Source organism: Paenibacillus glycanilyticus (genome assembly GCF_030161375.1).
GTDB lineage: Bacteria > Bacillota > Bacilli > Paenibacillales > Paenibacillaceae > Pristimantibacillus > Pristimantibacillus glycanilyticus_B.
Map to the genome: position 1 here is coordinate 173,014 of NZ_BSSQ01000005.1, position 57,671 is coordinate 230,684.

The 57,671-nt window shown below is 48.7% G+C and carries 46 protein-coding genes, 1 tRNA gene, 1 pseudogene and 1 other annotated feature (2 of these 49 only partly in view); of the genes and pseudogenes, 8 read left to right on the forward strand and 40 right to left on the reverse strand.

Annotated features, from left to right (window positions below; all coding sequences use genetic code 11):
* From QQK89_RS06665 to QQK89_RS06755, 19 genes are all read right to left on the reverse strand, one after another.
* On the reverse strand, positions 1–1,181 hold the start of the coding sequence (locus QQK89_RS06665; protein ID WP_284237714.1) for a CBM96 family carbohydrate-binding protein. Its footprint begins 5,818 nt before the window's first position; 1,181 of the gene's 6,999 nt are visible here — the first part of the coding sequence; it begins with the start codon at positions 1,179–1,181; the stop codon falls past the left edge of the window.
* A 109-nt stretch (positions 1,182–1,290) separates the two neighbouring features.
* Positions 1,291–2,868, reverse strand: a complete 1,578-nt coding sequence (locus tag QQK89_RS06670; protein WP_284237715.1) for an extracellular solute-binding protein — start codon at positions 2,866–2,868, stop codon at positions 1,291–1,293.
* Positions 2,869–2,943: 75 nt separating this feature from the next.
* Positions 2,944–3,825 (reverse strand): carbohydrate ABC transporter permease, encoded by an 882-nt coding sequence (locus QQK89_RS06675; RefSeq protein WP_284237716.1) that lies wholly within the window; start codon positions 3,823–3,825, stop codon positions 2,944–2,946.
* Positions 3,826–3,835: 10 nt separating this feature from the next.
* Entirely contained in the window at positions 3,836–4,816 is a 981-nt protein-coding gene (locus QQK89_RS06680) for an ABC transporter permease (protein WP_284237717.1), read from the reverse strand.
* Positions 4,817–4,919: 103 nt separating this feature from the next.
* On the reverse strand, positions 4,920–7,109 hold the full coding sequence (locus QQK89_RS06685) for a glycoside hydrolase family 52 protein (protein ID WP_284237718.1): 2,190 nt from the start codon (positions 7,107–7,109) through the stop codon (positions 4,920–4,922).
* Positions 7,110–7,278: 169 nt separating this feature from the next.
* Positions 7,279–8,367, reverse strand: a complete 1,089-nt coding sequence (locus QQK89_RS06690) for a response regulator (RefSeq protein WP_284237719.1) — start codon at positions 8,365–8,367, stop codon at positions 7,279–7,281.
* Positions 8,364–10,175, reverse strand: coding sequence for a sensor histidine kinase (locus tag QQK89_RS06695; RefSeq protein WP_284237720.1), 1,812 nt, complete (start codon positions 10,173–10,175; stop codon positions 8,364–8,366). Before QQK89_RS06695 ends, QQK89_RS06690 begins: the two co-directional genes overlap by 4 nt.
* A 219-nt stretch (positions 10,176–10,394) precedes the next feature.
* Complete coding sequence (locus QQK89_RS06700) at positions 10,395–11,360, reverse strand: DUF5107 domain-containing protein (RefSeq protein WP_284237721.1); 966 nt, start codon at positions 11,358–11,360, stop codon at positions 10,395–10,397.
* Positions 11,357–12,265 carry a creatininase family protein gene (locus QQK89_RS06705; RefSeq protein WP_284237722.1) on the reverse strand — a complete coding sequence of 303 codons (909 nt, stop codon included), beginning with the start codon at positions 12,263–12,265 and terminating at the stop codon, positions 11,357–11,359. Before QQK89_RS06705 ends, QQK89_RS06700 begins: the two co-directional genes overlap by 4 nt.
* Before the next feature lie 6 nt (positions 12,266–12,271).
* Positions 12,272–13,252 (reverse strand): aldo/keto reductase, encoded by a 981-nt coding sequence (locus tag QQK89_RS06710; protein ID WP_284237723.1) that lies wholly within the window; start codon positions 13,250–13,252, stop codon positions 12,272–12,274.
* A 26-nt stretch (positions 13,253–13,278) separates the two neighbouring features.
* Positions 13,279–14,511, reverse strand: a complete 1,233-nt coding sequence (locus tag QQK89_RS06715; RefSeq protein ID WP_284237724.1) for an NAD(P)/FAD-dependent oxidoreductase — start codon at positions 14,509–14,511, stop codon at positions 13,279–13,281.
* Between the two features lie 13 nt (positions 14,512–14,524).
* Positions 14,525–14,842 carry a MocE family 2Fe-2S type ferredoxin gene (locus tag QQK89_RS06720; protein WP_284237726.1) on the reverse strand — a complete coding sequence of 106 codons (318 nt, stop codon included), beginning with the start codon at positions 14,840–14,842 and terminating at the stop codon, positions 14,525–14,527.
* Entirely contained in the window at positions 14,823–15,926 is a 1,104-nt protein-coding gene (locus QQK89_RS06725; RefSeq protein WP_284237728.1) for a fatty acid desaturase family protein, read from the reverse strand. The genes QQK89_RS06720 and QQK89_RS06725 overlap by 20 nt, the downstream gene beginning before the upstream one ends.
* A gap of 221 nt (positions 15,927–16,147) precedes the next feature.
* Positions 16,148–17,392: a Gfo/Idh/MocA family protein gene (locus QQK89_RS06730; RefSeq protein ID WP_284237729.1), complete on the reverse strand. Its 1,245-nt coding sequence runs from the start codon at positions 17,390–17,392 to the stop codon at positions 16,148–16,150.
* A 232-nt stretch (positions 17,393–17,624) separates the two neighbouring features.
* On the reverse strand, positions 17,625–19,721 hold the full coding sequence (locus tag QQK89_RS06735; RefSeq protein WP_284237730.1) for a WD40/YVTN/BNR-like repeat-containing protein: 2,097 nt from the start codon (positions 19,719–19,721) through the stop codon (positions 17,625–17,627).
* Between the two features lie 198 nt (positions 19,722–19,919).
* On the reverse strand, positions 19,920–21,161 hold the full coding sequence (locus tag QQK89_RS06740) for a Ger(x)C family spore germination protein (RefSeq protein ID WP_284237731.1): 1,242 nt from the start codon (positions 21,159–21,161) through the stop codon (positions 19,920–19,922).
* The gene (locus QQK89_RS06745; RefSeq protein ID WP_284237732.1) at positions 21,158–22,696 is read right to left on the reverse strand and encodes a spore germination protein; all 1,539 of its coding nucleotides are present in this window, start codon (positions 22,694–22,696) and stop codon (positions 21,158–21,160) included. Before QQK89_RS06745 ends, QQK89_RS06740 begins: the two co-directional genes overlap by 4 nt.
* Positions 22,693–23,817, reverse strand: a complete 1,125-nt coding sequence (locus tag QQK89_RS06750; protein ID WP_284237733.1) for a GerAB/ArcD/ProY family transporter — start codon at positions 23,815–23,817, stop codon at positions 22,693–22,695. Before QQK89_RS06750 ends, QQK89_RS06745 begins: the two co-directional genes overlap by 4 nt.
* Positions 23,814–24,050 carry a hypothetical protein gene (locus QQK89_RS06755; RefSeq protein ID WP_284237734.1) on the reverse strand — a complete coding sequence of 79 codons (237 nt, stop codon included), beginning with the start codon at positions 24,048–24,050 and terminating at the stop codon, positions 23,814–23,816. The genes QQK89_RS06750 and QQK89_RS06755 overlap by 4 nt, the downstream gene beginning before the upstream one ends.
* Positions 24,051–24,194: 144 nt before the next feature.
* Between QQK89_RS06755 and QQK89_RS06760 the strand changes: the two genes are divergently transcribed.
* Positions 24,195–25,070 carry an AraC family transcriptional regulator gene (locus QQK89_RS06760; protein ID WP_284237735.1) on the forward strand — a complete coding sequence of 292 codons (876 nt, stop codon included), beginning with the start codon at positions 24,195–24,197 and terminating at the stop codon, positions 25,068–25,070.
* Between the two features lie 125 nt (positions 25,071–25,195).
* On the opposite strand, the gene QQK89_RS06765 is transcribed toward QQK89_RS06760, so the two are convergent.
* Positions 25,196–25,336: a hypothetical protein gene (locus QQK89_RS06765; protein ID WP_284237736.1), complete on the reverse strand. Its 141-nt coding sequence runs from the start codon at positions 25,334–25,336 to the stop codon at positions 25,196–25,198.
* 195 nt (positions 25,337–25,531) lie between these two features.
* On the opposite strand from QQK89_RS06765, the gene QQK89_RS06770 reads away from it, so the two are divergent.
* Positions 25,532–28,207 (forward strand): AAA family ATPase, encoded by a 2,676-nt coding sequence (locus QQK89_RS06770; protein WP_284237738.1) that lies wholly within the window; start codon positions 25,532–25,534, stop codon positions 28,205–28,207.
* Between the two features lie 140 nt (positions 28,208–28,347).
* On the opposite strand, the gene QQK89_RS06775 is transcribed toward QQK89_RS06770, so the two are convergent.
* The 3 genes from QQK89_RS06775 to QQK89_RS06785 form a co-directional block, all read right to left on the reverse strand.
* Positions 28,348–29,598, reverse strand: coding sequence for a hypothetical protein (locus QQK89_RS06775; protein WP_284237739.1), 1,251 nt, complete (start codon positions 29,596–29,598; stop codon positions 28,348–28,350).
* Between the two features lie 376 nt (positions 29,599–29,974).
* Positions 29,975–30,050, reverse strand: a tRNA-Ala gene (locus QQK89_RS06780).
* Positions 30,051–30,113: 63 nt separating this feature from the next.
* Positions 30,114–30,686 (reverse strand): TetR/AcrR family transcriptional regulator, encoded by a 573-nt coding sequence (locus QQK89_RS06785; RefSeq protein ID WP_284237740.1) that lies wholly within the window; start codon positions 30,684–30,686, stop codon positions 30,114–30,116.
* Between the two features lie 134 nt (positions 30,687–30,820).
* On the opposite strand from QQK89_RS06785, the gene QQK89_RS06790 reads away from it, so the two are divergent.
* Positions 30,821–31,639, forward strand: coding sequence for an SDR family oxidoreductase (locus QQK89_RS06790; RefSeq protein ID WP_284237741.1), 819 nt, complete (start codon positions 30,821–30,823; stop codon positions 31,637–31,639).
* An 83-nt stretch (positions 31,640–31,722) separates the two neighbouring features.
* Here QQK89_RS06790 and QQK89_RS06795 read toward each other — a convergent pair whose 3' ends face one another.
* Positions 31,723–32,109: a VOC family protein gene (locus QQK89_RS06795; RefSeq protein WP_284237742.1), complete on the reverse strand. Its 387-nt coding sequence runs from the start codon at positions 32,107–32,109 to the stop codon at positions 31,723–31,725.
* Between the two features lie 69 nt (positions 32,110–32,178).
* Entirely contained in the window at positions 32,179–32,643 is a 465-nt protein-coding gene (gene nrdR / locus QQK89_RS06800) for a transcriptional regulator NrdR (protein WP_284237743.1), read from the reverse strand.
* 118 nt (positions 32,644–32,761) lie between these two features.
* On the opposite strand from nrdR, the gene QQK89_RS06805 reads away from it, so the two are divergent.
* Positions 32,762–32,971: an alpha/beta-type small acid-soluble spore protein gene (locus QQK89_RS06805; RefSeq protein WP_284237744.1), complete on the forward strand. Its 210-nt coding sequence runs from the start codon at positions 32,762–32,764 to the stop codon at positions 32,969–32,971.
* 83 nt (positions 32,972–33,054) lie between these two features.
* Here the strand turns inward: QQK89_RS06805 and QQK89_RS06810 are convergent, their stop codons facing one another.
* The 12 genes from QQK89_RS06810 to QQK89_RS06865 all read right to left on the reverse strand — a co-directional run bounded on the left by QQK89_RS06810 (position 33,055) and on the right by QQK89_RS06865 (position 48,903).
* A complete protein-coding gene (locus tag QQK89_RS06810; protein ID WP_284237745.1) occupies positions 33,055–33,621 on the reverse strand; it encodes a lytic transglycosylase domain-containing protein in 567 nt (188 codons plus the stop codon).
* A complete protein-coding gene (gene coaE / locus QQK89_RS06815) occupies positions 33,618–34,214 on the reverse strand; it encodes a dephospho-CoA kinase (RefSeq protein ID WP_284237746.1) in 597 nt (198 codons plus the stop codon). The genes QQK89_RS06810 and coaE overlap by 4 nt, the downstream gene beginning before the upstream one ends.
* Before the next feature lie 38 nt (positions 34,215–34,252).
* A complete protein-coding gene (ytaF, locus tag QQK89_RS06820) occupies positions 34,253–34,957 on the reverse strand; it encodes a sporulation membrane protein YtaF (RefSeq protein WP_284237747.1) in 705 nt (234 codons plus the stop codon).
* Positions 34,958–35,071: 114 nt separating this feature from the next.
* The gene (mutM, locus tag QQK89_RS06825; protein WP_284237748.1) at positions 35,072–35,935 is read right to left on the reverse strand and encodes a DNA-formamidopyrimidine glycosylase; all 864 of its coding nucleotides are present in this window, start codon (positions 35,933–35,935) and stop codon (positions 35,072–35,074) included.
* Between the two features lie 206 nt (positions 35,936–36,141).
* A complete protein-coding gene (polA, locus tag QQK89_RS06830; RefSeq protein ID WP_284237750.1) occupies positions 36,142–38,820 on the reverse strand; it encodes a DNA polymerase I in 2,679 nt (892 codons plus the stop codon).
* Positions 38,821–39,000: 180 nt separating this feature from the next.
* Positions 39,001–39,672: a phosphate signaling complex protein PhoU gene (phoU, locus tag QQK89_RS06835; protein WP_284237892.1), complete on the reverse strand. Its 672-nt coding sequence runs from the start codon at positions 39,670–39,672 to the stop codon at positions 39,001–39,003.
* Positions 39,673–39,696: 24 nt separating this feature from the next.
* A complete protein-coding gene (gene pstB, locus QQK89_RS06840; RefSeq protein WP_284237751.1) occupies positions 39,697–40,470 on the reverse strand; it encodes a phosphate ABC transporter ATP-binding protein PstB in 774 nt (257 codons plus the stop codon).
* A gap of 222 nt (positions 40,471–40,692) precedes the next feature.
* Positions 40,693–41,829: a methyl-accepting chemotaxis protein gene (locus QQK89_RS06845; protein WP_284237752.1), complete on the reverse strand. Its 1,137-nt coding sequence runs from the start codon at positions 41,827–41,829 to the stop codon at positions 40,693–40,695.
* Positions 41,830–41,991: 162 nt separating this feature from the next.
* Positions 41,992–44,172 (reverse strand): hypothetical protein, encoded by a 2,181-nt coding sequence (locus QQK89_RS06850; RefSeq protein ID WP_284237753.1) that lies wholly within the window; start codon positions 44,170–44,172, stop codon positions 41,992–41,994.
* 318 nt (positions 44,173–44,490) lie between these two features.
* Positions 44,491–45,036 carry a Gmad2 immunoglobulin-like domain-containing protein gene (locus QQK89_RS06855; protein ID WP_284237754.1) on the reverse strand — a complete coding sequence of 182 codons (546 nt, stop codon included), beginning with the start codon at positions 45,034–45,036 and terminating at the stop codon, positions 44,491–44,493.
* A 186-nt stretch (positions 45,037–45,222) separates the two neighbouring features.
* Entirely contained in the window at positions 45,223–46,482 is a 1,260-nt protein-coding gene (gene tyrS, locus QQK89_RS06860; RefSeq protein WP_284237755.1) for a tyrosine--tRNA ligase, read from the reverse strand.
* Between the two features lie 60 nt (positions 46,483–46,542).
* Positions 46,543–46,766: a binding site (T-box leader), on the reverse strand.
* Positions 46,767–46,827: 61 nt separating this feature from the next.
* Entirely contained in the window at positions 46,828–48,903 is a 2,076-nt protein-coding gene (locus tag QQK89_RS06865; RefSeq protein WP_284237756.1) for a beta-galactosidase, read from the reverse strand.
* A gap of 126 nt (positions 48,904–49,029) precedes the next feature.
* On the opposite strand from QQK89_RS06865, the gene QQK89_RS06870 reads away from it, so the two are divergent.
* The 4 genes from QQK89_RS06870 (at position 49,030) to QQK89_RS06885 (ending at position 53,854) form a co-directional block, all read left to right on the forward strand.
* Complete coding sequence (locus QQK89_RS06870) at positions 49,030–49,857, forward strand: AraC family transcriptional regulator (protein ID WP_284237757.1); 828 nt, start codon at positions 49,030–49,032, stop codon at positions 49,855–49,857.
* 46 nt (positions 49,858–49,903) lie between these two features.
* Complete coding sequence (locus tag QQK89_RS06875; RefSeq protein WP_284237759.1) at positions 49,904–51,085, forward strand: M20 family metallopeptidase; 1,182 nt, start codon at positions 49,904–49,906, stop codon at positions 51,083–51,085.
* Between the two features lie 186 nt (positions 51,086–51,271).
* Positions 51,272–52,966, forward strand: a complete 1,695-nt coding sequence (locus QQK89_RS06880; protein ID WP_284237760.1) for a M3 family oligoendopeptidase — start codon at positions 51,272–51,274, stop codon at positions 52,964–52,966.
* A 12-nt stretch (positions 52,967–52,978) separates the two neighbouring features.
* Positions 52,979–53,854, forward strand: a complete 876-nt coding sequence (locus tag QQK89_RS06885; protein WP_284237761.1) for a GNAT family N-acetyltransferase — start codon at positions 52,979–52,981, stop codon at positions 53,852–53,854.
* Between the two features lie 91 nt (positions 53,855–53,945).
* On the opposite strand, the pseudogene QQK89_RS06890 reads toward QQK89_RS06885, so the two are convergent.
* The 3 genes and pseudogenes from QQK89_RS06890 to QQK89_RS06900 form a co-directional block, all read right to left on the reverse strand.
* Positions 53,946–54,125, reverse strand: a pseudogene (locus QQK89_RS06890) (transposase); the annotation flags it as partial.
* A gap of 294 nt (positions 54,126–54,419) precedes the next feature.
* Complete coding sequence (locus QQK89_RS06895) at positions 54,420–56,525, reverse strand: hypothetical protein (RefSeq protein WP_284237762.1); 2,106 nt, start codon at positions 56,523–56,525, stop codon at positions 54,420–54,422.
* Positions 56,526–56,693: 168 nt separating this feature from the next.
* Positions 56,694–57,671 carry the 3' portion of an extracellular solute-binding protein gene (locus QQK89_RS06900; RefSeq protein ID WP_284237763.1) on the reverse strand. Its footprint extends 663 nt past the window's final position, so only the last 978 of its 1,641 coding nucleotides appear in the window; the start codon falls outside the window, past its right edge; it ends in the stop codon at positions 56,694–56,696.

Consider the following 57,671-nt stretch of genomic DNA (forward strand, 5'->3'; position numbering starts at 1 on the left):
CCCGAAGCAACCTTCAGTTTATTCCGAATGCCCATAAGCGCTTCATTAAAGGTAACCGTTAGAACATTGCCGGTAATGGCTACCTGATCCTCGGATTGCAACGCCGCGTAAGTTGCCCCTTCGTCTTGCGACAACGATACGCTTGCTTTCAGCTGATCCGCCGTACCCATCACACTGATGGGCTTGTCATAAACAAGCGCCACGCTTTTGCCGTTATTACCGACCGTTGCCGACAGAAATGCCGGCGCGCTGGCATCCTGCATGCCGATAAGCGCCTCCGTCGTGACGGGCGAGAGCAGAATGTTGCCTGCGGCATCCTTTACCGATGAACCAGCCACACGGATTTTGTTTAATGATCCGCTTAATGCTTGCTGTAGCCCTACTTGAATGTTGTTTCCGCTGATTTCAACTGTGTCGTCCGCGCCAAGCGGATTAAAGTTCACGCCGTCCGTCGCCAGCGAGATCTGATCTTTCAGAACAACTCCCGCATTCTCTGCAAGAGCTTCGTTGTATGTTAATTGAATGCCTTTGAAGTCTACTCCAACCGCGCTAGATTGGTAGACCGGCGGCGTATCGTCCGATGTATATTCCAGCTTCGGTCTTTGCGTATCGTACGGTCTTTCGGTATCGTAAATTTGAACTTGGGTGTTTGTCGAATTGGCAATCATAATGGAAGCTTTGCCAACCGCTTTTTGCGCCTTGATGTAGTCAGTCAGGTCAATCGAATAATAGCCGTCCGTTGTCCCTATGTTGATCGAACCTATTTTATCTCCGTAATAAGGCTTATTATTCCAGTTAATCGTTGTTTGATCCCACGCCTGATCATCAACCGCGTACACGTTTAAAGAAACGGCAGCCGCCGGGGCTTTGGCGTACACTTTCACTTCCGCTTTCGTTATCGCGTCCGCAGACGGGAGCATGCTAACGTTGAATCTCATAAACACTCTTCTCGTTACGGAGAGATTGGAGTCTTCCTTGATGCTCAATAAATTGGCATTTGGATCATTGTAATTGGTGGAAGGATTTCCCCCGTCCACATAAGCGTCCGCTTCGGCGAATATGGCATTAGTCGCCGCATGTACGGATTGCGGCTGAATTAAGATCGAACCGTTCAGCGCGGTAAACGCCAGGCTGGCGATCAACATTTGACTGACAAACCTTTTTATTCGTAAGGATTTCATAAATTCATCCCTTCAATATGTAGTTGTCCACCATCATTGATTACGCTTACATTTTGCAATAAACGAAAAGTGAAGACGATTCGTCTCCACTTTTCAGCTGCTTGCTTCCTTACTTCTTGCCGTTCGCGTTATACCATTCCGTTGCTTGCTTGATTAGATCGTCGCCGCCGCGCGATCTCCAATTTTTCACGTACTCGTCGAAATAATCTACAGGCTGGTCGCCCATTACGATTTTTGCCGCCGTTTCAATAAACATGGTGCCGGGAACCGCGAACTCGCCGATCTCAGGCAGCGAAGATTTGAACGTCGGAGCGCCTAACAGAATGTTCGGTTGGCCTTCTTGCTTGCCTACGGTGAAGAACTCTTCCAATTTAGCTACGGCTTCGTCTCCGACTTGAACCTTTTTCAGATCAGGATTCCAACCGGCTAGATTAAACGTAATGGTTCTCCAGAGGGCCGTTTTGTCGTCGGTATCTTTTTGCTGGTTATAAGTAATTTTGCCTGCGCTGTCTTTGGTGTACGTGACGTCCGGAATACCGAAGGTAACAAATTCCTGTCCTTCTTCCGTAACGAGCCAATCGAAGAACTTGACGATCGCTTCCGGATCTTTCGCTTTCTTGGTAACGGAGAACGTTTTGTTGTAAGCGGAAATGCCAAAGCCCGCATATTGCACGCCAGGTGCTTTAGGAGATATCATAGGCTCCACGATTGCGCCTTTGCCGGGCAGCGCTTTATTTAATTTATCTTGCCAGTCCCAGCCGAGATTTGGATCGTGAACCCACAAGCCGACTTGGTCGTTTTGAATTTTTTGTTCCCATGTATTGCGTTTGTTCGACATGAATTCGCTGTCGAGCAATTTCTCGTCGTACAGCTGCTTGAGGAACGTAAGAGCCTGTTTCATTTGAGGACTCGTGTTCGAAGGCACAACCTCTCCGTTAATAACCGTCGCTCCATACTCGTTCGCTCCGAACATGCCGAGAATCGTGTCCAGCCACGTAAAGTTCTCTCGGCCGGACAATGGAATCTCGTCCTTCTTGCCGTTGCCGTTTGGATCTTTGTCGCGGAATGCGCGCAGCATGGTCAACAATTCATCCGGTGTTTTAGGCGTCTCCGTAATGCCTACTTTGTCCATCCAATCCTTGCGCACGAAGAACATGCGGTTGACCTTAGAATCTCCGGCTGCTGATTCAGGAATGGCATAAATTTTTCCGTCACGGGTTACGCCGTCCCAAGCCGCTTGCGGAATAACCTTTTTCAGGTTAGGGCCATATTTATCAATATAGTCATTCAAGGGAATCAATTGGTTGTTCGCATACAAGTCACCGTTCACGCCATAATCGGAGATCACGTCCGGCAGCTCGCCGCTGGCGAATTTAACCTTTTTCAGGTTATCCGCCTGTGCTGCGGGCAAAAACGTAATATCCAGAATCGTGTTCGTTTTCTCTGCCAGGTATTTAATCGTAGGATCATCCATCGCATTGCCGCCTGGGACAGGTTGGCTATTATCCGTCGTTAACAGGCTAATCTTAACCGGCGCTTTTGGCGCTTCTGTTGCATCTGCATTTGCTGCGGGGCTTGCCGAGGATTCCGTCTTCGCGTTATTCGTATTATTGTTGCCGCATGCTGCGAGAGCGCCAGCCATTGTTACCGCTAGAGCTACGCTGACCCATTTTTTCGAAGCGTTCATTTGAAAATTCCTCCCTTTTTAATATGTGACCCTGTATGTTTCTATATATGAAGACATAATGTCGACATAACGGCGTTATTCTTTCACGGAGCCAAGCGTAGCTCCTTTTACGAAATGTTTCTGCAGAAACGGATAGATCACCACGATCGGCGCGGTAGCAAGCACAATCGTTGCCATCTCAAGTGCCTTCGGCAAAAGCTTGCCCCCGGTATCTCCCGCTACCGCTGCCGCTATGTCGTTCGAGCTGCCTGCCGCAATCAGGAAATAAATATACATTTGGAGCGTTTGGAGATGCCGATCGTTAATGTACAGAAGCGGCGCGAAATAGCTGTTCCAGTGACCAACCGCGTAGAACAGCAGCAGCGTCACCATGATGGGTTTGGATAACGGAACAACAATCTGCCACACGATGCGGTAGTCGCTCATTCCGTCCACCTTCGCCGCATCAAAAAGCTCCTCGGGCAAACTGCGGAAAAACGTAATGCACAATATCATGTTAAACGCGCTGATTGCCCCCGGTACAATCAAAGCCCATATGGTATTAATCATGTGCAATTCCTTCACGACGAGATAGGTCGGAATTAAGGGCGCCTGAAATACCAGCGTGAAAATAATGAAGAGCATGATGGCTCTGCGGCCTCTCAGATACAACTTGGATAACGGGTATGAACCAACCACGGTCAATAGCATATTGAGCGCAGTCGCGATGACGACGACCTTCACCGTCATCCAGCCGGCCTTCCAGAACGCATCATTAGCCGCTACAAATTTGAATTGCTGCAAGGTTGGTTCTACCGGCCAGAAGGAAACTCTGGACTGGATGATGGCATTGTTGGAAGAGAATGCGCCTGCTACGACATGAAGGAGCGGAAGAACGGCAACCAGACTCATGACGACCAGCAGCAGGATGTTGAAAACGTCGAATGATTTCTCGCCCAAGGATTGTTTGATTTTCATTTGCTGCCTCCTAGTACAAGCTCTCGCCCGTTGTTGATTTGCTGATTTTATTCGCTCCCACGAGAAGGACAAAACCAATGACCGATTTGAACAATCCAATAGCCGTTGTCATGGAAAATTGACCGTTCATAATGCCTAAACGATAAGCATAGGTATCCAAAATTTCCCCAACCTCATACGTAATCGGGCTTAAGAAGATATACACCTGTTCAAATCCTACGTCCATGACGTTGCCGATTTTGAGGAGCAGGAGAATCGTAATCGCTGGCAGGATGCCTGGGAACGTGACATTCTGGAACTGCTTCCAGCGCCCTGCCCCATCTATCTTGGCCGCTTCGTACAGCGAAGGATTTATGCCGGATAAAGCAGCCAGGAAGATGATCGTGCTCCAGCCCATCTCCTTCCATATGCCGGCAGATACAACGACGGACCGGAACGCTGAAGGCGATTGCAAGAAATCGAATGCATGTCCCCCTAATCCTTCAATCATGCCGTTGACGAGGCCGCTTTGCACCGAAAGCATCATGTAAGCCAAGCCGTAGACGAGCGTCCAAGACAGAAAATGCGGTAAGTACAAAACCGTTTGCACCCAGCGCTTGAAGCCCATATTGCGAACCTCATTCAGCAGGCATGCTAGAATAATCGGCGCCGGGAAAGAGAACACGATTTGGTACAAACTGATCAGCAGCGTATTTTTAATTAATCGGGCATACTCCGGATTCGTATACATGAGTTTAAACCATTGAAATCCGACCCATTTGCTTTTGAGAAAACCTTCAAAGATGTTGTAATCCTTGAAGGCAATAACGCTGCCAAGCAGAGGAATGTACTTGAAGGTTATAAAATAAATGAAGACGGGAATCAACATGATATAGAGGGCATTGTTTTTCTTCACGAATTGAAAGAAACTCAGCTCTCCGGTTTTCCGTTTCCTGTTAGACAACGGCTTCTTTACCTGGACCGAAGCTGCTTCTAGGATCTCGTTATTCATAGGTCCCACCTCTTCTCTGTTTATATTTCTATTATATAAACGGCTGTTTCACGGTCCTAGTGGGGAATCTTTCGAAGTTCATGGCAATCTTCTGTTCTTTGCGTTATTCGACGCGATAAGTCAAACGGCCGCCTTCAAAGCTAGATTTAACGAGGGGAACCGTCCCCCTCTCCCAATCGGCGAACAAAAGAATAGGCACTTGCAGCGACCCTCGAACCGGGGCAAAAGATTGCTTCCCAGCAACCGCATCGTACACGAAGCCCGCTGCCGCATCCAAATAACCGAACACGGCTACGCCTCTTGGATAGAAGCTCAGGTTATTGCCGTAGAACGTTTCGAAGAACAAGGCCACCTGCTGCGTATTGGTCGTGGTTTGCCAGCTCCAGTAATTCTCTATGAGATGGAAGAGATCCAGCCCCCGGTAGGCCGCGGCGATGTCTCTAAGCATATTCATGGATATCCAGCCTACTTTGCCCGAGTGACTGGCGAGTCCCGGAATAAATTGACCTTCGTTCTCCGTGTCTTCATAGCTCGTATGGCGGCAGCCGTATCGGCCCAATGTTTTGTCCGTTGCCGTTTCCATGTCCAGGCGCAGTCTTTCATCTAGCAAGCCGGTACGATGGCCGACCATATCGAGCAAGGAAAGGCCATTCACCGTATAAATATGATAAGCATCCCAGCCTAGCAGCTCGCCCGTCTTTGGCTCGCCCGTCCACGGATCCACGGTTCCGTCCATCGTTCTCGACAGCGTGACGGCATAATGATCCTTCAGCCACCCCTTCTCCTCGATGGTCGCAAGAGCCGTCTGAGCATACTGCTCATAGACTTCCAATTCCTTAGCGTCCGCATCGCCCGCATGACGTAGGATTTGAATGCCTGCCTGAATTGCGGCCAATGACTTCACGCCCAAATAAACTTGTTCCGAGCCGTATTGAATGGCAGGAGAAGCATCGTCGACGGTATTGGCGCAGCCTTTATCCGGGATGCCGTTTCCGGTCGTATCGCAACAAGCGATAAAAGCCATTAATTTACGGATAAACCCGCTATGCCGAACAATCGTAGCATCCTTGCCGGATCTCCGCCAATGCGCGAAAGCCAGAAGAATGTAATTCGTACTTTCTTCGACTTCCATCTCGTGAGGGTAATACTGCTTCGTGCTATCGCCGAATACCCCCATATCATGGGATAAATAGAGCGTACCCTCGCCCCGTTCTCCGAGCAGAAGCTTCCCGTCTTTGCCAAAGAATGGCCATTCATTAAGCTCAAGCTCCAGCAACTCCGGCCAGAACGCAAGATAGAACGGCCCTTGCGTATACTCCACGTCGACGGTGGAATGGAAGTAACAATTGCCCTCCCACACGGTAAACCAGTCTTGCCCGTTGTCCCTTACCACCCACCATGTATTCAGCAGCCAGGCGTGCAAGGTTTGAGCCAGCAATTTAGAAGTAGATTCTCCAAGCGTATGATTGGACAGAATACGATCGACCTTCTCCGAATTATCCGCTACTTCATCGGCATGACGAATGGACCATTCAACAACCTGATCAAGTCCGGCAAAGCTTTGCGTATATTTGAATGGACTGCGATGGCCCAATACATTCAATACGGGCTGATCCCAAGCGCACCATGCAAGGGATAGGGAGTCGCCTTTCATTCCTTTGCCCAGCGAGAAGGATGCCGTCACGCAGTCGTCTTCCCACACGCCCGAAAGAATTGAGATGTGATCCCGGCATGATATGGTTTCCTCTTCCGTGCGAATTCCGCTCTGATGATCCCCTTCGTCTTGCGGCCGCAAAACAACGGATTCATATACAGCTTCAATTCCCGCCGCATTCGATTCTAGAGCGGAGCTAAAGGCAAATCCTTCTCCCGAGAAGCCCAAGAACAGCTTGCCTTCCACCGTTTCGTCGTACTGCGCAATCCAGCGGTACGAGGAAGGCAAGCGATCCACTTCGAGACTCAGATAAATGACTGGCACCGTACTGAAAAAGTTATCTCTCGGACGAAACGGAATGCGGGCCGTTAACTTCACGTGAATACCCGTCTCCGGATCGATGCCGCTTAACGTCATCGTTGTCGCCGTCATCTCCTGATCAACGAACTCGAAGGATTGTCCCTCCTGCGCCAGCGGAAGCGTCAGCACCCGCTCTCCGAGCGTCACTCCCGCTCTAATCTGAATCGGCAAGCCGGGATGGTTGCCATGCCGGACGAGGTACGATTGCCGGTTAACCGGATCCCAGGCAAATCCCAGCCTTGATCCCAATACTGTCAGTGCGTCTCCCATTAATTGCATCGTTCATTCCTCCTGTATGTCTGTTCTCGCTTCGGTTTGCTTATCATTATAGGTCCGCTGTCTTCCGCCAAACAGTAGAGGAGGTTTCGTTTTACTACGACAATCTTCGGGAAATAGCAAAAAAAGACTGTACCGCGCGTCGCACGGTACAGTCTTTTGTGACGAAAAATCAGGATTTCATCCGTTTCTTGTAATCGAGCGGGCTTAACCCATAATGCTTCTTAAACAATTGAGAGAAATACGTCACGTCCTCATAACCAACCTGATTGGCAATCGCGTAGATTTTTTCCGTGGTTGCCATTAAGATGTTGCGAGCTTCGCGCATTCGCACCGTTACCGTGTATGTGCCGATCGTCATTCCGGTTTCCTGCTTGAATAAGGTGCACATATACGTTTTATTCATGGCTGCGTGATCCGCAAGCTCCTGAAGATTAATCTGCTCTCCGTAGTGCCGGTCGATATACATTTTTATTTTATCGATAACCTTTACGGATTGCTGATCGCGGATGCCCCTCATCGCATCCACAAGCTGATAAGCGCCTTCTTCCAGCCTTCGAACCGCACATAACCGGAAGTAGCTTCGAACCTCTTGCAGCGACAGGGCGGCTTCGCCAAGCCCAATATCGTTGCCCTCCTCCAGCGCTAGCTTTATGCGGTCGGAAGTCAATTCCTCGATGATCGTGCTTAGCCACAGATTGCTTAACGGATTCAGCAAGTTAAAGTTGCCTGCTACCCAGCTTTCCAGCAATTCCAGCGTTTCTACAATTAGAAGAGGCAGCGTCTCTACATGCAAAGTTCGAATATGCTCCAGCCATTTATCCACCCATTGTTTATGATGAGGCAGCTTTTTGAGCATTAACTGGGCTGCAACTCGATGACGATCCGCGTCCAACTTTTCACTAGCCTTGTCCAAGGCACGGAAGAGCAGCTCCTCATCCACCGGCTTCAGAATGTAATCCAGAGCATGTAATTGAATACTCTGCTTAGCGTATTGAAAATCATCGTAACTGGAAACAACCATACAGCGCATCCAGGGATACCGCTCGTTGATTGCGCCGATGAGCGCCAGCCCGTCCATGACCGGCATGCGGATGTCCGTTATGCATAAATCCGCATAGTGATTATCTAGCCAATCCAGCGCTTTCACGCCATTGGCAGCCGTCCCGGCAACTACGGTCGTCGGATGGTAAGCTTCTATTGATAAAGATAAACTGTCACGAATCAGAGAGGAGTCATCTACAAGAAGTACGCGTATCATCCGCCAGTTCTCTCCTTTGGTTTATTCGGGAAAATAACGCTAACGCGAGTCCCGCCTTCATCCGCCATTCTTTCTATTGTGATACCCGCAAGACTATGATGCGGATAAAATGTTTTAATACGATAATGAACATTCAGAATGCCGATTCTCGAAAGCTGCAGGAAATCCTGTTCGGTTTGCACTTGTCCCAGCGCTTCCTGGATCTCACTCAGCTTCTCGCCGGATATGCCCGCTCCGTCATCTTCGATATCCACGCGGACGTAATCGTTCTCCCATCGGTAAGCCGAGATAACAATCCTTAATCGCTCACCGGTCATTTCGTAACCATGCTTGATGCAGTTTTCCACAAAGGGCTGCAAGCAAGCCTTCAGGCACGCTGATTGCTCAATCCCGGCCTGAATCTCAAATCGGAACTCCAGCTCGCTGGGATATAAATGATCCATAATTAGCATGTAATCCCGAATATGCTTCACTTCGTCTTCAAGGGTAACTACAGATTCTTTATAATTGGACGTATACCTCAGCATATTCGAAAGCGCGATGGTCGATTTGCGAATGGGCTGATGTCCGGCCAGATTCGCCATGGCATTAATAGACTCTAAAGCATTATACAGAAAATGGGAATTGATTTGAGACTGAAGGGCAGACAATACGGCCCGTTGCTGAACCATCTTGGATTCGGCCAATTGATGGATGGAAGAATCGATGCGGTCAAGCAGCAAGTTATACGTCTCCGCCAGATCGGCAACTTCGTCCGTACCTTTCACATCGGTGCGAATATCAAAGCGTCCCAGCTTCGTTGTTGTCATCGTCCTGCGAAGTACCTTAATGCGCCTCGTAACCGAACGCGCCACTAGATAGACGAGAACAATGGCAATGACTAGACTAAGCATGGCAATGGCAGCGGTCCAATTCCGAATTTCAATAATGCGCTGTGCCAAATCTTTATAAGGTACAAACACCACTACCCGCCAATTTACTTTCGGAATGGATTGATAGACGACCATCTGCATCTTGCTTTTATCATACAGATAGGCAGAAGCCTCGCTCTTCATCCGGGCTACCAGCGAATCTTCCAGATTAGCATTAATCATGGAGAGATCCGGCGCGGAAATAATCTTGCCGTCTTCATTGGCAATAATCGCTTGGCCATTCTTCCCCAGTTCAATCTGATCTAGAATTTGCTGAGTTGGCAGCAAGGAAATATCCACGGCCAAATACACGGGTTGATCGGTGTAATACAGCTTTTGCACATAGGTCAGAATCGGAATTCGGATAAATTGTCCGTTGCTGTTTTTGTAATCGTTGCGAAGCTGCACAAACGACTGAATCCGGCCCGTGTCCGCTATCTTTTCTTTCAGTCCCGAGTCGGAGAAAGAGTATTCCGTATTTAATACGGCATCCCTAATGGGATTGCGATATACCATTTGATTGCCGTTCTCGTTATACAAAATAATGGAAAGCGTTTCCTGATGAAAATTGATATAAGGGCCAATCACCCGATTTTCCATGTCCTTGAGCTTCGTGTAGTTCTGATAGGTATCCCCTGGTTTAAGTAGCGTCCAAGCCTGGAAATCCTGACTGACCGCAAGCGTTTGGAAAAACTGTTCGTTATCGTTTATATACCGGGTCAAATTCAATGTGGCCTGCTTCAAAATCTGATTGCTGAAGCGCTGGGCATCGGATTCAATCGCCCTGGCGCTCTTGTAATAGCTAAATCCCCCGATCGTAATAACGACAAGGATGACAATGCAGGAGATCATGAGAATAAGCTTCCATTGCAAGGAACTTTTAATGAAACGGAACAACCGAACTCTCCTCCTAGCTTCTTAGACTGTCTTAAACGCTTTTCGGACTGCCCGTTAACCAAAAAAAATAAGATGTTCCTTTCAATTCTAGCAGAAAACCGCTAGGACTAGAATGAACACCTTTTAACCTTCAATTATGAAATGCATGATTAAGTATAAGCTGAATTCAGCTCTCGTTCCATGGGGTAATCTTCTGCTTTTGTATGACAATCTTCGTTTCTATCCATCAAGCCTTACGTCTAATTGCCAAGATATAACCTCTCCCGATTTAATCCTCATCAACTTATCGTTCCTGTAGGCAAGCGTGAGATCATCATAAAAACCATTGCAAGGTTCAATCGCACAGACAGAGTTCTTGAGATAGTTCCCTTCGTCGATCCATATGCCGAGGTACGGAATTTCTTCGGCAGACCAGCGCAGTGCGATAGACTCTCCTGTATTTCGTTCTACCAATCCCGCATGTCCTTCTCTAATCTCGCCGTTTACGTAGAACTTGCGGGAATCCCGGTTCGAAGCAGGACCAATACGGTTTATCGGATAAGGGAGAACCTCGTCGCCTTTCGGCCAGCTGTACAAGCTTCCTTCCTGTAAGAGATTGCCACCGTCGACGCAAAGGATTTGGGCCACGTCATCCGGGAGGATCACTTCAGAATGCGCGGTGGTTGCAAAGAGCGGATGTGCGCACCAAAAGGCTAACAGCGTATCCGAACCACGATTCGTGCAGGAGTAATTGAAGCGTAATGTCTGGTCCTCAACAAAGCTAATCTCTCTGGTGAAGGTGTACGGCAGCGAGCGCCCATCAACCGAGCAAGCGATTAAGCCATCCCCAATAACAGAATTCCACGGAATGGACCAGAGTTCGCCATGGTCTGGAATCGGACTTCCGAGGTAAGGACCTTCACAGGGATAGTCACAGGCCAGAATGGACGGAAAGCATTCGTCCCAACCACTGATGCCGGATTCGCCGAAGTCAGAACCGTACGCAACCGGATACAGTTCGCGAGCATCGGAACCAATAAGCCATTCCTTGCCTGTCGTCTTGTAAAGCAAGGACACGATCTTTGCTCCGAGTTCCGGAATGACGATAAGCTTGACCTTATCGGATTCCAACTCAATCGCTTGTAATCCTTGATACGCGGTTTTACTGGCAATCCCGCCTTGGTACGCCCCCAACCCGTTCTTCATGTCTCACGGCTCCATTCTTTTCCTATTGCTGACGGACTTTCGTACGGCTTCCATTGCGACTCAGCAGAGACGGCAGGCTGCCCTGGATGGGGGGACACACTCACCCAGTCATTGAACTGCTTCCGAAGTTCCGTCCAGATTCGTTCTACGTCGTCATAGGTTAACCTTCTTGGAGCCAACCGTCCCGAATGGCGTATTTCAACCAGATCAGTTGACATAGCGGTGGCTCCGGTAACTAAGCTATGCAAGCAGGTTTGCATGATCGCTTGCCCTAGTTTTTCGCTGGCCTCCGGCGCATCTTCTCCAATAGCCAAAGGTCCACCGGAACCAGGCTCATTGTGCAAATTCAACTTAGAGAAGTTAACAAGATCCTGTCGAATGTACATCAACTGCGAAATTTCATATTTGCCCGCATGATCGCCTTCGAAGCTTCCCGCCGCCAATTCCGGATCGCTGGCCACCCATACCCGAACCCCGCAATAACTTTCGAATAAAGATGCAGCTCGGCGCAAGTCCAGCTGATTCCCTCCGCTATGTCCGGAGATAACAATAATCCCTAAGAATCCGGCATTGGCAAAGGCCCGAAGCTGATAGAGAAAGAAAGGGAGCAGAACATGCGGCGGCATGCTTGTCATGCATGCGTTATTCTCGCCTACCGTATCTTCAAGCCATCTGGCGTGATAGCCGGATTCGTGGATATGATAGCCAAGGGAAGGAGCGACAATTCCCCCGACTTGCGCGGCAGCCTGTTCACAGAGCCATTCGGCCTTAATCGTGTCGAGTCCAAATGCGGCAATTTGACCATGGGGCTCGCAAAGCCCCATAGGCAGATAGACGACAGGACACTCGGTTTGGCGCTGCTGGAACTCTGAGGGCAACAATTCGGACCAACGTACTTTATTCATCACGCATCACCAGAACTTGGTGTCATAGAAATTTCTAATCCACCTATGATAGCGGAAAATTTCCTCAAACACCTCGTCCGGAAGCGGATCCTTCGCCAGTACCGCAATATTCTGGTCCGCATATTCAGGCACATGCATGGACACAAGCGCAGTCGTCACGCCCGGATGCTTCAACACGAATTTGATTGCAAGCTCCGCCAGGCTGTCCGCATATTGCGGAACGAATTGACGCAAGCGGTCTATGCGTTCCATATACATGCTCCTAGGCACATAATCGAAAAACGATTTGCGATAATCACTGTCTTCGAATTTAGTATCCTCGGTCAGGAATCCGCTCAACCCTCCCTCATCCATGATGCAGCGGGCAATAAAGGCTACGTTGTTCTCCTGGCAGAACGGGATTAGGCAATCGAGCGCAAGCGGATCGAATATATTAAAAACCGTTTGAACGGCATCCACCATACCGCTTTGCACGAGCGGAAGAGCGATATCATGCCGTTGATCCGGCAAAGAAACGCCGATATAGCGAATCTTCCCTTCTTGCTTAAGCTGCAGCAACTCTTCCAGCCAATATTCATGTTTGTTCCATTGAGGCCAGTATTGGTGAAGCTGCATGAGGTCGATGCAGTCGACGTCGAGCTCCCGAAGGGAGATCTCCGTACTTTCCCGAAGCCAACCTTTCGGAAAGGCTTCCTCCACCGGTATGACCGTACCCCAGCCCACTCCGCCAGGATAACGAGACTGAATTTTACTTGCCAGGAACGGTTTTTTGCCTGTCCATTCCTTCAATGCCTTGCCGACCAGCCTCTCGGAATCACCGTAAGCCCGTGCCGTGTCTATTAAATTAACGCCTTTTTCGAGACTATGCAGAACAGAACGGATCAACTCTTCCTCCTGATAGGATCCAAGCGTCCCTCCTAATCCCATAGCTCCGAAGCCGAGACGCGTGATGCTTTCGTCTGAACCGGCAAACTTCGAAAATTGCATACCAGAACTCCTCTCACGTTTATGCTTTAAAGCAAAGATTTTAATCGGATCGCGGGATCGGACAATTGTTCCGAAGACGGCTTCGCCCGTCTCTCGATAAGCTTCTCCAGAATGCGAATCTCTTTCCCGAGGCTTCCGTCTCCTATGCCGCTGGCGGCAACAATCGTCCCCTCTTCGTCAAGATGGACATACAATTGGTTCCCGTTCAATCCCGACCGTTCTACGGTTACGCATCCGAGATCCGGAAGTCCAACAACCTGGAGCGTCTTATCGTATTGATCGGACCAGAACCAAGGTACGGCCGCGTAGGATTCCGTGCCGCCCACAAGATTCCTAGCGGCAACAATCGCTTGATCAACCGCATTGCGCCATGCTTCAAGCCGCATTCGCTGACCGCCGAACAAATGATGAGGGAACGAGCAGCAATCTCCCGCCGCATATATATGAGGATCGCTCGTACGGAGCTGATCATCCACGACAATGCCGTTATCGACGACCAGTCCGCTCGCGGAAGCCAGCGTTGTCTCCGGAATGGCGCCGATACCCGCTACTATGACATCGCACTTCAGAATGGTACCGTCAGACAAGGTGACAGCATGCTCGCGCCCTGCGGGTGCATGAATCTGCTCGATACCCGTCCCGAGCTTGAATTGAACGCCAGCCTCGCGGTGCCGGCTTTCCATTTGGCCGGCAATTTGAGCCGGTACCCCGCGCATTAGAATGCGCGGCGCAAGATCAAGCAAAGTGACCTCGCATCCCGTCTCCCTGGCGCTTGCCGCGACCTCAAGCCCAATGAAGCCTCCGCCAATCACTACAACCCTCTTCCCGGCTGACAATCTGGAGCGGAGAACAAGAGCATCGGCATACGTGCGAAGATACATCACACCGGAGGTGTCGGATCCTTCCAGCATCAGTCTGCGCGGATTGGCTCCCGTTGCAAGCAGCAACCTGTCATATCCCTTCGAGCTCCCGTCCTCGAAAACAACCCGCTTTTGCCCACGCTCAATCTTGATCGCTTCTTTGCCCGTGATTAGATTAATCTGGTATGCGCCGCATTTCTGCTCGTCAAGGATCGTTGCGGGCGCGGGCGTCTGGGGCATAAGAAGAACCGTCTTTGACAGCGGGGGCCGTTCGTAAGGATGCATGTTCTCTCTGCCGACAATGGTAATCTCCCCATTAAATCCACCTTCCCGCAGTTCTATCGCTGCCCTTGCTCCAGCTTCGCCGGCACCTACAATAACAATCGACTCTATCGTCATCACGTTCATCTCCTTACTCAATCCTCACATACACTTTGCCGCCTGTCACCTTCACGGGATACGTTTGAAGCGCGTCACAAGCCGGCGTCTTCTTCGCTTGGCCGGTTGTATAGTCAAATCTTCCATTATGCTTCGGACACTCGATTATGTTTCCCATGACTAATCCATCGGACAAATGAACGCGTTCATGGGTGCAGTAGCCGTTTGTAGCATAAAACGCATTTTTATCGGACCGGTACACAGCCAGCGTAACGGAGCCGTAATCGAACCGAATGACATCCTCCTCCTCAATGTCATTCGAATCGCATACTTCAATCCATGGCTCTTGCATAATGATTTCCTCCTTCAACGGGAATTGGTTTATAGCGGTAAGGCTGTGCGCTCACCGGCAACTCTCGCACAATCGTGTAGGCAGGGTCTTTTCCCTGCTTCCGCAATGCGCTTACAACTTCCCTTATAGCCGCCCACGTACTCCGGCACGGCTTGGGGCAGTCCCCTTTCATCTCGGCGTGCAACTGCGGCAACGCATGATAAGGGACCATCGGAAACATATGATGCTCAATGTGGTAATTCATGTTCCAATAGATGAAACGGAAAAACGGATTCATATAGATCGTTCTCGAGTTCAGGCGATGATCTACCACGTCTTCATGCAAACCGAGATGCTGGCAGAGACCAAACGTCAGCACCAGGATCGATCCATAGAAGGAGGGCAGCACAACGAACATGGCGGGCAGTATACTTTGCGTATATAGGCATGCCGCGACAACCGCCGCAAATATGAGCAAATATACGCGTGATTCCCAAAATGTCTTGCGATATTCGGATTTCGGGATGTATTCCTTTTCTTCTTTATCAATCATGCCGAATGCGTGAAGACACATCCGTTTGATATCTTTGGGGCCTGCGTACAAATGCATGATCTCCATCAGGATGATCCTCCACACGGGCGGGCGAGGCTGCGCGATCTCCGGGTCCCGCCCAACGATGTACGTATCCGTATGGTGACGGGCATGACTCCAGCGCCAAGGCGTAGCCGGTCTAAGCACAAGAAAAGAAGCGAACTGGTAGATGACTTCATTCATCCACGGTGTTTTGAAAGCCGTCCCATGTCCGCATTCATGCCATCTGGAATCGCCAGGAGAAGCGTATAGGATGCCGTAGATCAAAAAGGCAGGTATGGCAAGCCAAGTCCCCCATGCCTGAAAGGCTAGTAAACCCGAGCCAACTAACAAGGCTAACCAGATGACGGTGTCCCTGATAGCGGGGCCGTTCTTGCGTTTCATTAACTCTTTCATACGCTTGCGGGGTATCGGGCTGGCATACCATTCCGCCGAAGCCAATCCGCTTTCCAGAGCCCGTTTATTCTCAGGACCCGATAGGCTATAATCCCTCTTGGCCTGTACAACGCCCATTCCTAATTCCTCCTCCATTCGACTGCTATCCATGTTTAATCCAAGTATAAGTCGTTCTCCATACCCTGTATTTAGCTTAAGTTTATAAAGTTGTGTCCAATAGCACACAAGAGATATTGTCATTCAACAAGAGATAAAGCGGTCGTTGCCAAAAAAAAAGAAGCAGTTCTTTGTCTGCTTCCTCGTACATTAGGGGCCGGCCACTCCTTATGTAATTCTATTTAGAAACGATAGGCTACAAAGCTATCCGGGTCCAATAGTTCCCAGTTCTCCGGCGGCTTGCCGAAATCCGTAACTTCCATCATCTCTCCATTATTCAAAGACGATTCGTGGGCGATTAGTCCCGGCATGATATAATCCGCTGCTCTCCAAGCATGGTTAGGAGGCAATTTCTTGGTCCAGACGGCCTTCAGAAAATCATCTACAAGAAATTGATGGGAACCAAAGTGGCCGTTCGGAAGACCGTCAAAGCTCTCCGGTAGCCGGTAGCTGTGATGAACTTTCGCCAGCGAAGCGTGGAAATCGTGATGGAGAACTTTATGCGTGCCTTCCCCGTCTTCCGCAACTTCTACATATTCGTCCGTACAATCCAGATCCGAAGTCAGATCTTCGACCTGTCCCCACTTTAAGTTCGACCAAACCGAGCCGCCCGCATGTTCTTCAAAGCTGCCGCTAGTGCCAAACATACTCATGTACACACTGTTCTTCCCGCCCCATCCGACACGGCGGAATTCGTTCACGCGCATCATTCCGCCATCGGATGTACGAACTAGAGCACTCTGATTGCTGAACGGATTATTCCACAGGTTGCCGTCTTTGCGGAAAATACCGTCTTCGTGCTCGTCGACGTATCCGAGACAAGATACATGTGTCGCTCTTGCTCCCGTTACGGACAGAATCATGCTAACGGAGTGGGTCGGATAATACATAGGCGGTATTCCCGCCACCTTCTTCCAGTCCTCTCCGCCGGAATGTTTGAAGGCATCGTAGAAACCATGAAGCATGTCATGCAAATATTGAGCTTCCCCATATACGAATTTACCGAAATGTCCCGCCTTGAACCGGTCTCTGCAAATGACCGTGCTTGGATAATAATAGCTCGTCTCACCGGTCATATAGATAAGACCCGTTTCCTTTACCGCATCCAGAATCAACGCAATCTCTTCTTTCGATTGTGCCATAGGGACGGCGCAGTATACATGTTTGCCGGCCTTAAGCGCCTTCAACGTCTGTTCGCCATGAAGATGGCGCTGCGTAAAGATCGCAACCGCATCAACATCGCTCAACAGCATCTCATCAAGCGAACGATAAGTCTCTTTTATCCCGAAGAATTCGGCGTACTTGTCGAGCCGGTCTTGCCGCTGCTCTGCTAGCGCCACCTGGTCTACGAACGGATGCGCCTGAAATAAAGGGATAAAACATTTTGAGAACTGACCTGCACCTACAACACCAATCTTATAACCCATTTCCCGTATTCCTCCTCAGAAGCGTATGAAATTTATGCCTCAAACGTTTGCCAATTGCGGTCCATATGATATACACCTTCATTGTAAACGCTCCAAAACGTATTTGTATTTATCCCAAATCATCAATTAAGTTGCCAAAATCACTAATGACCCAACAATAACGAAACAGCAGCAGCCATGGACGAGAAAACAAAGTCCTAGACTGCTGCTGTTTTATTAAACGTTCTCTCATTTAACTTTCTTTTTCACCGTAATAGTAGCCTCTACCGTTTGTACCAATATATACGCGACCATAGACTTGCCTGTCGCCTTCCATGCAGTTAGGATCATTGCCGACGCGGTTTGCATCATCGTTAATCCGAATCCAAGTCGTACCTTTGTCGTCAGATCGGAAAATACCTTCAACGCCGCCCACGCGTCCATATACATAGACTGCAGGCATGTCTTCGCTAAGCCCCTTGCCAAAAGCAAATAAATAAGCCTGGTCGACATTGTGCAATTTCGTAAAGGTATCTCCAAAATCACAGGATGCGTATATGCCTTCATGGTTCAGGTTAACCCACACATGGCCTTTATTATTAGGCATTGCTTTCATGTTTGAGAAAGTCTCAAGAGGCAATTCACTGACTTTCATCCAGTACATGCCCCCATCGGTACTTCTATAAACCTCGCCAAGATGATAAATGTAGTACACATTGTTTTGGACTCGATCAGAAGCAAGGCAATGATTATTCGACCAAAATTTCTCAACGCTGCCTTTTGGCGCGCCTACAGACTCTTGCCAGGTGACACCTGCATCAAAGGTTACTTTGGGCGTGTCTTGAATGGGAAGAACAACAAAATTGTTCTCATTTACCGGATTCATAGCTAACTTGCCATTTGCGCCAAAAGGCCAATTTTTAAATGCCGTCCAATTGACCCCATTATCACAGGAGTAGCCACCGCCTCCAGTTTTGCCCCATTCCCAAGAACCAACTCTAGCCATGAAGCTCGGATTACTCTCACAGAAGTCAATACCCGTTGTTTCTTGCATCTGTGGACCACCATGTTTATGTAGCGGGCTTTCTTTCAAATTGGTATGGCGCATACCATCGTTGTCCGCAATACCTGTAATGATATTAGCTCCAATGGGAGGACAAATCATAGTGAAGCTAACCATAGATTCATATCCTTGCGTATAAGACTTCCAATGGCGCGGTTTCTGTGATAGGTCATCTGTTCGCCAAATCGCATACCAGTCTGTCAAATACACTTGGCTTGGGTTATGCGGATTTATTACTATACTGGAAGTGGCTGCGCTAAAGTAGCAACTAGGAAACCATGGTACATCTGCCTCGGCAATGGATTGGTTGGTAACCAACTCCCAACTATCGCCGCCATTAAGCGTAATAAATATGGGATTCCAAAACCCGTTAAACCTAACCGAACACACCACTCGATCCGGATTTGTTGGATCAGCGGATATCCCCGTATATTCTTTGTAAACGGGATCTGGTGTAATATTTTTTGTAATACCTGACTCATATTTATATACGCCACTAGTCACGTCTGTCGTTCGTGCATCACAATAACCGGCTGAAATAAATAACGTACCTTCGCTATTCATACTCATACGATTCGGCATCAATGGCGTGTTCGGAATGACTTGGAATGTTTCGCCGCCATCTAGCGTTTCATATACGCCTTCACCGCATATCCCAACAAAAAATCTCTGGCATCTGCCATTAACAACGCTATTGGGATCGAACATAACACTTCTGATCCCATTTCCTTTCATTCCGTCCGGAACACCGGAAAGTTGTCTCCAATTATCGTTTTTCGTCGCTTGTTCCATCATGTAGAGACCGTCATTTCGTGTACCGCAGACAACATAGTCACTATTAGACGGATCGACTGCGATACACTCGCCATTCCATCGCATGGCTAGATTGCCTCTAAAATCTTTGTTAAGGTTCGTTCTCTCCCATGTCATACCTCTATCTCGTGACCTAAGGACATCGCAAGGATTGTCGTCTATATCCGTTTCGAAGTATTGCATCACTTCTTCTTTGCTATATTTACCTGCCGCTGCATAAATAACGTCCGTATTCTGGGCGTCAAGCGCAACAGAATCAATGCCATAGAAATTACGCTCGCTTAGACCAAACGAATCCATCAATTGAATCCATCTTTCTTCCTCTTTAAAGAAGCGGTATAAACCACCCACATCCGTTCTAACATAGATAAGATCTTCTTCTTTGGGATGAATAATTAGACCTGTAGCATAGCCGCCTCCACCGATTCTAAGGCTATTCCACTTATATTGATCACTCGTAACGGTTTGATTCATTATTAAACTCCTCTCGTATAATAGGCGGTCGCCGCTCTTCCAATTATATCTGCGGCGTTCTGCACGAAATATGTCTTCCGCCAACGAAACCTTGTTCGACAAATCGGAAATGATACGTGATCTTGAGCGGTACTAGCCGGAGCGCCGCATAAAAAAAAGAGGTCGGGCAGTAACGGTCTGCTCAACCTCTAAGCTTGTCTAGTCCGGTTCTGTTGCTTCTTGCTCGTTTTCGGGACGTACCATTGGTGCCTTCAGCAAGAAACTATCTGTCGTAATTCCGGACTGCCTGATATTGGCTGTCACTTTCACCTTCACGTCCGCATCCTCGAACACCGGGCTCCAATTGCTCTTCAGTTTGTTGTATTGCTGATGCTGCTGAATATCGAGCAGGTCGCCGAACCCGAAGATATCGGCTTTGTACTTATGCTGCACTTTGCTTACCGTCCCCTTGATCTGATCCTCCATGTAAGCTTCAATTTGCTTCTGGAGTCTGCTGATTTCTTGGTTGTCTGATAGCCTTACCTTGCATTCCATAAATGAGATGTAGGATTGGATCGAGATCGAGATATCAATCTTTAGCTTGCCGTCCGTATAATTGACCTTCTTCTTCGTTGAAGAATTAATGACGTTGTACGAACCCATTTTGCCGGGTTCTCCGCATCCAAAAGTCAACACGGACTGCTTCAGCTTACCCTGCACCCACAGAACGTTGCGCGTATCCCCTAGCGACAGAAAGCCGAGCAGTTGATTATGGTGGAATACCCCTGAACCTGCCAGCTCCACAAGCGCAGACGGCTCGATCTTGCGCATGTTGGTGATTTGATTGCCCTTTTGCACATCTCCTTTGACGCGTATTGCGCCAAGAAGAGGCTCCTTAGTATCCGATTGCCAAGCCAAGATGAAGTCTCTTAATTTGATCATCGGATCGCTTCCCCATTCCTTCTCCCCAAGCTCCATTTGGGAGACAATCTTGAACGAGGATACTCTCACCATGGGATGGGATATCTTCAGCGTATCCTCTGCTGGGCTCCCATGCGTCATGACAAAATTCACATTCTCGCGGAATTCCCGATTCGATTCGAAATAATCGAGAAAGCTGAGAAGGCCCTCTCTTGCAATCTCCTCGCTAACGACAACGAGTTGAATATGCGAGTACAGCATTTTACGGGGAATGCCCGTATTAATTCTGCGAATGGCTTCAACTACCGATTTGCCTTCATAACTGTAGACCACGCTAGGCATATTCCCGGATAACTTCTTAGACGTCATTTCTCCGGGATTGATAACTTCCAGCGTTACTTTGTATTTATCATGCTTGCCCGCATCGATAGCGATGCCGGAGACAATCGCCATATTGTTAAGCTCGTAATGGTCCCAACACCCGCTTAAGACCAGCAGGAGCATCACCGAGCATAGTCCGGAGAGGAAGGGATGCTTCAATTGCTCCCTCCTCCTTTGCGCCCAAGCAGCTTAGAAGGCCACGACTGCTTGGTGACTTGCTGCGGCATGAGCAGCCTAGGACGCTTGCGATTAAGAAACATCGGCAGCCTTATAAACACATCGTCTTGATCCTCCATTATCCAAGGAGCCGTGGAGCTTAAGTAAGGCACGCCTATGGAGCGGAGTCCGGTCAGATGAGCAACAATAATGACAACCCCAAGCAGCGTTCCATACAGCCCTAGAACTGACGCTAATATAATGAGCAGAAACCTGAGCAGCCTAGCTGAACTGGCGAAGCTATAGCTCGGAGATACATAATTGCAAATTCCGGTCAGCGATACGATGATGACCATCGCGTTGGAAACAATCCCCGCTTCTACGGCGGCTTGTCCGATAACAAGCGCGCCTACTATGGACACCGTCTGCCCAATCGCCCGCGGCATGCGAATGCCCGCTTCTCTCAGAACCTCGAAAGTAAGTTCCATCAAGAAAGCCTCAACGACAGTGGGAAAAGGTACGCCTTCACGCTGAGCCATCAGATTAATAAGCAGATTTGTCGGGATCAGCTCGTGATGGTACGTCATGACCGAGACGAAGAGTGCCGGCAATAGCAGTGCAATCAAGAACGCTACATATCTGATCCACCGAATGAAAGTTGCGATATAGAAATGAAGGTAATAGTCTTCTGGCGTCTGGAAGAAATCATGGATAGACACAGGCGCCAGCAAAGCAAAGGGAGTCCCGTCGACAAGGATAGCCGTTCTGCCCTCCAGCAATCCGCCGGCAATGCTATCTGGCCGCTCGGTGCTTAGCAGCAGCGGGAATGGGGTCAGGTTGGAGTCTGTAATGAACTCCTCGATGCTACCCGAATCCAGGATGGAGCTCGTCTGAATTCGGCCAAGCCGTTCCCGAACCTCATTTACAATACGAATATTCGTTATGCCTTCTATATAGAGGAGCTCAATGCTCGTTCTCGTATCTACTCCAAGCGTCATGGATTCAAAGCGAAGATGCTCGCTCTTGATTCGCCTGCGGACCAAGCTCATATTCGTAACGATCGACTCCGTGAAGGAATCCTTAGGACCCTTTACGACGGTCTGAGTCGTTGGTTCCGACACCGCGCGTTGCTCGCCTCCTTGCACCGGAACGGCGATTGCCTCGTGAAGGCCATCCCAACAAATGACCATATAACCGTTTAGAATATGATCCATCACTTCCCGCAGAGTAGCAGGGTACTGCAAGGACATCGTCGTGAATATTCGGCTTCCGTAAGCACGAGCCGCCTCTTCCTCTAGCGGTCCAAACTGCCTCCCCTTACCATCGACCTGCAGCATCGCCGCAATTTCTTGAATGGCGTCAAGATCGACCATCGTCTTCAAATAGCAGATAATTCCCAGACAGCCGCTTTGACTGATTTCCTCCAGGCAGAAATCCGTCGTATGGCCAAACTTCTCCTCGAGAACAAAGCGGCAGCTTTTTGCATACGGCTGGAGCGGCTGACTCATCTTCTCGTCCTCAAGTTCAATTCCGCTCATGTGCCTTCACCTACTTTTCCTTTTGTCGGTCTATGTTTGATCAGCAAAATAATGAAGAGGACAGCCGGAATATAGACCTGGAACGGCATGTGAAAATAAGTTGGCAGCATTCTCGTGCCCTTAATAATATGATCCGTGAAACTCTTCGCGTGAACAATGGCGATAAACGCCACAATCATACTGATCGGAAAGGAAAAATGACGATAGGGCACCTGAACTACCGCTTCCAGTCCCTGAACGCCAAGTATCGTGAAAACCGATATTTTGAGCAGAATGCCAAGCATCATGAGGAACACCACCAACGGCTCAATACGCTCCAGAAATTCGGCAGTCGAGATTAAGCGGGCGACATTAAGCAGCGGAAAGCTAGCCCTCGCTTTGCCATCCGCGGTAAGCACGCTAATCTGCAGCACAATCGAAATGATAAGCAGAAAGGTTCCGGTTCCCAAAGCTGCCATTCCAACCCCTAAACCTTTGTCTACTCGCTTTATGTATGCCATTAATACCATCAGAATAAGTGGCATCTCGCCAATCGGGAACCCCAGTACCGCGGGGAATACATCCTTAATGATGGGATGCCAGCCATCTCCAAGCACGGGAAGCAGATTGTGAAGATTAATTTCCCCGCTCATTAGACACAACAACACGATTGCAACCGTAAACAGCAACATATAGGGCGCAAATATCTCCGCCATTCTGCCGATAGTCTCGATGCCCAAATATACGATATACGCCACGACGGACATCAGCGTAAATCCAATAATGCCAGCTGGCGTCCTTGGCAGCACCGCCGCATTCATCATCGCTATAAAGTCGCGCATGACGTAAGCGGCAAGATATAAAAAGTAGATCACGTAACCGATGACCAACAAATTTCCGATCCATTTGCCAAGCGTTATTTTGAGTATGCTGTATATGGTCTGTCCCGGATACAACCTGAGCATCCAGCTTACCATCCAAATTAGCGGCAGACCTGCAATAGCTCCGATAATCAGCGCAAGCCAAGCATCTTTCCTGGAATCATTGCCGACACCTACAACAAGCGCGCTGCCAAGCTCGAAGGTAACCATGACAACAAACAGCTGCCACCTGGACAACTTCTCGACCGCTGGCACAGTCACTTGCTTGCACCTTCTTCTTGCGAGGCAGCATTGGCGCGTTTGCGCCTTGCTATTCCAATATCGCTAATCAGGCTGGCGAGTAAACCGTAACCGATATAAGCAAGGAGCTTTTGCCTACCCGCCATTAATTCTTTAAAGGAGGTCATAAAGCTATCCTGGGCAACAAACATATCCACTATGATAATCATTAGGAACATCATAATGAAGATACACGCATATGTGGCGGTTACCATATTTCATGCCTCCAACCGAAGGTAATATGCGCTTATTATGGGCAATCCCACCAGTGATTATGTGATCGAAACTTAACGTAAGTGTATACTTATATTCACTGAACAACTCGCATGCTGTGATATACTTCGATAGAGGTGAATGTCATGTCCGAAGAAATTATCTTTCTTCAACCGGTGGAAGCGGCTCAAGTCGTAGAAGGAGTTTATTTTCCTCCCTATATCTCGCTTGCCCATGTCTTCAATGCCCCCAAGGGTTGGACAATAGGTCCTCGAAGGTTCAGACAGTATCAATTTCAATATGTACTTGCCGGGGCTGCCAGTTATCGTATCGAAGATCAAAGCTATGAAACCAAAAAAGGGGATCTCATTGTTCATTTTCCAAATGAGGAACACGAGGTTAGAACGTTGGAAGGGGTGCCCTATGTATGCGTCTCGATAGTGTTTCACTTCGGGTCTACTTCATTTCCACTGGAAGAACTTCTATCAGGACTTCATTATGTGGGTAGTTACGAGGGCACTTCCTTAGAGTCTGCGCTTACCGCGATCCCCGCGGAATATCATCAACCTGAGCGCGTTCACCGCTTAAGGGCGCAATCTCTCCTTATGGAAGTTATATATACGCTGCTGCGCGACCAACGTAGCGTTGCGTTATCATCGGATATCGCTTCGCTGCAAGAATCTCACATCAAGCATAAGGCTCATGCGAATCTGGTACTGCTGAAAAACTATATAAAAGAGCGGTTCGCGGAGACTATCAAATACGAGCAATTAGAACAGTTGACGGGATGGAGCAAGAATTATATTCTGCTCCGATTCAAAGATGCTTACGATACTACGCCAATGCAATTCCAGATTCAGCTCCGCATCGAGCGCGCAAAGGAATTAGCAATCCAAAGCAATATGAGCGTTACGGAAATTGCCCATCATGTGGGCTATGCCGACGTGCATACCTTCGGGAAAATCTTTAAAAAGAAGACAGGCCATAGCCTGTCCGAATTTTGCGCATCTCTGTTGTATTGATCAAAAAAAGTCTATGTCTTGCTCCTCCACTTCTTTACGTGCGCCAGGTCTGCCCCTAATGGGATGTCCGAACCTTTCATTAAATGGCTGACGGAGCTTAATCGAGAGGACTTTTAGCGGTAGATTCAGACGCCATGCTCCTCCGCATCCGCTTCGTCCGCGCGGACTGAACCCCAGACCAAATCGCTGCCAGGGTTCATCAACTCGTTATCGTAAGTTATCGAAGAGTCTCGGAAGCCTTGTCCTGTCTGTGTTTTCGGCGTCATGAATTATTACTTGTTATGGGCAAATCTGGGGCATTATCGGCAGTTTGTTACCGGATTGTTACCGTAAGCTGCCAGCGGCGAGATTAATAAGAAATTTAACTGTTCTCTTTTTAATGGTAGATCTATTCTCCTATAATTTGTATAATAATGAGGTGACAAATTGAGACAATATTCATAAATGAGGTGCAGTGTAGTTTGAGTAAATTCACAAAATTAAAGAATGATTTTAATAATTTTATTCTAAGTAATGATTCTAATTTTTTTTCTACCAACGAGATTAAAATTATTAACTTGGTAATCGCAAAATTTGATGAAATCGCAGAAGTAGGTACTTCTGGTGGGAATAGGCGTGCAAAATTACTAAAGGAATTATTCATACATGAGTGGAAGAATGTTTCACCCCAATTAAACATAGTTAACCCCAATACTCCTACTACATCATTCCCTATAAAGCATCTAAAAAAAATTGAAATTGAAAACTTCAGAGGATTTTCTCAAGCATTTTCACATGAGTTCCCTAAACCATACACATTAATTTTTGGCAGCAACGGAACTGGCAAAACAAGCTTTTGTGAGGCACTAGAATATTCTTTATTAGGTTATTTAAGCGAAGCCGAATCAAAGAGATACGACTCAAGTAAATATATTGTTAACTTCACTACTGGCAAGGGGCAGAAGCCTAAACTAACTGTAATTGATAACAATGATAATGAAATATTAGTGACACCCTCCCCAAATTTATATCATTTTTGTTTCATAGAAAAGAACAGAATTGATGGATTTGCTAGAATATCAGCAAACACTCCAGCAAATCAAACGCAAATGTTATCAACTTTATTAGGATTAGAGGATTTCAATCAGTTTGTATCTGGTTTTACAGAAAATATAGAAAATTATATTAACATTCACGAGACTGATGGATTAAAATACAAGGATTTAGCACAAAAGACAAGAGAAACAGATTCAGATAAATCAAGTATAGAGATAAATAATAACAACCTTTCCAAACTCTTGATTGAAAAAGAACATCTTATAAAAGAAAGTAAATTAACAATGACCTTTCAAGAACTGGATACTTACATTCATGGATATGAACCCAATTCAGGTCGTTTATTTGAAGTTGAAAATGAAATTCAAAATATAAGTTCTGCCCGTTACGAAAGTAATAGCTTAAAAAATATTACTGACAATATTGATGATATACTCCTATTTTCAGAAGAATATAAGCAGATAAAGGCTGAGCTAGATAGATCTAGAGACCAAGTTAGCTATAAGCAACTTTTTACAGCTGTAAATGAACTGAGAGAATTATCAGAAGATAAATGTCCAGTATGCCAGACACCTGTTACTGAAGTTCTAATAAACCCATTTGATCATGCAATTAAAAAGTTATCAGAGCTCAGTATATTAGCCCAAATGGAGGACAAGCTTGAATCTATTTCTGAAGAAATAATTGCTAAAACAACACAGCTTTTATCGGACATTAATCTTAAAGTTAGATACGCAAAAGAACTTAGTTCATCCATTCAATTTATTTTCACTAAGGATTTATTAATAAATGAATTAAAACTTAGTAATATTAACGATAAAATAATAAATGTGCAAGAACTGATAAATGAAATCACTCGCAATAAAGAAGCCCTTGAAGTAATTGAAGAATTGCTTAATTTTAAAAATATGGAATTTGAAAAATCTTCCCATAGGAAAGCTGCCCTTCAAGAAGAGAAGCAAACATTACAAGTTATTTCTAATAAAATTAAAACCATTTTAACGAAAGAGAGTACATATCAGAACTTAATAAATGATGCTAACGTAAAGCTGAATAGCTTTGTTAAAAATAATGAAGAGTTATTGCGAGAGGTTGAAGCTGAAAAGGAACAGATAGCAATTAACAAACAGTTTGTTGCTGCCTACAAGTCAATATTATTAAAATTGAAAAAATATAACTTGGATTTGCCAGTTAAGTTGATATCAAACTTAAATGATCTCACTAGAGATTTTTATAATGAAATTAACAAGCATGATGCTGATTTTGAATTAATTGAGAAAATTGAATTACCGGTAAAACCGGAGGATAGAATTAATGCTTATTTTAAGGACAACCCAGCAAAGGCTGTTGATGCTTTACATGTACTAAGTGAGGGGCATGTAAGATGTCTTGGGCTATCTTTACTGTTATCTAAAATCGTAAGAGATAACATTAATATTATTATATTTGATGACGTTGTGAATGCAATCGATGATGATCATCGAGGAGGGATAAGAGAGCTACTATTTAATAGCCCACTCGTAAATAATAAACAAATAATCCTTACTTCGCATGCTGAGGAATTCATAAAAGACTTGGAAAACCAGGTTGGAAAAAAGCAACATAATAATTTAATTAGTAGAGTTACTTTTCTTCCGCCTGAAAATAGAATTATTCGAACAGATAATATTTCAACGTCTCATTACCTCACAAATGCAAAATCTTTCTTAGAGCGATCACAGAAACGAGATTGTCTGCGTTATTGTAGGAGTGCTTTGGAAAATATAAATAGCTCGTTATGGAAGCGACTTGCTAGAACATATAATACATTAATATCAGTACAAATTCGCCATCCAAAAGGTATGCCAGATACTATGTCTGCCGCACTTGGTCTCTCAAAACTAATGAAAGACCTAAAAAAGAAAGAAGGTATTTTGAAATTTGATCGTATCATAGAAACATATGACTTCTTAACTGGGCTTGAAACAACAAATAATACTGCATGGAACTACCTAAATAAAGGAACACACGAAGAAGAGGAATTGTTTGAATTTGATTCTCTAATAGTTAAGAAGATTTATGAGTACATAGAAATTCTTGATAATGAAGCCAAAGCAGTTTGACAAAAAACCAGTATGCTAGGGGAATCAACAGATTTCCTGCTTACTGGTTCTTTATTGTTTATATGTTCCTCAAAAAGAGAAAAGCTTGCTATCGTTTTCACGTTTTATATAAATACTGGTTATCGTATCTATTTTAATGATTATTGATTTTTCATCCAATATTCATAGCGATGTAATGATGTTGGTTTTATGAAATACGGGGAGATCTTTAGTTTTTCTTTTTCAATATCAATTAAATTTTTTAAAGAATCACTATAGTCATCATTACTTATATTATAAGGTTGAATGATAAATTTAGTTCTTAAATCGTCAAAAATTGATAGATCATAATTAGAAAAAATATTTTTCTCAGTCACATACAAATCATTTAATATTTTTTCTTGTTTCTCTATAGGATGTTTATACCATTCACTTGGCTTAATAAACCAATGATCACTCCCATGCACCATCCAGCTTTCAACCATATTTAATAGCATGAGTGGATGCTGAGAAAAATGATTTTGGTATTTTTCAAGATAATACTTTTCTTTTTTTGATGTAGCGGCTAACATAAGTGTGCCATCTTCATAGGGAAGAATATTGATAATAAAGATCACTTTTTTACCATTCTTTTTTGAAAAACTTGCTACTCCAGCTAAAGATACCGGGAAAAATTGGTCAAATTTAATGGCAGTATATGATAGTTTATTTACTTGTTTATTTAATACATCAGTAGTAGCATGTGTATAAAAAGATTTAAATTCATTTAAGCGTTTGGTGCATTCCTTTAATTGTAGATTATATACATGCGAGGTTTCATCAGTAAGATCGACAGTATATTTCTGAATACCTATGGATTTCACAGGTTTTTCAAGCTTAGATTCAATGTTTGCTAACATCTTATCTTGTCTTATTTTTTTATAATTCTCAACAACTTTTTCTAGCGTTAGAACTACATTTTTAATATTTACTACTTCTCGACATATAGTTCTAAAGACTTGAAGAATGATATCGAACTCTTCGTTTATTAATTTCTTTTTCTCGAAATTAAAAATCTGCTCATGATCTTTACAGAAACCAGTAAATACTGACGCTTCATTTATTCCAACTTTTTTCATGTAATACTTAGCATCAAAGTCATTCCAGTTAGGTTGAAGCACATGGTTACTTTCAGCAATTAAACTTAGAGATGCAGAGCTTTGGATAGTATGAGATCGTTTAATTGTTTCATTACTACAATTAGGGAACATACAGGTTTTCGGAGCCTTAGCTATATTGTTATTTATTTTAATCCCGTTGTGAACAAATTTTTTTAATTCACCATGATTATCTTCAAATATAGTTCTTTTTTTCCGGTATTCCTCTTCAATTTCTTCAGAAATTTCCAGAAACTTCGCAATATCGTTTTTCAAATTAGAGCCTCCCTTTAAAAGAGTCTATAGCACTCAAGTAAATATTATGTCGCTATACGACATTTTTGGATATAAGTACAATTTGTAGGTCTCTTCAGCACTAAGACTGATAATAAATCAATTCAATCGTCTGATAAAATTGGAGCCAAGGGGGATCCGACTTCGCTCTGCTCGTCTTCTCATCATGGGATGTCCGAATCTTTTATCAAATGGCTTACGAAGCTTAATCCACGAGGACTTTTAGCGGTAGATTCAGACGCCGTGCTCCTCCGCACTCGCTTCGTCCGCGCGGACTGAACCCGGGTTCGCCCCCTATTGGGCTCCACCATAATAAACAGAAAACCACGTCACAAGGACGTGGTTTGATTGTTTATTATGGTGGAGCCAAGGGGGATCGAACCCCTGACCTCATCGCTGCCAGCGATGCGCTCTCCCAGCTGAGCTATGGCCCCGAATAAGCAAAATAATAGCACAGTCATTTCCAAGCTGTCAATCATTTTGCTAAGTTTTTATATCTACTTCTCTATTGTTAGGCTTGTGGCTGCGTGCAAGGACATCATTGCGAGATTTCCAAGCTCTAACGCATGTTCCAAGTCCGTACCGGGCAATCCGTTCTGCAGCCAGCGGCCCATATAACCTACCGTTCCTCCAGCTGCAAAAGTGGATCGCGCTTCATTCTGATAGATATGCTCAAACCGTGCATATAGCTCATTGTTTAGCCAACTTAGAAACATAGGATCATGAAACCTGTTCCTATAAAACGTCTCATAAGTACGAATATGCTCACAGATAAGAATCGTTGCGGGAATCGGGAGACTGTCCATATAAAGCTTCATCGTGTCATATTGCTCTTCGCCTAGTTTTCCTTCGTATATGCCAAATAGTTTGCCGGTAATCTCTTTGGTTACCTGCTGAAGCAAATCGAATTTATCTTGAAAATGCAAATAAAACGTAGATCTGCTGATCCCTGCTTTTCGAACGATCGCATCAACGGATATTTTATCAAAGGACTTGCCTGCCATTAATGAAAACAATGCTTCCGTAATGAGCCAGCGAGCGGAGATCGGATAAGAGTCAACTTGGGTCATGAGCAAGCCTCCTCGGCAACATGTGCAAATGGACATTTTGATTAAGATTGACGTTTGATCGCTAGAACTATTCTAGCCTAAGCTAGAGATAGATTCTAAATTCTATGATAACAAAAGAACGGAGGAAATACGTCATGAAAAAAGTATACGTAATTACCGGAGGATCAGGAGGCATCGGAATAGAGGTTGCACGCCGCCTCGGCAAGCAAGGTACGCTTCTTCTTGCCGATATTAGCGAGGAACGCCTTCATCAGGCAGTCGAACAACTTGCAGAAGAAGGAATTTCGGATGTTGCAACCCAGACCGTAGACATTACAAACGAGCAACAGGTCGAGCGACTCGCCGCAGCTGCAGTAGAGCTAGGTGAACTTGGGGCCATTATCCATACCGCCGGTCTTTCGCCAACCATGTCAAGCGGGCGCCGAATCATGGAAGTTAATATGGTCGGCACCGGACTTATCCTGAAGGCCTTTTTGCCAATCGCGGTTCCAGGTTCCGTAGCCGTATGTATCTCTTCCATGTCAGCTTATTTCTTCCCTCGCAATGATACTTATAATGGCTTGCTTAAGCAACCTCTTGAGGACAACTTCCTAGACCGTATAGAAGTATTTACTCAGGGCAGACCTGATATGTCTTATGGCATGTCCAAACTTGGCGTGCAGCTTATTGTAGAAGAGCAAGCATGGGACTGGGGGCAGAAGGGAGCCCGCATCGTGTCCGTATCGCCAGGAACGATTAATACGGCTATGGGCAGACAAGAAGCTGCGGAAAGCCAAAGCATGAAGATGCTAATGGACAATACCCCGCTTAACCGGATGGGGGAAGCAACGGAAATAGCTGCCGCAGTCGCTTTTCTGTGCAGCCTCGACAGCTCGTATATTACCGGTACCGATCTCAGGGTCGATGGCGGAACAGTGGCAAAAGCGCAAGATTTGATCAAACAAAGAAAATAACCTCAGAATTCCCGCCGTTTGCCATCCATCAAGCCGTCCGCATACATTTAACCGTTCAGACGCGGACGGCTTATTCTCCTCCCTTAGTCCACATAATTCGATACTTCCATTAAATTATAATCCGGATCGCGGAAATAAACGGATACGATGGAGCCAACTGCCCCGGTCCGGTTGACCGGGCCTTCCTCAACTAACACGCCGCAAGCGTTCAAATGCCGGACTACCTCAACAATCGGTGTTTTTGTAATCAGACAAAAATCCGCCGATCCAGTCTGAGGATTCCTCGCCTTTGGTTCAAACTCCTTGCCTGCTTCGTGCAGATTAAACTTTTGGCTGCCGAACTTAAGTGCCTTCCGGTTATCTCCAAACACGACAACTTCCATATTCAGTACCTTCTCATAAAAGGTAACGGTCTTCTCGATACTCGCTACGGTTAATACAAGATGATCTAACGATTCAATCTTTATCATGCCCCTCAATCCTTTCTACATGTAAAAAATAGCCCTCCCCCGCTGAGGGAGTGGGCTATTCATTCTAAGTTATTGTTCGTCCGGCTTGGACAACAAGCTGCTTAGCTCTTTCATAAACATGTCGATGTCCTTGAATTGTCTATATACCGATGCAAAGCGCACATAAGCGACTTCGTCCACCGGATACAGCTGGCTCATCACGATCTCGCCGATCTCGCGGCTTTCCACTTCGGCAAGCGCTGTTGTGCGAAGCTCCTTCTCTACTTCAGAGACGATGACTTCAAGGCGCTCCACCGATACCGGACGTTTCTCGCATGCGCGGATCAGTCCGCGCAAGATCTTATCGCGGCTGAATTCCTCGCGGCTGCCGCCCTTCTTGATCACAATAAGCGGAGTTTCCTCCACCATCTCGAAAGTCGTGAAGCGGCGGCTGCATTTTTCGCATTCGCGACGTCTGCGGATCGACTTGTTTTCGTTGGCTGGTCTGGAATCAAGTACTTTTGTGCCGGCAAAATCGCAGTATGGGCATTTCATTATTCTCACTCCTTCCGAATCCTGTTTTTTATGGTTTAATAAATTACCATTCGTTACCTGAATGAACTCGCGAATTCCGCACATAATACATTTACCAACCGCAAGGAGGTGAACAACAATGAGCGCAAACAGCAACAACTTGCTTGTACCACAAGCTACTGCAGCCCTCGACCAAATGAAATATGAAGTCGCACAAGAGCTGGGTATCTCGCTGACGCAAGATGGTTACCACGGCAACCTGCTCACTAAAGATGCAGGCTACATCGGAGGCAGCATCACTCGCCGTCTGGTGCAAATCGCCGAGCAATCCCTTGCAGGTAGCAAATAATGAATTTCATTAGTCATGTATAACAGATGCTTTGGCTGTTCCGTCCTGAAGCGGCGGACGGCCAAGGCTTCTTCTTGTCTAAGTTATAAAACCGGATAAAGATCTTTATATTTATTATAATAATAAATAACGCGTTGTACATAGTGGCGGGTTTCTCCGTACGGAATTTGATCGGTCGTCTCCAGCCTGCCATCCCACTTGCCCGAGTCAAGCCACTTTCTTACATTGCCAGGTCCAGCGTTATAAGCGGCAATTACCGCTATAGAATTTTGCTTGAACTGTTTGTGCAAAGATTGCAAATACCATGCCCCTACTTCAATGCTGACATCCGGACGATTCTGCAGCATCTCTTTGGTCACATTTCGGAAATCTGCCTGCTGAACAATCCAGTCTGCCGTATCCGGCATAATCTGCATGAGGCCAAGTGCCCCTTTTTTCGAAACTTGTCCGGTTGAGAAGTTCGTTTCCGTCCGGATAATTGCCGCAATCAGATGCGGGTCCACGCCATAATTGGATGCGCTCGCGCTTATATCTTCCTTGTACTCAATGGGATACATCATGCGCGCAAGCCAATTGGAATTAAGAAATAGGACGCCAATGAAGCCGATGAGCAGAAGAAGCAGCACTCTTTTTCGAATAAGCCACCTCATGGCAAATCCTTGCTTTTCCAGAAATCGTCCACCTGTCGCCGTGTCGTTTCAAGTGAACCGCTGTTATCGATGACCCAGTCCGCACGGCTTCTTTTCTGCTCGATATCCATTTGAAGTCCAATGCGCCGCTGTGCCTCTTGCTCCTGCAATCCGTTCCGTTCCATTAGACGCTCAAGTTGCAGCTGCTGCGGAACATAGACGACCATAACGCCGTCATATAGCCCTTCTTGACCCGTTTCATATAACAGAGGGATATCCGCAACAACCAACTGCCGCGGATGTTGCTCCTCATATTGACGAATCCTTAACTGCATGCGGCCTCGTATAGCCGGATGTAGTATACTCTCCAATTGGGCAAGCAATTCGCTATTGTTAAATACGATTCCGCCCAGCGCTTTCCGGTCCAATGTTCCATCCGTATGTATGACTGCTTGTCCAAACAAAGAGGCGACCGCCTCTAAAGCCGGTTCGCCGGGCATAACAACCTCTCTCGCAACCTGATCAGCATCGACCAACAACGCGCCTCGTTCTACCAGCATGGCAGCAACGGTGCTTTTGCCGGTAGCGATCCCGCCGGTTAAACCGATCTTCATTAGCTTTCACCCCGTTCAAGTAGATCCTGCCTGATTCCCTATAACAGCTTCAATATGCCGATAATAATTAATAAAATTCCCGGGAGTACCGATACGGCCTGCATGCCTTTCCAGTTCGAGAACCGGAAGCCGAACCGCATCCCGCCCAGCAGAAACAGTGCGCTCGCCGCAGCAATCATAATAGGCGTCAATAATGGAGACAATCCGATCATGGCAGCGCCGATGCCGGCACCAAAGGCGTCAAATGAAAGAGCTACGCCAAGCATAAGAGCCTCAGCGGCAGAGATCGTCCCCGATTTATCCACGTCGGCGGCTTGCGGAGTCCGCAATATCTGTATAACCAATCCCAGACGCTTCAATTCAACGATAACGACAAGAACCGGATGGGACAGTTCAATCTGCTCCGAAACGGGGGCAGAAGATTGCTCCGGGTCCCCTTCGCCCGAGCTTTCCTGCGCACCTGCTTCACGGCCGCTTTTCCTAAGCTGCAACAGAGCCCATGTGCCGATGCCGACTAGAACAACCGCTCCGATCAGCTTCGCCACAAACGGGGATAAGTACCCCGTGACCCATGAGCCGACGAGCATCGATAAGAAAATAACCAAACCTGAACAACATGCAATAATGACCACAGACAAGAGCGGTATTCTTATTCGCCGCAATCCGTATGTCACGCCTACTCCGAAGCCGTCCACACTAACGGCAAAAGCAAGCACCAGCAAAGAAGCAAAATGCGCGAACAACCCGCAGCCCTCCCCGCACACCGGATGCCCATGCCTTGCGCTTGCGCGCTTATCTAGACATCCGCCTATTGTTCGTAACAACAATAGCATATGCGGGGAAATCGTTACGGTGCATTAAACCTTCCGTACAGCCTTGTTGCGCGGTTTCGGGATAGGTTGGCAACTCGCGCAGGTATGCGTTCCTCTGCCGCCTACAACGGATTTATCGATCAATCTGCCGCATTTGGCGCAAGGTTCGTTTTTTCTGCCGTATACAAGCAGCTGATGCTGGAACATGCCCATTTCGCCTTGCCCGTTCACGTAAGATTTAACGGATGAGCCGCCTGCCGCGACGGCTTTGGCGAGCGTCGATACAATCGCCTCATGAAGTAGCGACCACTCCGCTTTCTTTAAGGAATCAGCCGTCCGTTCCGGATGGATGCCTGCCAGAAACAAAGCCTCATCCACATAAATATTGCCAAGCCCCACGACATATTCCTGATTTAGCAAAAGCGGCTTGATCAATCCGGATTTTTTGCCGAGTAACCCTCTCAAAGCATCAGCTGTAAAAGCATCATTATCCAGGGGCTCCAGCCCAAGCTTGCTCAGCGGCTTCATCTCAAACTCCGTTCCGGGCTCGAACAGATGCATGGTGCCAAACTGGCGTACGTCTTTGTATCTAAGATCCGTTCCGTCTTCGAAGTGGAACAGGACATGCGTATGAAGCTCGACCGGCTCGTCGCTTGGGAATACGCCGTAGCGTCCTTCCATCCGGAGATGGGAGACAAGCACAAGTCCGTCCAAAACAATTCTTAAAAACTTCCCCCGCCGCTCGACGGTTTGAATCGTACGCCCGGCAAGCGCCGCTGCGAACGCCTCCGGCTCGGCGGGACGTTGTATAATACGCGGCAGCTTGACCTCTACGGATGCGATCCGCTTGCCTGCGACTAGTTCGATTAATGTTCTTCTGACCGTTTCTACCTCTGGTAATTCGGGCATATTTATTCACCTCAACAACCATTATACCCGATGGGCGTTGGCTGCGGGACGGGATTAGTTGTCAATCCCGTTGCTTAGCGAAACTTTCGCCTAGTAAGGGATGGCTTCGCCATTCCCTACTTTTCATTGCGAAACTTCGCTTTGGACGGGATACTTTTGTCAATCCCGTTGCTTAGCGAAACTTTCGCTTAACCCGCGACGCGACCTTACTTCGCCTCGTACCAGTTCACGCCGTAATTGACGTCGGCCTTCAGCGGCACATCCAGCTTAAGCGCTCCGGCCATAATGGTTGGCACTAGCTCCTTCATCAGCTCCAGCTCTTCCTCCGGCACTTCGAATACCAATTCGTCATGCACCTGCAGCAGCATGCGGCTTTTCAGTCCGCGTTCGCTTAGCGTCTCATCCATGCGCACCATTGCCAGCTTAATAATGTCGGCTGCCGTGCCCTGGATCGGCGTGTTCATCGCCGTACGCTCGGCGAAGGAGCGCAGGTTAAAGTTCGAAGCTTTGATCTCCGGCAAGTAACGGCGGCGTTCCAGCAAAGTCGTGACATAGCCGTCGCGGCGAGCCTGCATGACGATATCGTCCATATACTTGCGAACGCCTTGGAAGACTTCGAAATACTGCTCAATAAACTGAGCGGCTTCCTTGCGCGTAATGTTCAAGTTCTGCGACAAGCCGAAATCGCTGATGCCGTATACGATACCGAAGTTAACCGCCTTCGCGGAACGGCGCATGTTTGAATCGACCTGGTCTGCCGATACGCCAAATACGTCCATCGCCGTCTTCGTATGAATGTCCATGTCGTTGATAAAAGCTTCCTTCAGCCGCTCGTCGCCCGAGATATGGGCAAGCACGCGCAGCTCGATCTGCGAATAGTCCGCCGCAAGAATGTACCAGCCCGGTTCGGACGGCACAAAAGCTTTGCGGATCTGCCTGCCTTCCTCCAGACGGATCGGAATATTCTGCAGATTCGGGAACTGGCTGCTAAGACGCCCTGTTGCCGCAATCGTCTGGCGGTAATACGTATGGATCTTGCCCGTTTCCGGACGAACCTCTTTCAAGAGCCCTTCAATGTAAGTCGACTGCAGCTTGGACAAGGTCCGGTAATGCAGGATAAGAGGTACAATCTCATGATACGGAGCCAGCTTCTCCAATACTTCCGCATCCGTCGAATAACCGGTCTTCGTCTTTTTCTGTGCCGGAAGCCCCAGCTTCTCGAACAATACCTCGCCAAGCTGTTTCGGAGAACCAATATTGAACTCCATCCCGGCAAGCCGGTAAATCTCGCTCATGGCCGTGGCCAGTTTGCTCTCCAGCTCGCTGCCAAGCCGCTCCAGCTCCGCTTTTTCCACCTTAATGCCTTGACGCTCCATGCCCGCAAGAACAACGGCCAACGGTTGCTCCAGCTCGTAATACAGCTTGTTCATCCCGCTTTTCTCGAGATCCGCGCGCATAAGCGAAGTCAATCTGCGAACCGCGTCCGCCTTCACGGCCAGATGGCGGTACAAAGTCTCGCTCTCCGGCACTTTGAATTTGGCGCCTTTGCCATACACCGCTTCGTCATGCGGCACCGAGGATTGACCAAACCGGTCGCATAACGCGGTTAACGTCAGGTTCGTGTCTGTCGGGTCCAGTAAATAGGCGGCAAGCTGTACGTCAAATGCCGCGCCTTTCCATTCGATCCCTCTCCAACCTAACGCCAATTCCGTTTTGTGCGTATCAAAGCCGTTCTTCGGCTTGTCCGCATCGGCCAGCCATTCGCGCAGCTCTGCGGTAAATGGTTGCTGAAGAGCCGTCACCGGCACCACATAAGCCTGTTCATGAACGGCTACAGCAAGTCCCAACACCTCTGCCTGGTTCGGATTTTCGCCGATTGCTTCAATATATAAGCCATGCTCGGCGCCGGCTGCCTGCAAGGACGACAACAACGCCTTCAGCGCATCCCCGTCATTATCCGATTCAATAACAACAACGTCGAGCGGTGCAGCCGGAACAGCAGCTTCTTCGCTTCCCGCTCCTGCTCCGTTCAGATCAAGCCGCTCAATGAGCGACTTGAATTCGAGCTTGCGGAACGCCTCGGCAAGCGTAGCTGGCTCATACCCTGCATATCGGATATCTTCGGCGCTATGCTCGAGCGGTACCTCGCGGAAGATCGTTGCGAGTTTTTTGCTCATAATCGCATCGTCTTTATGCGTCTCGACCTTTTCCTTCATCTTGCCTTTCAAACTGTCCGTATTCGCCAGCACTTCTTCAACCGAGCCGAATTCATGCAGCATTTTGAGCGCGGTTTTCTCGCCAACGCCCGGGATGCCCGGGATATTGTCGGATGTATCGCCCATGAGACCTTTCAGGTCAATGATCTGCATCGGCTTCAGCCCGTATTTCTCGTCGATCGCAGCCGGGGAGAAATGCTCCACCTCGCTGATCCCTTTGCGCGTAATGGCAATGGTCACATTGTCCGAAGCCAGCTGCAGCATATCCTTATCGCCAGTCACGACAAGCGTCTGCACGTTTTGCTCGTCGGCCAACTTCGTTAACGTACCGATAATATCGTCGGCTTCGTACCCGGATAGCTCAAATTGCGAAATGCCAAATGCTTTAAGCAAGTCCTTCATCACCGGGAACTGCTCGGATAACTCCGACGGTGTTTTGGCGCGACCGCCTTTATATTCGGTATAGCCTTCATGGCGGAACACGATTTTGCCCGCGTCAAATGCAACTAGCACATGTGTCGGCTTCTCTTCTTCAAGCAATTTAAGCAGCATGGTCGTAAAGCCAAATACCGCGTTTGTATGTAAACCTGCTGAATTCGTAAGCGGCGGCATCGCGTAAAAAGCACGGTTTGCGATACTATTACCGTCAATTAATATCCACTTGTCCATCTTGGCACCTCACCTAAACATTTCTACACCCTATCATACCATATTTATGAAGCAAACTCCTTGCCGGGCAGCGGCCAACAAGAAAACCGCCAGGGCATCTGTTTGTTCCTCGGCATGCCTTGAAAGCCAGAACAAAAAAACAGGGGCTGTCCGATTAAGACAGCCCCTGCAACACTTCTATTAGATATTATGTTGAGTATTTAGATCAGGACGTTTGTTTGTTACGAGATAAACGACGCTTTCGCCAATGTTGGTTGCATGGTCGCCGATACGTTCAATATTGCGGGCTACAAAGTTCAGTACCGTCGCCTGCGAAATGTTGCGCGGATTCTCCATCATTAGCGACAGAAGTTCGCGGTAGATTTGAGCGCAAAGCGCGTCAACCTGGTCGTCTTCCGTTGCCAGTTTGTAAGCGAGATCCACGTTTTCCTGCACGAAGGATTGAATGGATTCATAAGTCATCGTTTGCACGATTTCTGCCATGCGAGGCAAATCGATAAGCGGCTTAATGAGCGGTTGACCTTCCAACCGTACAACAAACTTAGCAATGTTCACGCAAAGATCGCCCATTCTCTCCAGATCCGAAGCAATCTTGAAGGCAGCCAGAATCCGGCGCAAATCTTTCGCTACCGGCTGTTGCGTGGCAATAAGCTTCGAGCCAAGCTCGGTAATCTGTTCTTCCATATGATTCAAATGCTGATCGTGTTGAATAATGGTTCTTGCTTTCTCTACATCGGTACCGCTAAGAGCTTTCATTGAATCCACAAGCGCTTCTTCTACGAAAGTTCCCATCTCAACGAGCAAATTATGAAGCTGCTCCAGTCCCAGGTCAAACTCTTTTCTTTTGGTCATCATCGTATTGCTGCCTCCCCCGTATTAGCCGAATCGTCCACTAATGTAATCTTCCGTGCGCTGGTCAGTCGGGTTAGAGAACAATTTCTCCGTTTCCGAGAACTCAACTACCTCGCCATTAAGGAAAAAGACTGTTTGGTTGGAAACACGAGCTGCCTGATGCATGTTATGAGTAACCATAACGATAGTATAGCGGTCTTTCAGCTCCTGCGCCAACTCTTCAATCTTTAATGTAGAAATAGGATCAAGCGCCGAAGTCGCTTCGTCCATCAGCAGGACGTCCGGATTAACCGCGATTGCGCGCGCGATGCAAAGACGTTGCTGCTGGCCGCCCGAGAGGCTGAGCGCGGAACGTTTCAAATAATCTTTTACCTCATCCCACAGAACGGCAGCTTTCAAGCTTGTTTCCACAATTTCATCAAGTTCTTTCTTGCTTGTGATGCCATGGAGGCGCGGGCCGTAAGCCACGTTATCGTAGATCGATTTCGGGAACGGATTAGGCTGCTGGAACACCATGCCAACCTTCTTGCGAAGCGTCTCCACATCAACATCATTCGAATAAATTTCAGTTCCCCCGATTGCGATGCTTCCTTCGATTCTTGTTCCCGGAATCATGTCGTTCATCCGGTTAAGAGTACGAAGCAGCGTAGATTTGCCGCAGCCCGACGGACCGATAAAAGCCGTAATCGCCTTCTCGGGAATCGTGAGCGAAACATCCTTCAGGGCATGAAAGGTGCCATAATACAAATTAAGTTTCTCAATGTTGATTAGTGTTTTCGACTGCGATAAGGTGGTCATAGTCGTTCTCCTCCACATATTCAATAAAAAATGATACCAGCCCCAGATGAACAATCTCCATACTGAGGCTTGGTGATTTTGCTCGAATCATAACGTTAAAAAAAATGGGAAGCCTATTTGGTAAAGCTAATCCCATTGCCAATGGTTGATCTTTGCGATGCCTGACGTATCTATCCTACTAGCCGTTTGTAAATGCCGTATTGTTGTTTTGTAAATTTCATGTTAAAAATAGGACTCGAGTAATTTGTCTATCTCCCGCGACACATGGATGGTCTGCTGATAAGCCTGCTCCGATTGGCGGCCGATTTGTTCAGAGCTATCCTTGCTGTTTGCCGATGCTTGAAACAATTGGCTGAATACGCTGCCCGCTTCTTGCACGCATGACTCGCTCACAACGGCTTCTTCCCGGCCTTCCCGCGCAAGCGTAGCCGTATGTTCAATGGCTTCGACAATCGTTTTGGTCAATGTCGTAATCGATTCAGCCGAACGTTTCGTTTCGCTGGCCAACTTCATTACCTCGCCGGCGACAACCGCAAATCCTCTGCCGTGCTCACCTGCGCGAGCGGCTTCAATCGAAGCGTTAATCGCCAGCAGATTGCTTTGCTCCGCCAGTTCTTTAATCAGCTTGGAGACGTGGCTGATCGAACCCGCTTCAGACTGCAGCGCGCTCATCCGCTCTTCTTGCTGCATGGAATTGGAAGCCAGCTTGCCAAACGCAGCGGTTACTTTGTCCAACTGATTTTTCCCGCTTAACGTCAAATCCACCATATCCGCGGATATTTGCTTGCCTTGCAAAGCAGACTGCCGGACCGAACTTACCGCCTGGTCAATCTCTTTCACCCGGCTGCCGACGCTATTAATGGTTTTCACTTGTCCGTCAACCGCTTCCTGTTGAAGCTGGCGGGACATGCGAAGCAGATCGGATACCGTCAAAATCCCCTTAACGCGTTCTTCTCTTGTTACGATGACACAGTTATAAAGAACGTTATCATCGCGTTTCAGTGCATTATCTATTAATAATTGCGGAGAATAGGCTTGATCTACGACCATCGGCGAGCTGTCCATAAGCTCCGAAACCGGTTTCTCGTAATACAGATCTACCCCAAACCGTTGACTTAACCGCATAAAAAACTGATTGCGCATCATAAGACCTACCGGCTTGTCCATATCAACTCCATCACTGGCGATTACTATGCATTCGCTGTCCGGATTCTCTTTGAACAAAGCAATGGTATCTTTGCAGGAACGGCTTGCGGCAATAACCGGTGCACTCCGGATGAATTCTAGCAAACGAGTTGAGATCTGGGCAGTTTCGACTTTCTTCTCCTGCGCTTGACGTTCTAATAAGGCATTCGTCATGGTCTCTCACCTTTCTCTATGGACTCCTATAGAACTAATATAGGACTGAAGCATCAATTCCAATTCATAGAAATGTTTTCGCTGCGTTAAAAATAATTGGTAAACTAGACCAACACAAAAAGGCGGCGCATATCCGCGCCGCCTTTTTGTTGAACGTATAGATTAGGCCCAAGCTACTTTTACTTGCGCGCCTTCCGGTTGGCCTTCATGCCGGAGGAGAAGCGTTCCGGAAGCTTCATCGTACTCATGCTCCAGAGCGTTACCGTCCGCCGTGACAAGTGTTGGAATCGACGGAACGAATAGCCGCGTGCTAACGGTCATATCCGACGGACTTTCCGAACGGAAGGAGATCGACTTGCCGTCAGCAGTCTCTTCCTCAATACGGGAAGAGCTGACGATCACTTTAGCAACGCGAGAATCATGGCTTGCCGCATTCAAGTCATACAACAAGCAGTTGTCGCCAGGCTTCAATTCCACTTGCTGAACGATCGGAAGATTATCCTCGAACAAATCGATATAACTTCCTTCGATTATATTTGCGCCTTCAACTTCCGTCTCGTCCAGCGCTTGCGCAATGACATAAGGCCCGCGTTTGATGCGAAGCATTCCGCTTTCGCGGTACGACTCCGTCTCTCCTCTAAGCTCCAGTGCTAATTGCAACCATGCGCGAACCGAATCGGCTCCTTCGTTTGTACGGGATAGAACGATTGGATGAACGCGGCGCACGAGAACATGGCCATCGCCATAAGCGTATTCGCCGTCTTCCTGATTCACCGACAATCCAAGCGTCTCGAACAAATGCTGGTCCGGACGTTCATAGGTCCGCCGGCTGCCTTCGCGGTTCCACCATTCGCGCACGTTATGGAATTCATCGGTGCCGTCGCCGACATAGATCAGGACGCCGCCGTCTCTCACCCATCCTGCGATCGCTTGATGCAATCCCGCGTGTTCCGGTTTCATATATTCGTAGCTAAGCAGCAGCACTTTGTAATCGTCCAGATAACCTGGGAACGTCAGCGCGTTGTCCAGCTGTACCGGACGCAGCGGAATACCGTGTTTGACAAGCGGCAGCGCCAATCCGTAAAACGCCGAGAAGTCGAGCTTCTCCCGCTGCTCGGGAGACAACAAATCCGCCGTCGTCAAGCCGCCTTGTTTTTTGCCTAGCGCATCTTCCGATTCTTCCGATACAACATCGCCGCGTTGGTACATGGCCGAGTTGGACAAGAGCAGACCAATTCCGCTCGTATAGATGTCCGTCGGTTCTTCCTCGTGATGATGAAGATCCCGAAGAACGTTCATGACGGTAAGAAGGACCGTCTTGTAGCTTGCCGGGATCATTTCTTTTCCCGTGCCGTCTTCCGTTGGGTATCCGCGCGTGAATACACGCCATGGCCAAGGACATACTTCAAACTTCGATACGCCCGGATGAAGCAAGGAAGCTACTACCGTTGCCCGGTAATTATAACGGTAATCACTCCAGGTGTAGCGCGGATTATCTTCAATCGGATCATGCAGGAACCACATATCTCTTCCCGTACCGCGAGTCAATTCCTGCATGACGCCATACTCCAGGAATGCTGTTTCGAAAGTCCGCTCCCGGCGTACGCCGCGGTAGATGTTTGGCGTTCTCGCCGTTCCCGTCCAAATCTGCGCGATGAATCCATCGCAGGAAGGCATCGATACGAGGAGCGCTTCCGGACTGATGATCCGCCATTGCGAGTAATTGATAAGACTGTGGGTAGGAACGTAGAAGCGGACTTCCCGGTTATAGGTGACAAGCGCATATTCTTTCATCTGCGCGCATAGACGGTCAAGCGCGCGGTAATACAGATAGGCTTTCAGCTTCGATGCCCGGTACTGCGCATCAGGAGACAGGTGAGGCGCCGTCCACGGTTCCCCGTAATACGTCAACCACTCCCGCTTGAATGCTTCCGAATAACCCGAAGCCGCCCAGTATTCGGGTTCCTCCAGATGGATGGCTTCTACCCCGCAGTCAATCGCTTTCTTGATATAGGCCGCCAAGTATTCGGAGAAAGCGACCGTCGGTACCATATACGGCACATCTTTACCATGCTGGATATAGTTGCCGAACCGGTCCATTTGCGCTTCGTCCCAATGGTTCCGGCCATCGAATTTTTCGTATAGGTAATCCTGATATTCGCCCCATGACACACCGGTCATAAGATGAATAGTATAACCTGCTTTTCTCCAGCCTTCGATCCGCTCTTCCAGCCCGTCCGACAATCCGTATACCATTACAAAATCCGTACGAAGATCATACTTCGTTCCGTAGGGACGAGATTCTTGAAAGCCCGTCCATTCCGCGCGTTCCTGTTTGCCCACGTCTATGTCCTCCTTTTTATCCAAACGGTTCGTTCGCACTCGCCCACATCTTAATACAAATATTCAATATAATCAATATTTCATTTGAATGATTGGAACAAGACTTTTTACCTGAAAACTACATCAATTCTAAGCTATTTTCGAGAATCCTTCCTTTAATAACCGTTAATTCGACTTTGTTCATCTTATTTAATATATTAAATATCTTGGCTAGTTCTAAAGGATGATTTCGATTTCTGCGCTCCTCGCAATAAAAAAAGCCGCAAGCCTCAAACGCTCATGCGTTGTGGCTTGCAGCTTGAATATCGGATTGCACGATTAGAATGTCTCCAGCGGAATGCTTAATACGTTGATTTGGGAGCCGTCTTTCGCGCTGTATTCGAACAGCTCGAGCGTAAGCGTCCCGTTTGTCGGCAATTTATCTGGCGGAATAACGAGATCAAGCGTGAACGGCGACCAGGCAGGCGCCCCTTCATCTAACATTGTATGGCCTTCAAGCACGTAATCATGTCCGTCCTCCACGGCATATTGCATAACCGCTTCAAACACTCTGCCTTTTCCCGTTACGGTATAATGCCCTGCCGAGCCTTGGACACTCACATCGCAAAAAGCGTTATTGCACGGAGCGACTTTCGCTTCTTTCTGAATGGTCACTTTTCCCAGCTTATCATTCCAAGTCACGGAAGCATCGAGCAAATTGCCCACTGCTCTAAGCGGCACATAGGTGTTTCCTTTGTAGTTCAGGATGGGCAGCCCCTGCCCCGTATAGGCTGTACCATTTACTTCAACCGGATAACCCGCTTCTGTCAAAGAGTATGCCTTTTTATCCGTATTGGGAGCCGCGAGCGACGGATAAGCCGTCATAATCAGTCCTCCCATCACTAAACCCACAATAAATCCCCTATACTTCCGAAGCATGTCCACACCCCATCTCCAGAATTTGCCTACCTGTCTTATTCTCTTATTCCATCCTATGAGGGCTTGTACCTCTTCCATGCCAAAAAAAATCCCCCTGCTTCTTCCGCGTTCAGAAGAAACAGGGGGTACGGTTTAGCCCATTTTCACCAGGCTGTAATTTTTTTTGCCTTTGCGGATAATGATGAAACGTTCTCCGATCGCATGCTCGGTGGAAACTTCCAGCGCAAGATCCGTTACGCGCTCGCCGTTCATGGAGATGGCGCCGTTCGTAATATCTTCGCGCGCTTGGCGTTTGGAAGGCTCGATTCCAAGATCCACAAGCCAATCCACAATGTTCTTCGCTTCGCGCGACGACTCGTACGTTGGCATTTCCTTGAAGCCCTGCTCGATTTCGTCCGCGCTTAGCGACTTGATATCGCCGCTGAACAAGGCAGCCGTAATGCGGAGCGCTTGCTGCAGCATCTCTTCGCTATGAACGAAACGCGTCATTTCTTCGGCAAGTTTCTTCTGCGCTTCCCGTTTGTGCGGTTCCGTAGCTACTTTCTCAGCCAAACCTTCAATCTCTTCCTTGGACAGGAACGTGAAGTATTTCAAGTATTTGACGACATCGCGGTCATCGGTATTTGCCCAGAACTGGTAGAACTCGTAAGGCGTTGTTTTCTCCGGATCCAGCCAGATCGCGCCGCCTGCAGATTTGCCGAACTTCGTTCCGTCAGCCTTCAGCATAAGCGGAATCGTGAGGCCAAACGCCTTCGATTCGCTGCCTTCCTTCTTGCGGATCAGGTCAAGGCCGCTCGTAATGTTGCCCCATTGGTCGGAACCGCCGATTTGCAGCTGAACATCCTCTTCCTTGAACAGATGGAGGAAGTCGAGCGATTGCAGAATCTGGTACGAGAACTCCGTAAACGAAATCCCGCTCTCCAGACGGCTCGAGACGACGTCTTTGGCGAGCATCGTATTGATGCTGAAGTTTTTGCCGTAGTCGCGCAGGAACTCAATCACGTTAATCTTATGCGTCCAGTCGTAGTTGTTAACCATGCGGAAGTTGTTCTCGCCTTCCGTGAGGAACAGCTTGGTAAGCTGTGCGGAGAGCGCGTCAACGTTCTCCTGAATTTGCTCCAGCGTCTGCAAAGAACGCTCCGATGTGCGGCCGCTTGGGTCGCCAATCGTTCCCGTCGCGCCGCCGATCAAGATGACCGGACGGTGGCCGGCCAGCTGGAAGCGTTTGAGCACCATAAACGGAATCAAGTGGCCGATATGCATGCTGTCGCCCGTCGGGTCAACGCCGCAGTAGAGCGAGACGGCTTTCTCGTTAGTTAATGCCCGCAGTCCCTCTGCGTCGGTTTGTTGATTAATGGCGTCGCGCCATTCCAGTTCGTCAATAATGTTCATGGTTTTACTCTCCTTTGATTTCGTCTAAAAACAAAAAAAACGCCCCTACGTCTTTGCAGACATAGGGACGATTGTTTACCGTGTTACCACCCAACTTGTATGAAGCCGCCGCGCGCGCAGGCTCATACCGCTCTAGGCGAGATATCGTTCGCCGTTTCCGCCCGGCATTACCCGGGATGCTCCTGAGTGTATTTCGCGGTCGCTTAATGTGTACCGGGTTCCATCGACCCCCGGCTCTCTGGGACAGGGATTAAGCCGCTACTGCGCTCATTCTCAGCATATATGATATCAGATTACAGCCATTATAGAGAATGGCGCAATCAATGTCAATCGTTAATAGCCGGCTTAGGAGTGGAAGCTTGCTTTTCGTTTCAGAATGCGCAAGCCGTTCAGCGGAAGTTCCAGTTCATGGCCCACTTGACCGCCGGCAAGCACATCCTTATACGCCTGCTCGTCAAGCTTCACTTGTTGCGCCTGCTCGCTGAAGTTCATGACAAACACGTAGTCGCTCTCGCCGTCGGAACGAAGCTGTGCCGTAACGCCTTGCGGAAGCTCCGTCTCAACCGCGCGCTTCAGCCCTTCCTGCTCGACCAGCTTCTTGAAGAAGTCGGTGAAGAACGGTTCGGTGTTGCGGGAAGCCACATAATACGCTTTGCCTTGGCCAAGCTGGTTTACCGTCAGAGCCGGACGGCCAGCGTAGAAGTCATCGCCGTATACCGCCAAAGGTTCCGCGCCTTCCAGATGGATCAGATCGCACAGCTCAATCGCGTCATAAGAACCCGTAAGTCCCAGCTTGTTGCCTGCGGACATAACAACGCTGTTCTTCTCGCCGTCATGCAAGGAGTCGATCTCCTCCGACCAGATGCCAAGCGTCTTGCGAAGCGGTCCGGGGAAACCTTCCAGGAAGCAAAGATCGCTTTCGTTAACGATACCCGACCAGTAAGTTGCAACAAATGTACCGCCATTGCGCACGAATTCCTCAATCCGCTCGCCAACGCCCGGGCGTACCATGTACAGCATTGGAGCGATCAGCAGCTTATACGAGTCGAACGCGCATTCCGAGTCGATGATATCGACGGGTACGCCCATATCCCACAGCGGACGATAGTGGCGCTTCAGCGTTTCTTCATAATGGATGCCTCCGTTGCGCGGACCTTGCGAATCCTTCACCGCCCAGCGGTTCTCCCAGTCATTGATAAGCGCCACTTGCGGCTTCACGGATGTCCCGACAACTTCCTGCAGCTTCTCGAGGGCTTGGCCGACATCCGTAACATCCTTGAATACGCGCGTATTCTCATGGCCGACATGGTCGACAACGGCGCCATGCAACTTCTCGCTGGAGCCGCGGCTTTTGCGCCATTGGAAATATTGAACCGTATCCGAGCCATGCGCGACAGCTTGCATAGAAGCGAGCAAATGCATACCCGGCTTCTTCAGCTTGCTGATCGGCTGCCAGTTCGTCATGCTTGGCGTGCTTTCCATCAGCATAAACGGTTTGCCGCCTTTGAGCGAACGGAAGACGTCATGGTTGAAGCCGATCCATGCGGCCAGTTCGCTTTGATCTTTCGCGTCATGCCAAGTCGGATAAGCATCCCAGGAGATGACATCCAGAAGCTCGGAGAACTTCCAATAGTTCAGCGGCTCAAAGTCCAGCATGAAGTTTGTCGTAATCGGAAGCTCGGGGCTAATCTCGCGCAGCGGCTCCATCTCGTTGCGGCAGAAATCGACCGTCTGGTCAGTGACGAAACGTCTCCAGTCCACGTTCATGCCGTGTACCGCTTTTTCACCGCGGTTGGTTGGCGTTTCAATTTGGCTAAAGCTTGTATATTTATGCGCCCAGAAGGTTGTCCACCACGCATGGTTAAGCGCCTCGATCGTGCCGTAACGCTTCTCAAGCCACTGCCGGAACGCCTCCGTACAATAATTACAATGGCACTCTCCGCCGTATTCGTTGGAAATATGCCAGCCGATCACTGCCGGATGTTGCGAATAACGCTCCGCCAGCTTGGTGTTCATCTCCTTCACCTTCGCGCGGTATACCGGCGAGGAGAAGCAATGGTTATGGCGCGCGCCGTGCAGATTGCGGATCCCGTTCTCCGATACGCGAAGAACCTCCGGATATTTCAGCGACATCCAGGCTGGACGCGCGCCGCTTGGCGTTGCCAGCAAAGCATGGATTCCGTTAGCGGCGAAACGGTCCAGCAGCTGGTCCATCCATTCGAATGTATAGACGCCTTCTTCCGGCTCATACGCGGCCCAAGAGAAAATGCCAACAGACATGACGTTGCTGCTCGACAGCTTCATCAGACGGATATCTTCTTCGAGAACATGCGGGTAATCAAGCCATTGGTCGGGATTATAATCCGCTCCATGGAGCATTTGCGGGAATTTCGGGCTGATTGGCGGGAACTTCAGGGACATGATGGATAACCTCCGTATGAATAAAATGTCTATTACGATATTAATATTGTAATACGCTTTCAGATCCAATAAAATCACATTATATTCACATTGTTTTAACAATATGAAACTGGAAGTGGCTTCAACATGGATAAATTGTTATTTCCGATTCTGGCTGATTCCGACCGTAAACTCCCCTTGTTCGTGGACATTATCGGGCATTGGAATAACCAAGAGTCCATCGACCGTCAGCAAGGCTTCTCGCATTATCAATGGCTGCAAACAACGGGCGGCGAAGGCGAGCTATGGATTGGGGATAAGCGATACACGGTAAAACCGGGTCAAGGCTTTTGTTTGTTTCCGGGCGTTCCCCATCGTTATTTCGCGGTTCGCGAGCCTTGGGATGTCTATTTCATTAGCTTCGGCGGCAGCTTGGCCAAGGATTTGCTTGACCAAGCCGGCATTAAAGGACCAGGGCTTTATTCCGTAACCGACAGTGAAATGATCGTCGCCCATCTCAGGGGGATATCCGCAATGGCGGAGTCGGGGCTTCCTTTTCTCGGGATTGAATGCTCCAAGCTTGTTTATCTGTTTCTGCTTGATCTCATGAAGGTTGTTCAAGTCAGCACTCAATCCGCCGAGCAGTATTACAACAAGCTGCATCCCGTGATCCGTTATATCGAGGAGCATATTGACGGAGTCATGACGATTCAGGATTTATCTTCGCGCATTGGCGTTACTCCGCAATATTTGTGCAGGCTATTCAAGCAGCTAATGGGCATGCGGCCAATGGAGTATGTGAACCGGGAGCGGATTAACCGCAGCAAAGAACTGATGTTTCTCGGCAGAGAGCATAAGATGCAGGACATCGCGTCTATGGTAGGCTTCGATAGCGCTAGTTATTTCAGCACCGTCTTCAAGAGAATGGAGGGCATGAGCCCGGAACAGTTCAAACGCATGCACGGCATTCATTAATTCGCTATAATGAAGGGGATATAGCTTCACGGAAGGGGGCTTGTCCATGACAAGCAGCAACAAACAACTTGTATTTGACGCGATAGACAATGAGGCAAATACATTCAAACAAATTTCGCGCACAATCGGCGCTAATCCGGAGCTTGGCCATCAGGAATTCAAATCCTCGGCGATGCTTATTGAAGAGCTGGAAAGACAAGGCTTCACCGTTGAACGGGGAACGCTTGGCATTCCAACGGCTTTTATCGGAACCTATTCCACCGGCAAGCCGGGTCCAACCGTTGCTTTCCTATGCGAATATGACGCTTTGCCGGAAATCGGCCACGCCTGCGGGCACCATCTGATCTGCACGATGGGGATTGCGGCGGCCGTCGGCCTCAAAGCCGTGATGGATCAATTCGGCGGAACCATTCGCGTCTACGGTACGCCTGCTGAAGAAACCAAAGGCGCCAAGGTCCCCATGTCCGAAGCCGGACTATTTGACGACTGCGATTTTGCGCTGATGGCCCATCCTTATTACACCTTCGAGAAATCCGGCGACTCGCTAGCGCTTGACGCGATCCGGTTCGAATATTTCGGCAAGCCGGCCCATGCGGCGGCAAGCCCGTCTGAAGGCATCAACGCACTTGATGCGGTCCTGCAGCTGTTCAACAGCATTAATGCTTTGCGCCAGCAGACACGCAGCGACGCCCGCATCCATGGCATCATCGATAACGGCGGCAAAGCGCCAAACGTTATTCCCGATTATGCTTCCGCCCAATTTTACGTACGTTCCGCTTCGCGGGCGTACACGAATGAGCTTGCCGAGAAGGTTCGCCGCTGCGCCGAAGGAGCTGCTTTGCAGACCGGCTGCAGGCTGGAAATGAGCAATTACGAATTTTCCTATGACGAGTTGCTTACCAACGAGGCTTTGTCGGAATGCTTCACCGCCAATCTGCTTGAGTTAGGCTTGAAGCCGGAAGAGATCGAGGTGGGCAAGGATCATGGTTCGCTCGATCTTGGCAACGTATCCGTCCGCTGCCCGGCCATTCATCCTTATGTCAAAATCGTCGAGGAGCGTTTCCTGCTCCATACGGTTGAATTCCGGGATGCTGCGATGACCGAGCGCGCGCTTGACCGGATGATTTTTGCCGCCAAGACGCTGGCCGCTACCGCTTACGACGTGGTTGCCGATCCGGTTCTGCTTGCAAGCATCCGCGAAGAATTCGAGCTCAGAACCCAGAAATAATCGCAGCATGCTGAACATACGTTCATAAGAGGCTTCGCTTCGCCTGAGCATAGGTGAAGGGAGCCTTTTCGCATGCGGAGAAAGCAGGATTAGCGCTAGCTCTAACGAATAGACAATCTAAGCGTTAAATCTACCATCGATTTCCTATTTTCGAATCCATAATCCAGAGAGGGCAGGTGTATCCAATTGAAATTTAATGAGTATCGTTACGAACGTCCCGATGTAGCAGCTTTCGAGAAGCAGTTCAAGGAGCTTCTATCCGCCTTTAACGCGGCGAGCCGTTTCGAGGAGCAAGATTCCGCCATGACGGGCCTCAACAAGCTGCGGAGTGAGTTTGATACGATGCAGCAAATTGCGAGCATCCGTCATTCGATTGATACCAACGATGAATTTTACAAAGCCGAGCAGGATTTCTTCGACGAGAACGGACCTGTCGTGCAGGAATACATAACGGATTATTACCGGGCGCTGGTGAACTCTTCTTTCCGCCAGGAGCTTGAAGCCAAGTGGGGCCGTCAGCTGTTCCAGCTGGCCGAGCTGTCGCTAAAGACGTTCAGCCCGGAAGTCATAGAGGATTTGCAGCAGGAGAATAAGTTATCCACCGAATACACGAAGCTTATTGCTTCGGCCAAAATTATGTTCGACGGCGAAGAGCGGACGCTTTCGCAATTATCTCCATTCCAGCAATCGACCGACCGCTCGGTGCGCAAACGCGCTTCGGAAGCTTCTTCCGGGTTTATGGCCGAGAATGAAGCCGAGTTTGACCGGATCTATGACGAGCTTGTAAAAGTGCGTACCCGCATCGCGAAGAAACTCGGCTTCACGAATTTCGTTGAGCTTGGTTATGCCCGCATGAGCCGGACCGACTATACGGCCGAGATGGTAGCGAGCTTCCGCGATCAAGTGCTTGAGCATATCGTGCCGGTTGCTAGCAAGCTGAAGGAACGCCAGCGCGAGCGGATTGGCGTAGATTCTCTCTACTACTACGACGAGAATCTTGCGTTCCTGACCGGCAACGCCAAGCCAAAAGGCAGCCCGGATTGGATCGTGGAGAACGGCGCGCGGATGTATGCCGAGCTGTCGCCGGAGACCGACGTCTTTTTCCGCTTTATGCTGGATAACGGCCTCATGGATCTGGTTGCCAAGAAAGGCAAGCAAGGCGGCGGTTATTGCACGTATATCAGCGAATACGGCGCGCCGTTTATTTTCTCCAACTTTAACGGCACTTCCGGAGATATCGACGTGCTGACGCATGAAGCCGGCCATGCCTTCCAAGTGTACGAGAGCAGAAGTTTTGCCGTGCCGGAGTATGCCTTCCCGACTTATGAAGCTTGCGAGATTCATTCGATGAGCATGGAGTTTTTCACTTGGCCTTGGATGGACCTGTTCTTCCAGGAGGACGCGGATAAATACAAGTTCCAACATCTGGCCGGCTCCCTGCTCTTCCTCCCTTACGGCGTTACGGTAGATGAATTCCAGCATTTTGTCTACGAGAACCCGGATGCTACGCCGGCTGAGCGGAAAGCCGCTTGGCGCGAAATCGAGAAGAAATATTTGCCGCATCGCAATTACGAGGACAATTCGTACCTGGAGCACGGCGCCTATTGGCAGCGTCAGGGACATATTTTTGGCAGCCCGTTCTACTATATCGACTACACGCTTGCGCAAATTTGTGCCTTTCAGTTCTGGAAAAGATCGCAGGAGGACAAAACGGCCGCTTGGGCGGATTACCTTCATTTGTGCCAACAAGGCGGAAGCCTCTCCTTCACCGAGCTTGTTAAGGTTGCGGGCCTTATCTCGCCGTTCGAAGACGGCTGCGTGACTTCCGTCATCGGCAGCATCGACAGCTGGCTGGAGAACGTGGACGACAAAGCGCTGTAAGGAGGCTGACCGATGGACATCTCATTTAAGTCGCTTGGCGAGCTCCCGATCCGCGAGGTATCGGAGCTGTGGAACCAATCCTTCGAAGGTTATCTCGTTCCCGCTGCGCTTACGCTTGACCGGTTCATCGGACGGATCGCATCAGAAGGTCTGTCGCTTGAGCATTCCCTTGCCTGTTATGTGGACGGCGAACCTGCCGGACTAGTAGTAAACGGCTTCCGGGAGCATAACGGAAGGAAGCTCGCTTGGAACGGCGGAACGGCCGTCAAGCCCGCTTACCGGGGCAAGGGAATCGGCAAAGCTCTGATGCGGAGGAACCTGGAGCTGTACGGACAGCTTGAGGTTGACCAAGCCAATCTGGAGACGATCTCTTTGAACGATCATGCCATTGCGCTATACGAGGCGGTTGGTTATAAGCCGATTGACCGCCTTCTCCTCTTGTCAACGGAGCAGCCGATACCGGATATGGATGATACTTATGAGCATCCTTACCAGATTGCGCTCGGCATGGCAGCCGAAGCAGCCCGGCTTTCGCTCTATTCGCCGGGCGAAGCTTGGCAGGCCGATCTGCCAAGCTTGAAAGACGGCGAGAGCGTAGCCGTCTTTGACGGCGGCGAAGTTGCCGGATATGCCTTATATAGGCGGACGTTTAATTCAGCCGGGGTATTAGTGGGCATCGTCTTATACCGGCTCGAAGTTGCCGCGAGCCGAACCGATGCCAAGGCTATTATGTCCGCCGCTTTGCACGAAGTATGGCAACCCGGCGAGCAATGCCGCCGCATAGCTTTTAATATTCGCGCATCCAATTCGCCACTTGTCGAGCTGCTCACCGAAATGGGGCTAGTAACCACGATGGAGCAAGTGCTGATGATGCGCGATATGAAATAAGAAGATTCCGTCTCAAAAGGTGATCGCTCACTGTGAAGACATCTCGCATTAGCAATTAATGAGTTTTTTATGAAAATATTGCTGCCGAGGGTTACCTTTGTAGCGATATTTTTGCTCTTGCTGCTATCTTAAGCAAATTATGAGCAAGCGATAGCCACCCGACTTCGAGGTTAACTTTCGGTAAGCCTCGAAGCAGGAATCTGCGGAATCCCGGATTATTCTTTATTTGGCCAAACACACTCTCCGGTTCGTGCATCCGTCGAACAGTGAGGTCTTCACGTACCGTTGGCAATTTGGCAAGGAGAGTTGATCTGGTCGGCTTCTTTTTGTGTGAGCATTTTATGAACAGGTTAAGGGTAGACGGAGCATTAAATGATTCTGGAGAAGCGAAGCGTTCACTTTTGTGAAGGGATGCCAACCATACCTCGTTGATTCAAGGAATCCCTGAGCAATGGCGATCGGAAGAATATTTAATGCGCAGGCTGCTGTTTAACCTAGATAAAAAAGGGGGTGCCCATCCGTCATTTTCATGACTTATGGGCACCCTCTTCTTCCATTCAAGCGGTTACCAGTGCGAATTATAGACAGGCGCGCTATTCGGATTGTTATTGCCGTAAGAGAGATTGCCTTTGGTCAGCACATCCTCATCGTAATAAGCCTCGTATGCAAGCGTTGATCCCAGGCTGTTGAAGAACGACCACATTTTCTCGATGTAGAACGGATTGTCGTTGCCATAGTTCGGCGCGGCTCCATGGTAGAGCCCCCACTCCGGCACGCTGAACTTCTTGCCATGCGCTACCGCAAAATCGATCCAATGCTGCAGCCCGTAAGAACCGCCCAAGTGGCTGCTGGTCCAAGTGGCGTCGCTGAACACCGGCGGCCATTGATCGTAGCTGTCCACCCCGATGTAATCCACCACGTCGTCTCCCGGATAGACGAGAGCCGGGTCCGCGTTGCCCGCCGCCTTCAGTCCATGCCCCCGATTGACGTTCCAGTCGATCTTAATATTCGGATCTGCCGCTTTGAGTGTCGAAGCAACTTGGCGGAAGCAGCCTTTCCAATCAGTCATATTCGCCGTCGTAACGGAATGGGCAAACCAGTCGCCGTTAAATTCCCAGCCTAGCCGGATGATGGCGCTGCCTTGGCCGTGGCTAATGAGATTTTGCGCGAAGGTGGTCCAATAGCTATTGTAGCTGCCGGCCGCGCAAGCCGAGAATGTCGCTCCGATATTCTCCGGGAACATCGGCATGGCGTAGGTTGGCGTCCATGGCGCGTTTTGCCAGCCGTTCAGGAATGCTCCGCTCACCGTCATGATATCCCACGAATAACGGTAAGGAAAGTTCGTCGTTATGTCCGCCAGACGGCCGCGCCACGTTTCGAAGTTCTGAATGGACGTCCAATTCGCTTGATCGTTCGTCGTGTGGTAAACGCCGGACATCCATGGTAATCCGCTGCGGTTGCCGGTCGGGACGGTTGTGCCCGTAGAGTAGATTGCAACGCCTGCAATTTGCGGATCGCCTTTGGACGAGCGCAAAATATCAATGTTCAGCACGCCGTCGCTGACCGTGACGTTATACGGGCCGTATTTCGCCCAGCTGCCAAGCGCAAGATCGCCGATTCCCGTTGCCGCTGTCGTCCCCTCCAGCTTCACGTCTTCATTCCGGAAGTTGCTCTGATAATTCTCAAGCGTCCATAAATAAACCTGGTACGAACCGTTTGCGATCGTCTGATTCATCGAGAAGCCCTGGCCGTTTGCCGGGTTGCTGCGGTACAACGCGGATTGCAGCATCGCTTGCGTATTGGCATCCGTCGCCGGATTCAGCGAGAAGGAGTATGTACCGCTGAACGTCGAAGCATTCGTCACGGACAGCCCGCTGCTCAGAGCCGACGCATACGAAATCCAGCTGTTGCCTTCGATTGTCGTCGCCGCGCCATTCAAGTTAATGCCCTTCACAAATGTTGGCCCCGTTCCAGCGCCACCCGTCGTCACAGTAACGTTGTCGACGGTCGTTGTGTTCAGAACGGTGTTGTTTTGTGCCGTGACGGCAAGGCCAATGTAGGCGCTTGTAGACATGGAGACCGTAACCGAGCCGACTTGGGTCCATGTCGTACCGTTGCTCGAGATGGAGCTTGTGAACACGTTGCCGGCACGCTGCAGCTTCACCCAATAAGGCGCTGCGACGCCCGTTTGCGTCACGGTCGCCGTGCTGCCTGAAGCCGTGTTGCGGCTAATGAGCTGCGCCCCGGACGTGGAGGCATATTCCACAACCGTCGATACATGTTTGGCTCCTGTTGTGAGCGCTTCGCGAATCATAACGCCCCCTTTTGCCCACGAGCTTGTGCTGGATATGGAAGCGACGCGGGCGACGATCGTGCCGTCGCCGCTCAGCGGCTGATAGATGTAGCGGAATTGATCCGCTGTCCCCGAGATATCCGTGCCGGATGCTTTGATCGTGTAAGTACCCGACGCATAATCGCCGGAGCCGGCAACGCCAACCGATCCAATGTCCTGTTGCAGCCATGGACTTGGAACAGCGGCTGCAGCCTGCTGCGAGAACGTAAACAAACCGCTGACAAGCATTAGTGCCAGAACGGCAATCATGCTCATGCTTACGTTTCTGTTTCTGGCATTTGTCATTACATAATTGCTTCCGATAACAGGTTTAAACATGAACGAAGGCACCTCCATTTTTGAATAAAAAATAACTTCGCGAACTTAACAACTGTGCTTCTCCTCCCTCCCCGCTTTATGAATGCGTTTCCATTTAATGCTATACGAAAAGGGAACTGTCGATTGATCATCATCAGTTCCCTTAGTCGTCCGTGCCTATCTGATTAATTACGAGCCAGGCGTAAATTCATCCAGCTGCTTCTGAATCTCCGCCTTCACTTTGTCATAGCCGGCCGCTTTGAGCTCGGCAGAAGCTTTCTTGAGCGCTTCGTCCGGATCGGCAGCCCCGTAAGCAAGCGCCCCGCCGTACTTCAGGAACACATTGTTCAGCGCTGCGATTTCGTTCTTGATGGAGTCCGTGTTTGGTTTGAAGTTCGCATATGGATTATCCTTTGCTACGCTAGCCATGTGCTCGACATGTTTCGCATAATCGGGGTAATCGGTCGTGGATGGCTTGTTGAAGCCAACCCAGTCGCCGAAGCCCCATGGATATTGCCATTTCGGATAAAGAGACGGATCCGTACCGGCCGGAACTTCAATCTGCGATTTGTCAGCCGTATACTCCCAGTGCTTGCCTTCGATTCCATAGATCATAAGCATGTAATAGTTCGGATCGCTGAAGAACTTATCCATAAACATAAGCGCGCGCTCTTTGTTGCCGGACGAGGACGGAATCGCCATCATGCCCGAATCGTAAGCCAGCTTGATAAAAGGACCTTCCGGCGAGAACGATTGGAACGAAACGTTCCAGTCCGGATGCGCCGTATTGATGCCGTTGAAGGAATCGCGGAACTGATTGTCGCCATATGCGGCCAGCGCGGATTGACCGGCTTGGAACGAATCGCGGGAAGGCGTCTTGTTGTTCAATACGTTCTTGTTAATGTAACCCTTCTGGAACATTTCGCGAATTTTCGGATAGGCAGCCAGCAGGTCCGGATTATCGAACGCCGAGGACACTTGCGGCTTGGTCTCCAGCGGGTCAAATAATAGCATGTTTGCCGGCAGACCCGGTACGGAAATAAGCGATTTTTCCTTCAGAACAAACGAGGTGAGCGGATAGTCGCCAACGGATGCCCCTGTATTGAACGGAACGATTTTCGGATCGGTTGCCTTGGCCGCTTCCATATATTTCTCTACGTCGTCCAG

What these genes read in the sequence shown, in the direction of transcription:
- QQK89_RS06790 (WP_284237741.1), top strand. Translation starts at nt 30,821, where the DNA reads ATGAAAAAAGTATACGTAATTACCGGAGGATCAGGAGGCATCGGAATA.
- QQK89_RS06765 (WP_284237736.1), bottom strand. Translation starts at nt 25,336, where the DNA reads ATGACGCCGAAAACACAGACAGGACAAGGCTTCCGAGACTCTTCGATA.
- QQK89_RS06805 (WP_284237744.1), top strand. Translation starts at nt 32,762, where the DNA reads ATGAGCGCAAACAGCAACAACTTGCTTGTACCACAAGCTACTGCAGCC.
- polA (WP_284237750.1), bottom strand. Translation starts at nt 38,820, where the DNA reads ATGGACAAGTGGATATTAATTGACGGTAATAGTATCGCAAACCGTGCT.
- QQK89_RS06715 (WP_284237724.1), bottom strand. Translation starts at nt 14,511, where the DNA reads ATGACGATAGAGTCGATTGTTATTGTAGGTGCCGGCGAAGCTGGAGCA.
- QQK89_RS06845 (WP_284237752.1), bottom strand. Translation starts at nt 41,829, where the DNA reads ATGACGAATGCCTTATTAGAACGTCAAGCGCAGGAGAAGAAAGTCGAA.
- QQK89_RS06785 (WP_284237740.1), bottom strand. Translation starts at nt 30,686, where the DNA reads ATGACCCAAGTTGACTCTTATCCGATCTCCGCTCGCTGGCTCATTACG.
- QQK89_RS06895 (WP_284237762.1), bottom strand. Translation starts at nt 56,525, where the DNA reads ATGTTTAAACCTGTTATCGGAAGCAATTATGTAATGACAAATGCCAGA.
- tyrS (WP_284237755.1), bottom strand. Translation starts at nt 46,482, where the DNA reads ATGAACATTATTGACGAACTGGAATGGCGCGACGCCATTAATCAACAA.
- QQK89_RS06795 (WP_284237742.1), bottom strand. Translation starts at nt 32,109, where the DNA reads ATGATAAAGATTGAATCGTTAGATCATCTTGTATTAACCGTAGCGAGT.
- QQK89_RS06855 (WP_284237754.1), bottom strand. Translation starts at nt 45,036, where the DNA reads ATGACGGCTTATCCGTCGCTCGCGGCTCCCAATACGGATAAAAAGGCA.
- QQK89_RS06680 (WP_284237717.1), bottom strand. Translation starts at nt 4,816, where the DNA reads ATGAATAACGAGATCCTAGAAGCAGCTTCGGTCCAGGTAAAGAAGCCG.
- QQK89_RS06705 (WP_284237722.1), bottom strand. Translation starts at nt 12,265, where the DNA reads ATGAATAAAGTACGTTGGTCCGAATTGTTGCCCTCAGAGTTCCAGCAG.
- QQK89_RS06720 (WP_284237726.1), bottom strand. Translation starts at nt 14,842, where the DNA reads ATGCAAGAGCCATGGATTGAAGTATGCGATTCGAATGACATTGAGGAG.
- QQK89_RS06670 (WP_284237715.1), bottom strand. Translation starts at nt 2,868, where the DNA reads ATGAACGCTTCGAAAAAATGGGTCAGCGTAGCTCTAGCGGTAACAATG.
- QQK89_RS06710 (WP_284237723.1), bottom strand. Translation starts at nt 13,252, where the DNA reads ATGCAATTTTCGAAGTTTGCCGGTTCAGACGAAAGCATCACGCGTCTC.
- phoU (WP_284237892.1), bottom strand. Translation starts at nt 39,672, where the DNA reads ATGACCAAAAGAAAAGAGTTTGACCTGGGACTGGAGCAGCTTCATAAT.
- QQK89_RS06875 (WP_284237759.1), top strand. Translation starts at nt 49,904, where the DNA reads ATGACAAGCAGCAACAAACAACTTGTATTTGACGCGATAGACAATGAG.
- mutM (WP_284237748.1), bottom strand. Translation starts at nt 35,935, where the DNA reads ATGCCCGAATTACCAGAGGTAGAAACGGTCAGAAGAACATTAATCGAA.
- QQK89_RS06735 (WP_284237730.1), bottom strand. Translation starts at nt 19,721, where the DNA reads ATGAATCAAACCGTTACGAGTGATCAATATAAGTGGAATAGCCTTAGA.
- coaE (WP_284237746.1), bottom strand. Translation starts at nt 34,214, where the DNA reads ATGAAGATCGGTTTAACCGGCGGGATCGCTACCGGCAAAAGCACCGTT.
- QQK89_RS06745 (WP_284237732.1), bottom strand. Translation starts at nt 22,696, where the DNA reads ATGAGCGGAATTGAACTTGAGGACGAGAAGATGAGTCAGCCGCTCCAG.
- QQK89_RS06885 (WP_284237761.1), top strand. Translation starts at nt 52,979, where the DNA reads ATGGACATCTCATTTAAGTCGCTTGGCGAGCTCCCGATCCGCGAGGTA.
- QQK89_RS06690 (WP_284237719.1), bottom strand. Translation starts at nt 8,367, where the DNA reads ATGATACGCGTACTTCTTGTAGATGACTCCTCTCTGATTCGTGACAGT.
- nrdR (WP_284237743.1), bottom strand. Translation starts at nt 32,643, where the DNA reads ATGAAATGCCCATACTGCGATTTTGCCGGCACAAAAGTACTTGATTCC.
- QQK89_RS06700 (WP_284237721.1), bottom strand. Translation starts at nt 11,360, where the DNA reads ATGAAGAACGGGTTGGGGGCGTACCAAGGCGGGATTGCCAGTAAAACC.
- QQK89_RS06685 (WP_284237718.1), bottom strand. Translation starts at nt 7,109, where the DNA reads ATGCAATTAATGGGAGACGCACTGACAGTATTGGGATCAAGGCTGGGA.
- pstB (WP_284237751.1), bottom strand. Translation starts at nt 40,470, where the DNA reads ATGACCACCTTATCGCAGTCGAAAACACTAATCAACATTGAGAAACTT.
- QQK89_RS06730 (WP_284237729.1), bottom strand. Translation starts at nt 17,392, where the DNA reads ATGGGTTATAAGATTGGTGTTGTAGGTGCAGGTCAGTTCTCAAAATGT.
- QQK89_RS06870 (WP_284237757.1), top strand. Translation starts at nt 49,030, where the DNA reads ATGGATAAATTGTTATTTCCGATTCTGGCTGATTCCGACCGTAAACTC.
- QQK89_RS06725 (WP_284237728.1), bottom strand. Translation starts at nt 15,926, where the DNA reads ATGGGCGTTGTACAGGCCAAGAGGGATTATAGCCTATCGGGTCCTGAG.
- QQK89_RS06760 (WP_284237735.1), top strand. Translation starts at nt 24,195, where the DNA reads ATGTCCGAAGAAATTATCTTTCTTCAACCGGTGGAAGCGGCTCAAGTC.
- QQK89_RS06675 (WP_284237716.1), bottom strand. Translation starts at nt 3,825, where the DNA reads ATGAAAATCAAACAATCCTTGGGCGAGAAATCATTCGACGTTTTCAAC.
- QQK89_RS06810 (WP_284237745.1), bottom strand. Translation starts at nt 33,621, where the DNA reads ATGAGGTGGCTTATTCGAAAAAGAGTGCTGCTTCTTCTGCTCATCGGC.
- QQK89_RS06865 (WP_284237756.1), bottom strand. Translation starts at nt 48,903, where the DNA reads ATGTCCCTGAAGTTCCCGCCAATCAGCCCGAAATTCCCGCAAATGCTC.
- QQK89_RS06755 (WP_284237734.1), bottom strand. Translation starts at nt 24,050, where the DNA reads ATGGTAACCGCCACATATGCGTGTATCTTCATTATGATGTTCCTAATG.